Genomic DNA, 57,671 nt, shown 5'->3' on the forward strand with positions numbered 1-57,671 from the left:
GCGATCGGTCGACTCGCCGCACACAGCATGCTCACTGTCGACGCCGAAACCGGCGACCTCAGCGTGCACCGACTCGTCCAAGCTCTTGCCCGGACCGCTGACCCTAACGACCCACACCGCGAGCCCCAGGACATCAAGCAGGCCCGGTCTCACGCCATCGCGATGCTTGACGACGCTTTCCCTGCCGACACGCAGAACCCGGCCTCTTGGCCCACCGCCCGCGTTCTGCTGCCGCACCTGGAAGCCCTCACCAGCCACACGCAGTCGCCCCCTGACGTCGACACAGCTTCCCTCCTCGAACGGATGGGGCTGTTCCTCCACGGTCAAGGCGCGGTGGACCGTGCGATTTCCCTGTTCCACCGCGCACTCACAAGTCGTATCCGGGTGTTGGGTGAAGACCACCCCGACACGCTCACCTCCCGCAACAACCTCGCCTACGCCTACGAGTCGGCTGGGGATCTCGGGCGGGCGATGCCTCTGTACGAGCGCACCCTCACCGACCGGGTCCGGGTTCTGGGCGAAGACCACCCCGACACCCTGTCCTCGCGCAATAACCTCGCCGGCGCCTACGAGTCGGTCGGGGATCTCGGGCGGGCGATGCCTCTGTACGAGCGCACCCTCACCGACCGGGTCCGGGTTCTGGGCGAAGACCACCCCGACACCCTCACCTCGCGCAATAACCTCGCCAGCGCCTACCACTCAGCCGGGGACCTCGGGCGGGCGATACCCCTGTACGAGCGCACCCTCAACGATTGCGTCCGGGTGCTGGGCGAAGACCACCCCAACACCCTCACCTACCGCAATAACCTCGCCGGCGCCTACCACTCGGCCGGGGACCTCGGGCGGGCGATACCCCTGTACGAGCGCATCCTCAACGATTGCGTCCGGGTGCTGGGCGAAGACCACCCCAACACCCTCATCTACCGCAATAACCTCGCCGGCGCCTACGAGTCGGTCGGGGATCTCGGGCGGGCGATCCCCTTGCACGAGCGCACCCTCACCGACCGGGTCCGGGTTCTGGGCGACGACCACCCCGACACCCTCACCTCGCGCAACAACCTCGCCAGCGCCTACCACTCAGCCGGGGACCTTGGGCGGGCGATGCCTCTGCACGAGCGCACCCTCACCGACCGGGTCCGGGTGCTGGGCGAAGACCACCCCAACACCCTCACCTCGCGCAACAACCTCGCCGGCTCCTACGAGTCGGCTGGGGATCTTGGGCGGGCGATCCCTATGTACGAACGCACCCTCGCCGACCGCGTCCGGGTGCTGGGCGAAGACCACCCCGACACCCTCGGCTCCCGCAACAACCTCGCCGGCGCCTACGAGTCGGCTGGGGACCTCGGGCGGGCAATCCCCTTGTACGAGCGCACCCTCAACGATTGCATCCGGGTGCTGGGCGAAGACCATCCCCGGACCCAAGTCGTGCGCAGCAACCTCGACGCGGCAAGGAATGGTTGACGTGGCCCCAAGGCTGTCTCAGCACAGAAGCCAGGCTGTAGACCTAAGCCACGGAAAGTCAACCGAGACGGTGGCGCGGCCGGACGACCAGGCGCGCGTGTGTCTCCAGCAACCACCCACTCAGCCCGGCCACGCCATCTGGCTTGTGAACGTCACGATGCCCGGCACTCCTCGGCCGACGCGATCAAGTCGTGCCTCAAGTCCCGGTTGCCTGGTCTGGAGGAGGGGCGGGCGCCTGCCTCGTTCATGGCTGGCTGGCTGTGGTGTGGGCGGTGGGCGTCCGGCGGGACCGGCCGTCAGGCCGCAGCCCGCCGGGGCGGCCTGACCGCCCGGCGCGCCGCAGGCGCGCCCTTGAGTAAGTGAAGAAGGTTTCGACCGATCCCGGCTTTCAGGCGCGGGCGCGGCGTGCGGCGGGGGGCTTCTCGGCGGTGATGCGGTAGGCGAGCTGGGCGCGCTCGGCGCTGATGCGCAGGTCTTCGAGAATCAGGGGCTGGTCGTTGGTGCCGTGGGTGGTGCGGGTGGTGTGGAGGACGGGGGTGGCGTCGGGGATCTGCAAGGCGTCGCGTTCGTCGGGCAGGGGCATGCGGGCTTGTACCGTCTCGGTCCACCACAGCTTGTGCCCGGCCTTGGTGAGCAGTTCGTAGATCGCTGCGGGTTCGGTGTCCGGGGCCTGGGCCAGCTCGGTGTCCTCGGCGGTGGCGAACGGGATCAGCGTGCGGTGCAGCGCCCTGGTGCCCGTCGCCGGGTCCGTCAGTAGACGATCGCAGCCGAAGAGCGCTTCCCCCTCCCCCAGTCCCAACGGCGGCCCCGTGATCGCGGTCGTCTCGGTGCGGTAGATCTTCGGTTCGTCGGGCTGCTCCCAGGTGATGCCATCGTGGGTGACGAACGGGCCTGCTGATCCGCTGCGGCTGATCCGGCGTTCGACGGTGACTGGCGGCAGGCCGGAGGTGCGGACGAAGCTGCCCTTGCCGTGCTGGACGTTCACCAGCCCCTCGGCGCGGAGTGCGGCGACCGCGTTGCGCACGGTCGGGCGGGACACCTTGTAGCGCTCGATGAGCTGCGCCTCCGAGGGCAATGGCGCTCCGGGGGCGAACTCACCCGAGAGGATCGCGTCGCGAATAGCGGCCGCGACCTGCTGATACAGCGCTCCGGGGCGCTTGATCTCCGTCATCTCTGAGTCCTTCACTTCGGCGGTGGTCGGGCGGTCGACGTCACTCGTCGCTCATAACTCGTCAGCATAAGCACTTGCGCACTGGGCCGATAGAGCCTCATAGTCTCAACTCGTAAGGACGAGTGACGTCAGCCGGTAGTTGGCGTCTGAGGCCAAAGGAGGCCCACACCCCGTGCAGTCCATCCCTGTGGACACAACCCGGCTCGGCGTACTGCGGTGCGCTGTCGCGCCGGAACCGAAGATGTCCGGCTTCGAGACCAAGGAGGTGAAGAAGGACCGGGACGGCAACACGATCTACACCGTTGCCGTCATGGTCCGGCAGGACGGCCGGCGGGTCTCGGTGATCGAGATCTCCGTGACCGGTGAACCGAAGGGCGTCGTGGAAGGCGCTGAGGTGCGGGTGACGGGCCTGGAGGCGTTCTCCTGGGCCATGGGCGACCGGCACGGGATCAGCTTCCGCGCCGCCGCCATCACCCCCGCACCGGCTGCTGCTCCGGCGGGCAAGACAGGCGGTGCCTGATGGCCCCGACCACGTTTGCCTTCCTCCTCGCGGCCCTGGCCTGGGTCCTCGTGGCTGGCGCCCGGCTGAAGGATCAGAGCCCGGTGTGGTTCTGGTACCTGACCGGCTACCCGGTCGTGGCTGTCCGGGTGCTGGCCACGTGGCGGAAGGTCGCGCATCTGAACGACCTGTCGGTCTCGCGCCGCCCGGCACGCGGCCTCGTCGGCGACCTGGTCGTCAAGGGCCAAGCGCTGCGGCCCGTCGCACCGCGGATCTCCTTCCCCCGGGCGACCCGCACGGGGTTAACCCTGGTCGTGCGCCTGCACCCCGGCCAGACTCCCGCACCTTTCATCCAAGCGGCCGACGCCCTCTCCCACGCCTGGAAGGTCCATGCCGTGCGGGTCACCTCTCCGCAACGCGGCCTCGTGCGCCTGACCGCCACCATCACGGACCCGCTAGAGCGCCCGGGGATCGCGGTCGCGCCCATGGTGCTGCTGTCGGCCGTGGTCGGGATTCTGGAGAGTGGCGGGGCGTGGGTGATGAACCTGCGCCAGGTGCCGCACTGGCTGATCGTCGGCGCCACCCGGTCCGGGAAGTCCGCACTCCTCGCCCGCCTGGTGAAGGAACTCGCCCGGCAACCGGTGGCACTGGTCGGCATCGACTGCAAGGGCGGCATGGAACTCGGGCTGTTCGCCCGGCGCTTCTCCGCCCTGGCCACCACCCGCCCTGAAGCCGTCGCAACCCTCGGCGCCCTGGTCGCCGACATGCAAGAGCGCATGCGCACCTGCCGCGATGCCGGGGCACGGTCGATCTGGGAACTGCCGGAGAAGCTCCGCCCGGTCCCGGCCGTGGTGATCGTCGACGAACTGGCCGAGCTCTACCTCACAGACGGCACCCGGACGGCAAAGGCGGAGGCCGAGCAGTGCTCCACCTACCTCCTGCGCCTCGCGCAGCTCGGCGGGGCCCTGGGCCTGCACCTGGTCATCGCCGGGCAACGCGTCGGCTCTGATCTCGGCCCCGGCGTGACCGCCCTGCGGGCGCAGCTCGGCGGCCGGGTCTGCCATCGGGTGCACGACTCGGGCACGGCGGAAATGGCACTCGGTGACCTCAACAAGGACGCGGTGGCGGTGGCTCTGTCCATCACGGAGGCAGAGAAGGGCGTCGCCGTCTGCACCGGGCCCGACGGTGGATGGGTGCGGGCCCGCTCGCACCTGACCTTCACCACGGAAGCCCGGGACGCCGCCGCCCGGCACGCGCACCTGACCCCCGAACTCCCCGGCGTCACCCGCGCCCTGGAGACCCTCACCAAGGAGGCCGGCGCATGACGGAGAACGCGGCATTCCCCCTCGTGCTGGTCTTCGGGATCATCACCGTCCTCCTGGTCCGCTCCCGCGATGTGCGCTGGTGGCAAGCGGTGCTGATCGGCCTGTTCGGCGTCTACATCGGCCAGACCCCCGTGATCTTCACCATCCACGGCCTCGTGGCCTGGTTCCTCTCCCTCTTCCCCAACAGCTAGGCAACGGAGGCCACGCCATGCCCATGCGCCGTGTGCGCTGCCCGATCTGCAAGGGCGAACGACGCACCAGGAAGACCCGATCCGGCCGCTGGCACCGCTGCCGCTGCTGCCGCGGAACCGGCACCATCCGCTAACCCAACCCAGACCAACCCGCGAGGGAGCGATCGCTATGGACGACGACACCGGCCCACCACCCACCAACCGTGCCGCTTCGGCGGCCCACCCCGGGAGGTCCCCACCATCCCCACGATCAACCCGGCTGACAGGCGCGCCCTTGACCGCGCGGCGCGCCTGCGTCAGCTCTCCGAAGTCGACCAGGACGTCATCCGCCTCGCCCAGGACCCGCAGTTCCCCCGCTTCCTGGAACAGATCACCGCCACCGGCGGCTGCGCCCACCCCGTCCACCTCTCCGGCTCCGCCACGACACGCGACGTCGCCACGGGTGAGGTGCTGCACCACTACGACACCCGCACCGAACCGGGCGAGCGGCTCTCGGTCCGCTGCCGCAACCGCCGCGCGTCGGTCTGCGCCCCGTGCTCCCGCCTCCACGCCGGAGACACCTTCCACCTCGTCCGCACCGGACTCACCGGCGGCAAGAACATCCCAGCCCAGATCCGCGAGCACCCGAGGCTCTTCGTCACTCTCACCGCTCCGTCCTTCGGCTCGGTCCACCGTGCCACCACCGGCGGGCAACGCTGCCACCCCCGACGCAATGCCGGGACCTGCGAGCACAACCGTCCGGTGAGCTGCGGAACCGCTCATGACCCCGCCGCATCAGTTGTCGGCCAGCCGCTCTGTCCGGGGTGCTACGACTACCCGGCGCACGCCCTGTGGCACGCCCACGCCGGACAACTGTGGGACCGCTTCACCCGCGCCACCCGCCGCACCCTCGCTACGGCCGTCGGCCTGCCGCAGGCCCGGTTCCGCGACCACGCCCGGCTCTCCTTCGCGAAGGTCGCGGAGTACCAGAAGCGCGCCGCCGTCCACGTCCACGCCGTCGTACGCCTCGACGGCCCCAACGGACCCCACACCCCGCCCCCGGCCTGGGCAACCCCCGTGCTGCTGACCCGCGCGGTTCGCACGGCGGCACGGTCGGTATTCGTGCGGAGCCCGTACAGCCCGGCCGTCGGGGAGCTCGAACTCCGTTGGGGCAACCAGCTCGACGCCCGCCCGCTGCGGGCCTTCGGCGACACCGAGGGCCTGGCCGACGACGCCGTTGCCGCCTACATCGCGAAGTACGTAACCAAAGGCGCCAGCGACACAGCGGCCGGCACCGACTACAGGGTCATGACCTGGGGCGACATAGACGCGGCGGCCGTGTCCCCACACATCCGGGCCCTCATGCGTGCCTGCTGGCGACTCAGCGGCCTACCCGAGTACGAACCCCTTCGGCTACGAGCCTGGGCCCACACCCTCGGGTACCGAGGCCACATCCTTACCAAATCCCGCGCCTACTCGACGACATACACAGCGCTGCGCACCGAACGAGCCGACCACGAACGCGCCGGACTCCCAGTCCCCGACACCTCCAAGGTGATCACCGACGCGCACTGGCGCTACCTCGGCTCCGGCCACACGCCGGGCGCCTCCCTCATTGCCGCCGGGATTGCCGAAGACCTCGCCATGAACCGTGCGGTCGCCCGTGACGAACTCCGGGAGCGGGGTGGCTGCCTATGACGGACCCCAGCGCTCAGTCGCCCCCGGAATGGATCTCCGAAATCCTTGACCGGTGGGTTCCTCCAGACGACTACGACATTCGCCTGAATGCCGTAGTCGACGGGTACCTAGCCCATCAAGCGCGGGCGATCACGCCTCCGGATCGTCTGAGTCCGCCCCAACCGGCGTGATCGAAATCGAGTCGAGTTCCGGGGGCCTCCTGCGGCCCTTTCCCACGCTGTAGACCGCAACTTGCTTGATGACTGTTGCGGCGATTGCGCGGCGGCGTTCGAGGTTCTGCTCGCTCTGATCCAACCAGACCGTGAGAGCGTCAGTCTCGGTACGCGATGCCCTGACAACGGATGCAGCCTCACGTGAGCGGAGTGATTGGAGGTTGTTGCGGAGATGCTGCAACGAGTCGAAGTAGTCCTCATCGTCCAGTTGGCCTTCCTTCCAGCGGCTTCGAAGCCCTCGAATGCGCTCTTCGGTGACCTTGATCTGTCCCGAGAGATCCTCGGAGGCTGCTTCCCGAGGCTTCGGGCTGCGCTGCCTCAGAGCTGCTTCTACGACCTCGTCCAATCGCTCTTCGATCCAGGCGAAAGATCGGTTGACCTTGCCACACCCAAACTCACCGTTGACGCCGACCTGTCCGGAGTGGCAGAACGTTCGGCGGAAGGTGCGGCCCTGGATCGTTGCCCACTGAACTCGCATGGTTGATCCGCAATTTCCGCACTTCAGGAAGCCTGAGTAGAGGTGCTTCCTCTTGCCTGCCCCCTGAGCGGCAGGCTTGGAGCGGCCATCCAAGATCGCCTGTACGTTCTCCCATTCCTCCCGCGTGAGGGGGTGGGGGTAAATGCTGTCCCCGATGTCCTGCCCCTTGTGGGTGACGATCCCGCCCACGCGCTCGGACCGGTACACCCGCTTGACCTTCTGGATGGTCCAGACGGTCTGAGTTCCGACAGATTTTGCTCCATGCTCGTTCCAGGCTCGCGCCACGTCGCCTGGAGTGGCGCGCAGCTCAGGATCCATGAGCATGCGGTAGCCGTCCCGGATTAGCTCCACTTCTTCCGGAACCACGCGCTGGAAGGTCGAACCCGGCTCAAAGCCGAAGACTCGGGGTCCTCCTGCGTGCGGCTTGCCTTGCTCTCGACGTTGAAGAAGCGAGTTGTTCACCCGCTCCGCCATTCGTTCGGTCTCCTGCTGGGCTACTGCACCCTTGATCGTGAGGATCATGCGGCCGTTCGCGGTCGACGTGTCCTCTCCCTCGGTGGTGGCGAACGCGAACCCGTGTTCCTTCTGCTCCTCAAGGAAGTTTGTCAGCTCGGTGATGCGGCGTGTGAGCCTGTCGATCGAGTAGACAACGATTCCGTCGATCACGCCGTCTCGGGCGTCGCGCAGCATCTCCGCGTACACGGCCCGCTTCTTGCGGCTCGTGGTCGATGCTGATGTGTCGTTCTCCGGATAGACCTTGTGGATGCCCCACCCCATCCGGTCGCACAGCTCGCGACACGCCTTCTCCTGGCGCTGGATGCCAAGCTCCTTGCCCTTGCGGTCCTTGCTGATGCGAACGTAGATTCCGACGCGCCTAGGCTTCAACTAGCCCACCCCTCGCGGTAGTTCGGCTGCACGCAAGTAACGTACATACTCAGTGTGCAGCGACGAACGTCGCCGGTCAGTCGGTGGTTCCGATCCTCGTCGCCTCCCGGGAGAAGATCCTCGACCGCGCGGCGTACGACTCGGCCGACGGGTCCAAGCTCGACGACGCCCCGGGCGCGGAGCCGCAGCCGGCCGCGGCGTGATCCGTACGGCTTGATCCGCACCCTCGACGACATCCCTCCTCCCCGTAAAATTACCAGCCGGTAACGTGACGGGGGCGGAGGGATGTTTGTCGTGAAAACAGCACAGACTGCACAGACCGACGCTGCTCAGGTCAGGGCCGGCGTCAGGGCCGGCGTCAAGGTCAGGACCAAGGCCAAGCGGATGCCGCGCGAGGTGCGCGAACGCCAGATGCTCGACGCGGCGGTGGAGATCTTCGCGCGACGCGGCTATGCCGCGGCGTCCATGGACGAGATCGCCGAACTCGCGGGGGCGTCGAAGCCGCTGGTCTACCTCTATCTGAACTCGAAGGAAGACCTCTTCAGCGCCTGCATACGGCGCGAGTCCGAAGCGCTGGTGACCGCGGTGCGGTCCGCCGTCGACCCGGAGGCGTCCCCCGACGGCCGGCTGTGGAGCGGGCTGCTCGGCTTCTTCGCGCACACCGCGGCCCACCCCGACGCCTGGGCGGTGCTGCACTGCCAGGCCCGGACGCACGGCGAGCCGTTCACCTCGGCCGTGTGCGCGATGCGGCAGGAGATCATCGACGTGGTCACCCAGCTGATCACCGCGACGGCCCGCGAGGCCTGCGCCGCCGAGCCCGCCGAGCCCGCCGAGCGGGAGATCTCCGGCCTCGCGCACGCCCTCGTGGGGGCCGCCGAGTCGCTCGCCGCGTGGGCCAACACCCGCGGCGACGCCGCCCCCTCGGAGAAGGAGACGGCGGCGACGCTGATGAACCTCGTATGGGCGGGCCTGGGGAACCTCATGAACGGGCGGTGCTGGTCGGCGACCCGCCCCTGACCCCCGACGGGTGGGTCCGGGCCCCCGGCTCAGCCCTCCGTGCCCCTGCGGCGACGGGCGACGAGGACGCCGGCACCGCCGAGCGCCGCCGCCGCGGCGAGCGCGCCACCGATGAGGGCGGGGTCGGTGTCCGAGGTCGGCGCCGGCGCCTCACCCGCGGCCACCCCGCCCTTGGGCGTCTTCTTGCCATTGACGGCCGCGGCCTTGTCACCCGTGGACAGCTCGCGCGCCGCCTCGCCGTTCCTGCTCTCGACCGTCGTCTGGGTGATCTTCCCGGTCTTCTGGTCGAGGGTGACCTTCAGGCCCCCGTCCAGGGTCGTGGAAGGGGCGGCGGCGGTCAGCGTGCCGAAGACGAACCCGTCCGGGCCGGTGACGACGGCCTTGTACGAACCGTCGGCGAGCTCGGTGACGACGGCGTACTTGCCGTCGTCGAGCTTCACCGTGCGGGAGGACTCCTTCGCCTTGCCGTCCTTCTTGTCGTGCTGCTTCTTGTCGTCGCCCTGGGTCCTCGCGGTGACGTTCCGGCCGTCGAAGTGGACGTGGATGCCGTCGGTGTAGCTCTCGCCCTTGGCGAGCGTCGCGAAGACCTTGCCCGTGCCGGTCTCCTTGAGGTACGCCTTCCCGTCCTTGATCTCGGCCTCCATCCCGCCGCCGATGTCGACGGTCCGGCCCGTCGACGGCGACGTGCCCGCCGCGGAGGGCGCGGCGCCGCCACTGCCGTCGGAGGCGAAGGCGGCGGTGGGGACCGCGACGGCGCCGGTGAGGACGGTGGCGGCTATGGCGGTGCGGAGTGCGGTGCGGGTGGTGCGAGTGGTGTTCATAGGGATCTGAATCTCTCTCACAGTGGCTGCGCCGCCCCTTCGGCGACCCGATGCACATCACGCTATTTCGGGCGCAATGGTGTACGTATCGGCAAAACGGGCAGAGTGCGACCGGCCGTAAGGACTAGGAGGAGGGGCACGGACCCCGACCTCGGAGCTAGCAGTTGCCCCCGGCAGGCCTGCCCGCGAACCGGTCCGCCAGCCAGTCGGCCGCCGGGACCGACTCGGTGATCACACCCAGGACGTGCTCGCCGAGCGGCAGCGACTTCCACCGCACGTTCGCGCCCTTGGCACACCAGTCCGCGCGCAGCTTCCTGCCGACCTCGTAGGGGATCAGCTCGTCGATGACGCCGTGGTAGAGGTACACGGGCCGGTCGGGGGCGTGGGTGCCGAGGTCGGAGGAGCGCAGGACGCGCTGCCAGTCCGGCTCGTAGAGGGGGTTCTTGACCGTGACGTCGGAGATCTTCCGGAAGATGCCCGCCACCGCGTCGATCGCCACGCAGTGCTTCTTCATGAAGTCCACGTAGCCGCGGCCCTTGTCGTTCAGGTAGCCGTCCAGGTTCAGCTCCGGGAAGGCCGCGTTCTGGCCGGTGGCGGCCATCAGGACGAGACCGGCGCCGATCCCGCCGTTGTTGTGGTCGGCGGTCTTGAGGAGATCGGCCGGCACACCACCGGTGGCCGTGCCCCTGGGTCCAGCTCGGGCGCGTAGGTGTCGTGCAGCTCGGCGGCCCAGCTCGAGGCCTGCCCGCCCTGCGAGTAGCCCATGATCCCGACGGGGGAGTCCTTGCCCAGCCCCGCCTCCGGCAGCCGCTGCGCGGCGCGTGCCGCGTCCAGCACGGCATGGCCCTCGGCGCGGCCGACCGCGTACGTGTGCTCGCCGGGCGTGCCGAGGCCCTCGTAGTCGGTGACGGCGACGGCCCAGCCGCGCAGGGTCAGTTGCTGGATGAGATTGGCCTCCAGGGTGGTCCCGTACGGGAAGCCGGCCGAAGGGGCGCACGCGTCGCCGAGGCCGACGGTCCCGACGGCGTACGTGATCAGCGGGCGCGGCCCCTTCCGGCCGTCGCGGGGGACGATCACGGTGCCCGAGACGACGTTCGGGGTGCCCTTGGCGCTGGTGGAGCGGTACGTGATGTGCCAGGCCCGGGTGTTCGTGGGCTGGCCCGGCAAGGGGTGGAAGGACGTGGGCGCGGAGCTGACGACGTCGCCGGGGGCCCCGGCGTCCCTGGCCGGCGGCCCGGCCGAGGCGGGGCCCGCCAGGCCGAACGCGGCCGCCAGCGCGGCGAGGGCGGTGAGGGCTGTGGTGCGCAGGTGCATGCGGCTCTCCCAACTGTCCAGTGGTGCTGAATCAGTTGGGGCGACCGTAGTGACCGGCGGGTAATCCGGGCGCTGACCGGGACGCTCAGCTTTGCTGACCGCGCTGAAGGGGACCCTTCCCCTCGCCGGCCGCCGTGCCCAGCAGCCGGTACGTGCCCGGTGTGGTCCCCGTCCAGCGCCGGAACGCCCGGTGGAAGGCGGTGTCCTCGGAGAATCCGAGCCGGGCCGCGAGCTCGGCGATCGGCTCCCGGCCCGCCGCGAGCCCGCTGATCGCCGCGTCCCGCAGCACCCCGTCCCGCAGCAGCCGGTAGGAGGTGCCCTCCTCCTGGAGCCGCCGCCGGAGCGTCGCCGGGCTCATCGCGAGCCGCGCCGCGACCTGGGCCACCTCCGGCAGCCGGGCCGGGCGCCGCCCCTCGCGCAGCGCGGTGACGAACGCCCGCCGCACCTGCTCGGCGACCGTCGTCCCGTACTCGCGGCGGCTGAGCAGATCGGCGGGCGCCCGCCGCAGCAGCTCCGCGAGGCCCGCCTCGTCGCGGACGACGGGCGCGGCCAGCCAGTGCGCGTCGAACCCGGCCCCCGTGCGCCGCGCGCCGAACCGCACGGGGCAGCCGAAGAGCAGCCCGTACTCGCCCGCGTACGGCGGGGCGGGGAAGGCGAACTCGGCCCAGCGCAGGGCGATCCGGCGGCCGATCAGCCAGCTCGCCAGCCGGTGCCAGACGATGACCAGGCACTCCGCGAGGAAGCGGCCCTCGGCGTAGCCGCGCAGGTCGTTGCGGACGGTGAACACCGCCTCGGCGCCGCGGCGTTCGACCGCCAGATCGGGGCCGCCGGGGAAGAGCCCGTAGAAGCGGACGCCCCGCTCCAGTGCCGCGCCGAGGTCGCGGCAGCCCAGGCACGCGGAGCACATCATGGCGAACGTACCGTTTCTGCTGGGAGTGGGCCCGAGCCCCAGGAACTCGTCCCGCGTCGCCCGGTGCAGCGCCTTCACCAGCGAGGTGAACTGCTCGGGCGTCACCCGCGCCCGGTCGTCCGCGAGCAGCAGCGGCGGGATCCGCGCGGTCTGCAGCAGCGGCACGGTGTCGATGCCGAGCCGCCGGGCGCCGCCGAGCGCGGCCCGTACGTGGTGCACGGTGATCGTCCGCCTGCCCATGCCCTGCACGGTAGCCCCGATGAGCGCCGGGGTCAGCGGCGCTGACGCTTCCGGTCATCCCCGGCCCGGGGCCGGGCTTCGTAGCGTCGGGCGTACGGATCCGAGGGAGGCGTCATGCACGACGGTCGGCAAGGCCCGGGCACGCTCGCGGAGTTCGTGGAGGAGGCGGCGCGGCGGTACGGGGCACTGCCCGCCCTGCGCTTCACGTCCCCGGGCGGCGGGTGGACGGAGGTCGGCTACGACCGGCTGCGCGAGACCGTACGGTCCGTCGGGCGCGGCCTCGTCGCCCTCGGCGTGCGGCCGGACGACCGGGTGGCGATCTGGGCCGAGACCCGCCCGGAGTGGACGTACGCCCATTTCGCGACCCTGGCCGCCGGCGGGGTCGTCGTCCCCGTCTATCCGACGGCGGGTGAGGACGAACTCGTCTGGGTGCTCGGCGACTCGGGGGCGACGGTGGTGATCTGCGAGGACGCGAGCCAGGCGGCCCGTGTCGAGGCCCTGCGGGCGAAGCTGCCGGGGCTACGGCACGTGGTGCGGATGGACGGAGGAGCCGGAGGTGCCGGGGACGGCGGGCGGGCCGACGGATCCGATTCCGTGGCCGGAGCCGGAGCCGGAGCCGGAGCCGGGCCGGGGGCAGGCGGCGGGGCCGGCTCCCGGGCCCGCCGTCGTGAGCCGGGTGCGGACCCCGTCGACGCGGCAGGCCTCGGCACTCCGTTGCTTCTGTGGACGCTGCCCCGGGCACCCTTGGCGGATCTCCTCGCGCGGAGCGCCGCCCGCACCGGCGACGACCTCTGCGCCATCGTCTACACCTCCGGCACCACCGGCCTCCCCAAGGGCTGTCGGCTCACACACGGCAACTTCACGGCCGTCCAGGACGCCACCGCCGAGCTCATCGAGGGCGGCCCCGGCGACACCACCTACCTCTACCTCCCCCTCGCCCACCTGCTCGCCCAGCTCATCCAGCTCAGGTCCCTGAGCCAGGGCGGCACGCTCTGCTACTTCGGCGGCCGGATCGACAACGTCGTCGCCGAGCTCGCCGAGGTCCGGCCCACGCACCTGCCGTCCGTGCCCCGGCTCTTCGAGAAGGTGCACGCCACCGTCGTCTCGCTCGCGGAGTCGGGGGGCCGAGACGGCCGGGACCGCTTCGAAGCGGCCGTACGGACCGGGGTCGAGGTCGCCGAGCTGCGCGCCCGGGGCGAGGAGCCCACCGGCCCGCTCCACGCGGCCTGGCAGGCGGCCGACGAGAGCCTGTTCTCCCTCGTCCGGGCGGCGTTCGGCGGGCGGCTGCGCTGGGCGCTCACCGGCGGCGCCCCCATCGCACCGCAGACCATGGACTTCCTGCGGGCCTGCGGCATCCGGGTCTTCGAGGGCTACGGCATGACCGAATCGGCCGGGGTGATCTCCCTCAACCACCCGGGCGCGGTCCGCTACGGGACGGTCGGCCGGCCGGTGCGCGGCTGCGAGGTGCGGATCGCGGAGGACGGCGAGGTGCTCGCCCGGGGGCCCGGGGTCTTCCCGGGCTATCACGCCGACCCGGCCGCGACCGCCGAGGCGCTGGATCCGGACGGCTGGCTGCGCACCGGTGATCTCGGCAGCCTCGACGCGGAAGGCTTCCTCCGCATCACCGGCCGCAAGAAGGACCTGATCATCACCTCGGGAGGCAAGAACCTCACCCCGACGCTCGTGGAGGCCGCCATCCAGCAGTCCCGCTGGGTCTCGCGCGCGGTGATGATCGGCGACGCCCGTCCGTACCCCGTCGCGCTGATCACCCTCGACGCGGAGGAGGTCGCGGTCTGGGCCCGGGGCGAGGGGCTGGACCCGGGCCGTGGGTACGCCGGGCACCCGGTCGTGCGGGCCCGCTGCCAGGAGGCCGTCGACGCCGCGAACGCCCAGGTCGCCCGGCCCGCCCGGATCCGGGCGTTCGCGATTCTGGACGAGGACTTCACGGTCCGCGGCGGGGCGCTGACCCCCACCTTGAAACTGCGGCGCTCCGCGATCGCGAACCGTTACGCGGCAGAAATCGATGCGTTGTACGAGCGATAGCGGAAAAGGATGATCCGGTTAGCGTCGAAAGGCGTACGGGCTCTGTGCGTCATGAGTTCATCAAGGTTCTGCAGAGCCCCGAGATCCGGGTGAGCCGAGAGTCATGGGAAAAGGCAGGAGCCCTGCCCCACCGCCGAAGCGGGGGAGCAGGGCTCCTTGGGTACAGCACGTCGACCGCGATCGGTCGAGCCGTCGCACCGGAGGGATCCGAGGATCAGACCGGGGTGACGTTCTCCGCCTGCGGGCCCTTCGGGCCCTGCGTGACGTCGAAGTTGACCTGCTGGTTCTCCTCGAGGGAGCGGAAGCCAGAGGCGTTGATCGCGGAGTAGTGGACGAAGACGTCGGGGCCCCCGCCGTCCTGGGCAATGAAGCCAAAGCCCTTTTCAGCGTTGAACCACTTCACGGTTCCGGTAGCCATAAAGCCCTCCTTGGGCCCAAAGGGTTGCCCTGCTCCAGAACCTGCGAGAAGTCTGAAAACTACAAAAGCCTGCGGGGTCACATGCTCCGCAGGCTCTGTACTGCAAGGGAAACCAAACTGCAACTTGCGGCGAGCGTAGCACGCTGGGTTCGCACTGGGAAAGAGTCGAAGATCACGCTGTTCGCAGGTTTTCGGAGTCTCCCGCGCGGAAAAGATCGACGATCGGGCCCGGCGCGGCGCGACCCCCGCCCCCGTCCTTCCGACGGTCCGGGGCTAGCCTCCGGATGTGGACATTTCAGCCTCGGACCCAGCGATCCCCGCCACCCGCACCGGCCTGCCGGAGCGGCTGCGCAGCCGCCCCCGCGTCGGACACATCCAGTTCCTCAACTGTCTGCCGCTCTACTGGGGCCTCGCGCGCACCGGCACGCTGCTCGACCTGGACCTGACCAAGGACACCCCGGAGAAGCTCAGCGAGCAGCTCGTCCGGGGCGAGCTGGACATCGCCCCGGTCACCCTCGTCGAGTTCCTGAAGAACGCCGACGACCTCGTCGCGCTGCCGGACATCGCGGTCGGCTGCGACGGCCCGGTCATGTCCTGCGTGATCGTCTCCCAGCTCCCGCTGGACAAGCTGGACGGGGCCCGGGTCGCCCTCGGCTCCACCTCGCGGACGTCCGTACGCCTGGCGCAGCTGCTGCTCGCCGACCGGTACGGGGTGCGGCCGGAGTACTACACCTGCCCGCCCGACCTCGGCCTGATGATGCGGGAGGCGGACGCCGCCGTGCTGATCGGGGACGCCGCGCTGCGGGCCTCGCTGCACGACGCCCCGCAGCTCGGCCTGGAGGTCCACGACCTCGGGCAGATGTGGAAGGAGTGGACGGGGCTGCCGTTCGTCTTCGCCGTCTGGGCCGCCCGCCGCGACTACCTGGCCCGCGAGCCGCGCATCGTCTCCAAGGTGCACGAGGCGTTCCTCGCCTCCCGGGACCTGTCCCTGGAGGAGGTCGGGAAGGTCGCCGAGCAGGCGGCGCGCTGGGAGTCCTTCGACGCGGAACTGCTGGAGCGCTACTTCACGACCCTGGACTTCCGCTTCGGGCCGGACCAGCTCGCCGGGGTGGCCGAGTTCGCCCGGCGCACGGGCCCGACGACCGGCTTCCCGGCCGACGTGCGGGTGAAACTGCTGGAGTCCTGACCCCCGGGCGGGGATCAGGACTCCAGGTGGTGCGTGCAGCGGGGACGGACGGGCGGGCCCGGGATCAGGTCACCGGGCCGCCGGGGCCCCGGGTCAGGAGGCCGGCGTCGGGCCTTCCATGTTCTTGCTGATGTACTGGATCAGGCCCTCGCCCATGCTCGGCACGTAGGTGTGCGCGTTGTGCGAACCGCCCGGGATCTCCCGGAGCATGGTGTGGACCGGGCCCTTGCCGTACGTCGCCATGAACTTCTTGACGTTCTGCATGACGATCGGGGGCTCCTTGGTGCCGACCTGGAAGGCCAGGTAGACGTCCGGGCCCTTCCTGTTGATCAGCTCCTGGGCCAGCTTCTCCGGGTTGTTCTCCTGCTTCTCCTTCTCGTGACCGGCCCACAGCGGGGAGTCCGGCACGATGTCCGGGCCGGACGCGATCACGGCCTTGAAGCGGTCCGGGTACTTCATGACGGCCTTCAGGCCCGCGAAGCCACCGGAGGAGGAGCCCATGAACGCCCAGCCGTCACGCGACTTCAGGGTCCGGAAGTTCTGCTTGACCAGGTCCGGGACGTCCTCGGTCAGCCAGGTGCCCATCTTCGCCTGGCCGGGGATGTCACTGCCGTCGTAGTAGTACTTCTCGTCCGGGTTCAGGACCGGCATGGCCAGGATGAAGGGCAGGCTCTTGCCCTCCTTCGACCACTTGGCGATGGACGACTGGAGCTTGAGGTCCGTGCCCATCCAGTAGTTGTTCGGGTAGCCGGGGCCGCCGGGCAGGGCGACCATGACCGGGAAGCCGCTCTTCTTGTACTGCGGGTCGTTGTACTGCGGCGGGGCCCAGACCCACACCTTGCCCTTGAAGCCGGACTTCTTGCCGTCCAGCGTCACGACGCCGATCTTGGTGCCGTCGCCCAGGGAGTTGGCTATTCGGAAGTCCGCCTTGGGTCCGGTCGGCATGAGGACCTTGGAGTCCGCGGGCTGCGCACCGTTCTGGCCACCGGCCTGGCCGCCCGTGCCACCGGCGGCGGGCTCGTCGTTGCCGAAGCTGACGGGCTTGCCCTTGTCGGTGAACGGGGGGATCTCGAAGTAGGTCATGACGGGCCAGGCGATCAGCCCGAGCACGGCTATCGACGCCACAACGATGACCCATCGTTTGGCGCGAGAGGCCCGGTGGTGGCCCTGGGACCGGTAGGCCCCCTCGTGTGAGTGCGGCATCGCGTCGCTCCGGATGATCCTGCTGCCCCGAAGGACATGACGGTTTGTTCCGACCTTGCAGATGGGCAAACCAGGCTGCGGGGTTCCTGCCGGGCGTCGTGAATTGAGTCATAGGCTGATTTCCGGGGCCGTACCGGCCCCCACCAGGGGGAGGCGGGGAGCCCGATGCAACCACTACTGTCCGAGGATCCGCAGGTCATCGGCGCGTACCGGCTGCTGGGGCGGCTCGGGGCGGGTGGCATGGGCCGGGTGTACCTGGGCCGCAGCGCGGGCGGCCGCACGGTGGCGGTGAAGGTCGTCCACCCGCACTTCGCCCTCGACGACCAGTTCCGGACCCGCTTCCGGCGGGAGGTGGAGGCCGCCCGGCGGGTCGGCGGCGCCTGGACGGCCCCGGTCCTGGACGCCGATCCCGAGGCCGCCGTGCCGTGGGTGGCCACGGGCTATGTGGCGGGCCCCTCGCTCTCCCAGGCCGTGACGGAGACGGGCCCGCTGCCGGAGCGGACCGTGCGGGTGCTGGGCGCGGGTCTCGCGGAGGCCCTGGCGGCGGTGCACGCCCTGGGCCTGGTGCACCGGGACGTCAAACCCTCGAACGTGCTGCTGGCCCTCGACGGCCCCCGGCTGATCGACTTCGGAATCGCCCGCGCGACGGACGGCACCGCCTCGCTGACCGCCACGGGCGTCTCCATCGGCTCGCCCGGCTACATGTCGCCCGAGCAGATCCTGGGCGGGGAGGTGACGGGGGCGGCCGACGTCTTCTCCCTCGGCGCGGTCCTCGCCTACGCGGCCACGGGCGAGCCGCCGTTCTCCGGTGACAACTCCGCCTCCCTCCTCTACAAGGTCGTCCACGAGCCCGCGGAGCTCGGCGCGGGCCTCACCCGCGATCTGCGCGCCCTGGTCTCCGACTGCCTGGCCAAGTCACCCGCCGCCCGCCCCACCCCCGGCGACATCGTCCGCCGGCTCGCCTCGGCGGGCGGTGCGCTGCCCCTCGTGCGGCCCGGCTGGCTGCCCGCGCCGCTCGTCGAGCAGGTGAGCCTGCGGGCGGTGGAACTCCTGGACCTGGAGCCGGCCGCGGAGGGCGCCGCGGCGAGCGGCGGCTTCGGGCCGCCCGATCCGTCGTACGGGAGGGGCCTGGCGGACGCCCGCCCGCAGGCACACGCGCTGACGCAGCCGTCGTACCCGCCACAGCCGTCGTACCCGCTGCCGCCGCAGCGGCGGCCCGAGGCCGCGGACGGGACGACGGCCGGGCAGGCGGCCGGGAACGTCATCGGCCAGGGCGGGAAGAAGGTCGCGCTGTCCGTCGGCGCGAGCGGCCGCGACCGGGGCCCGGGCAGATCACGGCGGGTGAGCTGCACGCTCGTGCTGTCGGTGGCCGGGGCGCTGGCCGCGGCGACGACGGCGGCGTTCGTCTTCGACCTGCTGCCGGGATCCGGCAAGGACGCCCACAAGGAAGCAGGGGAGAAGCCGTCCGCGACGGTCTCCGCGTCGCCGGGGGCGGCCGACGTGCCGCAGGCCTTCCGCGGCACCTGGACCGGCAACGTCCTGCAGTCCGACGGCACCCCCAACGGCACGATGACCAGCACCATCACGGGCGGCGCCAAGGGCGCGTACGTGGTCCGCACGACGTACTCGGTGCTGGACGTCGTGGAGTGCCGCAGCAAGGCCAAGCTGATCTCCGCCACCGACCGGAAGCTCACGCTGAAGGAGGTCACCGACGGGGAACGGAGCCCGCTCTGCACGGGCTCGACGTCCACGGTCACCTACACCCTCGCAGCGGACGGCAAGCTGGCGTTCACCTCCGACGACCCCAAGGGCGGCAAACCCACGTCCTCGCTCACCAAGCGCACCGGCTGACCGGCCCGCCACCCTGACCAACCGCCCTGACCCACCGCTCTGTCAAGGCCCTGGCGTAGGGTGAATCGTCGTACACAACCCCTCCGAAGGGACGCCCGGTGACCGAGACCGCCGACCTCACGTCCGTCAATCTCGCAGCCGTCCTCGACCGGGCCGCCGCCGGTGGCCGGATCACCCCGGAGGAGGCGCTCGACCTGTACCGGTACGCGCCGCTGCACGCGCTGGGCTCGGCGGCCGACGCCGTGCGCCGCAAGCGCTACGCGGGTACCGAGCACATCGCGACGTACATCATCGAGCGCAACATCAACTACACGAACGCATGCGTCACCGCGTGCAAGTTCTGTGCCTTCTACGCCGCGCCGAAGAGCGACAAGGTGTGGACCCGCGACCTCGAGGACATCCTGCGCCGCTGCGAGGAGACCGTCGCCCTGGGCGGCACGCAGATCATGTTCCAGGGCGGTCACCACCCGGACTACGGCGTCGAGTACTACGAGAAGCACTTCTCGGCGATCAAGCAGGCGTACCCGCAGCTCGTCATCCACTCCCTCGGTGCCTCCGAGATCGAGCACATGTCCCGGATCTCGGGCGTCACCGCCGAGGAGGCCATCCGCCGCATCCACGCCGCTGGCCTCGACTCCTTCGCGGGCGCCGGCGCCGAGCTGCTCCCGGAGCGGCCGCGCAAGGCGATCGCGCCGCTCAAGGAGTCCGGCGAGCGCTGGCTGGAGATCATGGAGCTGGCCCACAACCTGGGTGTCGAGTCGACCTCCACCATGCTGATGGGCACCGGCGAGACCAACGCCGAGCGGATCGAGCACCTGCGGATGATCCGCGACGTGCAGGACCGCACGGGCGGGTTCCGCGCCTTCATCCCGTACACGTACCAGCCCGAGAACAACCACCTGAAGGGCCAGACGCAGGCGACGCTCTTCGAGTACCTGCGGATGATCGCCATCGCGCGGCTCTTCCTCGACAACGTCGCCCACATCCAGGGCTCGTGGCTGACCACCGGCAAGGAGGTCGGCCAGCTCTCCCTGCACTACGGCGCGGACGACCTCGGCTCGATCATGCTGGAGGAGAACGTGGTCTCCTCGGCCGGTGCGAAGCACCGCTCCAACCGCATGGAGATCATCGACCTCATCCGCAAGGCGGGCCGCGTCCCCGCGCAGCGCGCCACGACGTACGAGCACCTGCTCGTGCACGACGACCCGGCGAACGACCCGGTGGACGACAAGGTCGTCTCGCACCTGTCCTCGACGGCGATCGAGGGCGGTACGGCGCACCCCGAGCTGAAGATCGTCCAGGCGAGCTGACGGGTTGCTCACGCTTCACACGGCCGGTCTGCTGCTGACCGCAGCCCCCGGCGCGGCTCCGGTGCCCGGCGGGGCCGTGGCCGTGGACGGCGACACGATCGTCGCGATCGGCGCGTACGAGGAGGTGGCCGCCGCCCACCCGGGCGCGCGCGTCCGCCGCTGGCCGGGCGTGCTGACGCCCGGCCTGCGCCAGTGGCACACGCAGTGGCTGCTCGGCCAGGCCTATCACCCGGACCCGCGCGAGTACGACGAGCTGGGCGACCGGATGCTGACCGGCGAGCGGCTGGCGGCGCTCGAGATGACCGAGTCCCGCCGGTCGGGCAGCGTCCGGCGGGGGCTGCAGCGCATGCTGGGGCACGGCACGACGGCGGTGGCCGTGACGGGGGGCTTCCGTGACCCGGTGGTGTCGACGGCGGTCGCCCGTTCCGGGCTGAGGGTCGTACCGGCTCTGCTCGCGCCGGGCATCCTGATCGACGCGCCGGACCTCGATCCCCTCCGGGAAGGCCGGGACCTGCGCGGCTCGGTCGAGGAGCCCCTCGCCGTCGGAGCGCGCGCCGACCTTGCCGTCTTCGACGTGCCGGACGAGGCGGCGCTGCTGGAGGCGGGCGCGGGTACGTGCGTGGCGACGGTGCTGGCGGGGCGGCTGGTGTACCGGCGGCGCTGAGGGCGGCGCGGGGCCCACGGGAAGGCGCGGTCGGCATCGCGAGCGGCCGCCCGTCCCGGCCGGCTTTCGTCCCGCGCCTGCCCGGCCCCCTGTGCGGGCCGCACGGCCCGGGGGTGAACAATGGGGGGCGTGACCCGAGCATCCCTGGACAAGCAGCCGCACGAAGTCGCCGCGATGTTCGACGACGTGGCGGCGAAGTACGACCTGACCAACGACGTGCTGTCGCTCGGCCAGGCCCGCCTGTGGCGCAAGGCGGTGGCCCGCGCGGTGGCCGCGCGCCCGGGGGAGAAGGTGCTGGACCTGGCGGCCGGCACGGGCACCTCCTCGATGCCCTTCACCGCCGACGGCGCCTACGTCGTGCCGTGCGACTTCTCCGTCGGCATGCTGCGCGAGGGCAAGAAGCGCCACCCGTGGCTGCCGCTCACCGCCGGTGACGCGACCCGACTCCCCTTCGCGGACGACGTGTTCGACGCCGTCACGATCTCCTTCGGCCTGCGCAACGTGCAGGAGACCGACACCGCGCTGCGCGAGCTGCTGCGGGTGACCAAGCCCGGCGGGCGCGTGGTGATCTGCGAGTTCAGCCACCCCACGTGGGCGCCGTTCCGCACGGTCTACACCGAGTACCTGATGCGGGCCCTGCCGCCGGTCGCGACGGCCGTCAGCAGCAACCCCGACGCGTACGTCTACCTCGCCGAGTCGATCCGCGCCTGGCCCGACCAGGCCGCGCTCGCGGCACGGCTGCAGCAGGCCGGCTGGTCGAAGGTCGCCTGGCGCAATCTGACGGGCGGCGTCGTGGCGCTGCACCGGGGGATCAAGCACGCCGCGTAACCCTTGGGTACGGCATATCCCGCAATTCGGGCGCATATTGACGGTTTGTCATGGGCAAGGCGCGTGATCTGTACGATCATCCGCACCCCCCATCCGAACCGCCTGCCCGAAAACGGGAGCACCATTGCCGTCGTTCTGTCCTGCCTGTGGTTCCGCGTTCGTCCCGGACGCGCGTTTCTGCATGAAGTGCGGCCGGGAACGTCCGCAGGAGGCGGGTGTGGCTGCCCCGGCGACTCCGGCCGCCGCCCCGGCGACCTCGGCCGTTCCGGCCGCGCCGCCCACCCCGCCGCCCGCAGCACCGCCCCTGCCACCGCCGCCCTCGTCACCCGCGCCCCCCGCCTACGCGCCGCAGGGCGGCTACGCGCAGCCCACCCCCGGCGCGCTGTTCCTGCGCCGGACGTTCGGCGGCGACTGGCTGGGCTCGGCCAAGGCCGTCCTGTGGCCGACCGCCCTCCTGCTCGTCCTCGCCCTGGCGGTCTCCCTCCCCTCCTCGGACGACTACGAGGAAGCGGACTTCACTCATTGGAGTGACCGTTTCCAGGTCGTCATCGCGGTGCTGATGCAGGGCCTCGGCGGCACCTTCGAGGTGGAGACCAGCCGCGGCGGCAGCCTCATCACCATGTTCGTGCAGGGCAGCGGCTCGCTGTCCGTATGGCTGCTGACGTTCACGCTCGCGTGGGCCGGCGCCGTGGCCCTCGGCGCGCGTCTGCTGCGCCGTTCACTGCCGCAGGGCCCGAGCGGCGGCGCGGAGGCCGCGCTGCGGATCGGGCTGCTGTCCGGCGCGGTCGTGCTGGCGCTCGGCCTGTACGGGCAGCCGGACATGAAGCTCTTCACCGTCGACACCACCCCGGTGCTCGCCGCGCTGTTCACGTTCGCGCTGTCGGGTGCGGTGAGCGCGAGCGTGCTGTGCCGCGAGGAGCTCGTCGCGCGGTGCGGCGCGGGCGCGTTGATGGCCGTACGGGCGTGGGGCACGGCCCTGCGCGCCCTGGGCCTGACGGTCGCGCTGTGCGCCGTCGTCGTGTTCGTGGTCGTCGCGTCGCACGAGAGCGAGGTGTCCGGCTGGGGCGTGGTGGCCTCGCTGCTGGTCCTCGTCAACCTGGCGCTCATGGCGCTCGGTCTGTCGTGGGGCGCGAGCGTGGAGGTGACGGCCGGCAAGGGGCGCGGCGGCGAGGAGGGCGGCACCTTCGGGCTCTCCGAAATCGGTGACACCTACGGCGGCTGGGCACAGACCGGCGCACTGGCGATGGGCGTCGTGTGCGCGGTGATCCTGGCCCTCCTGCTGGCGCGGCGCTCGGCCGACCGGCGCGAACAGGCGCTTTCCGGCGCCTTCTTCCTGGGGGCGTTCTGGCTGCTGTCCCTCGTCTCCGGCGCGGAGATGGAGATGTCGGCGGGCACGAGCTTCGGCTACGGCTCCCAGTCCGGCCAGGGGCGGCTGGGGCCGAACGTCGGTGAGTCACTGCTGTTCGGCCTGCTGTGGACGGCGGGAGCGGTGCTCCTGGCCGCGTTCCTGACGCGCACGGGCCGCACGACACCGGGCGTCCCGCCGGGCTTCCCGGCACCGCCGCTGCCGTGGTCGGCGCCCGCGATGCCGCCGGCGGCTCCCGAGGCACCGCAGAAGCCGCCGGTCGCACCTGCCGCACCGGCCGCGTCCGTTGCGCCTGCCGGCCCTGCCGCGTCGGCCGCACCGGCTGCGTCTGCCTCACAGGCCGCGTCCGTTGTGCCTGTCGCACCTGTCGCATCTGTCGCCCCGGCCCCGGCCGCCGCCCCGGCTGCCCCCGAGGTGTCGACCTCTGTCGCGGTGATCGCCCCGGTGGCCCCGGCAGCCCCTGCCGCAACTCCCGTGCGCCGCACCGGCCGTAGTCGGGTCTTCATGTGGGTGGCGATCGGTCTCGCCGCCTTCGTGGTGGGCGGCGCCGCCGCGGGCGGTGTGCTGCTGATGAACAAGAAGGACGAGGGGAAGAGCGGCAGCGGAAACGGGACCACCCAGGCGAACAAGCCCGCCGCGAGCCCCGCGGAGGGCGCGAAGGCGAGCGGCGGCCCGTCCACGGCCCAGCCCTCCACGGCCCAGCCCTCCATGTCCCCGTCCTCCCCGGCCCCCTTCCACGACGCGCCCGTCCCGGAGAAGGACCTGCCCAGCGGCTACTCGACGACGATCGCCCCGGAGGGCTTCTCGATCGTGCTGCCCGACGGCTGGCGCCGCATGGACAAGGGCAGCGGCCAGATCGACTTCCTGGGCTCCACGGGCTTCCGGCACCTGCGCGTCGGCATCGCCAAGGACCTCGGGAAGTCCGCGCACGACCACTTCCTGGAGCTGGAGAAGGTGGTCTCCCGGCAGGACGGCTACCAGCGGGTCCAGCTGACGCCGAACACCTTCCAGGGCAAGCAGGGCGCCCTGTGGGAGTGGACGTACAAGGAGAAGGGCTCCGGCCGTCTCGTGCGCGCCATCGACCAGGCGTACATCGACGAATCCGGCACCGAGTACGCCATCCAGTACGAGGACTACGACGAGAACTGGACCACTACGCGGACCATCTTCGACAACGCCGTGCGGTACTGGCGGGTCGTCCCGCTCGACTTCGACTAGCGGTCCGCCCGGGAGGGTACGGGGTGGCCACTGGCCGCCCCTGCCCGTCCGGCTCATAGACTCGGCGGTGACCAGCCCCTCGCCGAACGGGAGAGCCGACCGTGACCCACACCGCTTCCGCCGAGCCAGTCACCTCCGAGGGCAGCTCAGAGCGCAGCGCCGATGTGATCGTGGTCGGGGCCGGTCCCGCCGGCTCGACCACCGCGTACTACCTGGCCAAGGCCGGGCTCGACGTCCTGCTGCTGGAGAAGACGGCGTTCCCGCGCGAGAAGGTGTGCGGTGACGGTCTGACCCCGCGCGCCACCAAGCAGCTCGTCTCCATGGGGATCGACATCTCCGAGGAGGCGGGCTGGCTGCGCAACAAGGGTCTGCGCATCATCGGCGGCGGCGTCCGTCTCCAGCTCGACTGGCCGGACCTCGCCTCCTACCCCGACTACGGCCTGGTCCGTAAGCGCGACGACTTCGACGAGCAGCTCGCCCGCCAGGCCCAGAAGGCCGGCGCCCGGCTGTACGAGCGCTGCAACGTGGGCGCGCCCGTCATCGACGACCGCACGGGCCGCATCACCGGCGTGCACGCCAAGCTCGGCGAGGAGAAGACCCCGGTCACCTTCCACGCCCCCCTGGTGGTCGCCGCCGACGGCAACTCCACCCGGCTCTCCCTCGCGATGGGCCTGCACCGCCGCGAGGACCGCCCGATGGGCGTGGCCGTCCGTACGTACTTCACCTCCCCGCGCCACGACGACGACTACCTGGAGTCGTGGCTGGAGCTGTGGGACCGGCGTGGTGCCACCGACCGGCTGCTGCCCGGCTACGGCTGGATCTTCGGCATGGGCGACGGCACGTCCAACGTCGGTCTCGGCGTCCTGAACACCTCCAACTCCTTCAAGGAGCTGGACTGGCGCGAGATCCTCAAGGCCTGGTGCGCCTCGATGCCGGAGGACTGGGGCTACACCCCGGAGAACATGACGATGCCGATCCGCGGCGCCGCGCTCCCGATGGCCTTCAACCGCCAACCGCACTACACGCGCGGCCTGTTGCTCGTCGGTGACGCGGGCGGCCTGGTCAACCCGTTCAACGGCGAGGGCATCGCCTACGCCATGGAGTCCGGCCAGCTCGCCGCGGACGTCATCGTGCAGGCCCACGCCCGCTCCTCGTACGCCCAGCGCGAGCTGGCCCTCCAGCGCTACCCGAAGGTCCTCAAGGACACCTACGGCGGCTACTACACGCTGGGCCGCGCGTTCGTGAAGCTCATCGGCAACCCGAAGGTCATGCAGATCGCGACGCAGCGCGGCCTGACGCACCCGCTGCTGATGAAGTTCACGCTCAAGATGCTGGCGAACCTGACGGACCCGACGGGCGGCGACGCGATGGACCGCATCATCAACGGGCTGAGCAAGGTGGCACCGCGTTCCTGACGGCGTCCGGCGCGCGTCGCACGGCGCGCGCCTACGCCGGCCCGTCGGCGAAACGTCGTACGTAACGCCGCTGCCAGGGGGTTTCGACGGCACGCGGGTCGTAATGCGCGCGCACGAAAGCCACCGCCCGCCCGGCCGGTACCCCGTCGAGCACGGCGATGCAGGCCAGCGCCGTCCCGGTCCGCCCCCGGCCGCCACCGCAGGCCACCTCGACCCGATCGCCACCGGACCGCTCCCAGGCTTCGCCCAGCAGCTCCCGGGCATCCGCGTCCCGGGCGGGCAGCCGGAAGTCCGGCCAGCGCAACCACCGGGCCTCCCAGGGGACTTCGGGCGGCTGCTTGCCGAGCAGATACACGGCGAAGGTGGGCGTGACCCCGGCCGGAAGGGCCCGCCGCAGCCCCCGCCCGCGCACGAGCCGCCCGGACGGCAGCGTCAGGACACCGGCGGCACTCGGATCCCAGGTGTCGGTCACGCCCGCCACGATAATCCGCCCCGGGAGCGTCCGGGGCCGGTTCACGACCGGGGGCCCGGCCGGCCGCCCCGCCACGACGCGTACAGGCCGGACAGCGCGATGGCGACCGTCGCCAGGGACTCCGGCGCCACGCCCAGGCAGACGAGGACGATGCCGGTGGCGAGTACGGCGACGAAGACGATGAGGTCGTGAATCCTTTGCCTGCTGTTGCGCATTGAGGTTCTCCCCCACTTCCCGTGGTGTACCACCCAGAGTCGAGGGGGAAGGGTGTGCTGCGGCAGGTGCAGCGGTGCTGCCGGACGGTCGGCAGCACCCGGACGGCGTTCGGGGGGTTCCGTGGGGGAGCTACGGCAATTCGACGAGGGGCTCCCGGGTGAGCTGCGGGCGCTGGCGGAGGCACTGCGGAGGCTCTTCGCGGGGTTGAGGATCTCCGAGAGGCGCTATGCCGCCCGCAGGAGCTACGACTCCTCGACGATCTCCCGCTACCTCAGCGGCCGACGGCTGCCACCGTGGGAGTTCATCCTCAACCTGCTGCACGACGTCGCGGAGGAACGGGGCACGGTTCCCACCGCCGAGACGACGGAGATGCTGCGCTCCTTGCACATCGCCGCGCTCGAGGCGGGGAAGAGCCCCACCCACAAGGTCCAGCTGCTGGAACAGCAGCTGGCACTGGCCGACCAGCAGGCGCGCCGGGTGGCCTCGCGGGAGCGGTGGCTGGAGGACACACTGCGGGACAAGGAACATCGCATCCGGGACCTTCAGATGCAGTTCCGCGAGCTCCAGGCCTCGATCTCCCTGGACCCCGGGCCGTCCGCCCGCGGCATGGACCGGGACGCCGAACGGGCGCGGCTGTGCGCGGAGATCCGGCAGCTGAAGGAGGAGCTGGAACAGGCCCGGGCCTTGCACCGGCAGGCGGAAGAACGCTGTGACCAGCTCGAACGACAGCTTGCCGAAGCCGAAGGCGGTCCGCGCGAGGACGGCCCGGGGGAGTTGACGGCCGTCGGCCCTGAAGCCGTCGACGAGAGCACGATCCGCACCGTCATCCACGGTGACGTCTTCTACAACATCAACTCGCAGTGGGCTATCGACGAGCACTTTGTCGAGTCCATGACCGTCAAGTTGCTGAGCGATGGGCGGATCAGGGGCAACGGTCTGCTCGTCGACCGCACGACCGTAGTCACCACGTGGTCGGCGCTCGGGGCCCTGCCCGATGGGGTGCCCGTGCTGGTGATTGCCAGTGGTGAGGCCGTGAACGCAGAAGTGGCTGAGTGGCTGCCGTCGGACCCCGAGGACCGGGGAGGGCGGGAGGTGTTCCCGAACCTGGCGGTCTTGAGACTGGCCTCTCCTATTGCCTCCTCCGTGCCGACGGTCAATTTCGACGGGCAGCCACCGCCGGGCAGCCAATTGCTCGTCAGCGGGTACGTCCGTAGCGGTCCTGGAGCAGGGGAGCGCTATTCCTGCCTGCTGGAGGTCAAGGGCCGGACCGGTAGCTGGATACGGGTCGAGGGCGAGCTCGTCAACGGCCTCGGGGGTGCTCCGGCATTCCACGTGGGGACGGGTGCGCTGGTGGGCCTGGTCGGTGTCCGTTCACGAGACGGCTCGAAGGGCCTGCTCGTCCCCGCCGAAGCCCTCCGCGACCTGACCACCCTGTCCTGGCCGGACTAGGAGCGGCGGAATTCGCATGCGCCCCCGACCACCCCCCGGCTATCGTCGTTCCCATGTCTACGCCCCGCATTTCCTAGCTCAAGGACCCGATCCCACGCCACCCGTGTGTCCTTGAGCTGTTTCGGAGCGTAACTCCATGATCACCGTTCGCGGTGTCGACGTCCGCGTCGGCGCCCGCCTTCTGCTGTCCGACGTCTCCTTCCACGTCGCCCCCGGCGACCGCATCGGCCTGGTCGGCCGTAACGGCGCGGGCAAGACCACCTTGATGAAGACCCTGGCCGGGGTGGACCGGCCCGCCGCCGGGGGCGTCACCGTCACCGGCTCCCTCGGCTATCTGCCGCAGGACTCCCGCGCGGCCGAGCCCGCGACCACCGTCACCGACCGGATCCTGTCCGCCCGCGGGCTGGACCGCGCGGTCCGCGCGCTGCGCGACGCCGAGGCCGCGATGGCCCGGGCCGCGGGCGCGGCGGCCGCGCAGGAGCGGGCGATGGGCGCGTACGTCCGCGCCGAGGCGGACTTCCAGGCCCGGGGCGGGTACGCCGCCGAGGCCGAGGCCGCGCGGGTCGCCGCCGGTGTCGGGCTGCCGACCCGGGCCATGGGGCAGCCGCTCGGGGCGCTGTCCGGCGGCCAGCGGCGCAGGGTCGAGCTGGCCCGCATCCTCTTCGCCGACCACGGGACGCTGCTGCTGGACGAGCCGACGAACCATCTCGACGCCGACTCGGTCGGCTGGCTGCGGACGTTCCTCGCCGGGCACCGGGGCGGACTCGTCGTCATCAGCCATGACACCCGGCTGCTGGCCGACACCGTCAACCGGGTCTTCGACCTCGATCCCGCCCGGGCCACCATCGACGTGCACAACACCGGCTGGCACACCTACCTCGCCCAGCGGGAGGCCGACCGGCGGCGCCGCACCCGGGAGAGGGCCAACGCCGAGCGGAAGGCGGCCGCGCTGCGCACCCAGGCCGACAAGATGCGGTCGCACGTCGCGACCGCCACCGCCGCGAAGAACATGGCCCGCCGCGCCGACCGGATGCTCGCCGAGCTGGAACCGGCCCGCCGCACGGAGAAGGTCGCCCGCATCCGGCTGCCCGAGCCCGCCCCCTGCGGGCGGATGCCGCTCGGGGCCGTCGCCCTGGCCAAGGCCTACGGCGAGCACCCCGTGCTGTCCGGAGTGGACCTGGCCGTCGACCGGGGCAGCCGTCTGGTCGTCCTCGGGCTCAACGGCGCCGGCAAGACCACCCTGCTGCGGATACTCGCCGGGCGGGAACGGCCCGACGCGGGCCGTGTGGTGCGCGGGCACGGGCTGCGGCTGGGCTACTTCGCCCAGGAGCACGACACGCTCGACGCCGCGCGCACCGTACGGGAGAACCTGGCCGCCGCCGCGCCGCACCTGACCGACGGTGAGGCGCGGCACGTACTGGGGGCGTTCCTGTTCGGCGGCGACGACGCCGACAAACCCGCCCGGGTGCTCTCCGGCGGAGAGAAGACCCGGCTGGCGCTGGCCGGGCTCGTCCACTCCGGCGCGAACGTGCTGCTGCTGGACGAGCCGACGAACAACCTCGACCCGGCCTCGCGCGGCGAGGTCCTCGCGGCCGTCGGCTCGTACCCGGGCGCCCTCGTGATGGTCACCCACGACGAGGGCGCCATCGAGGCGCTGCGCCCGGACCGGGTCCTGGTGCTGCCGGACGGCACCGAGGACCTGTGGAGCACGGACTATCTGGATCTCGTGTCGCTCGCCTGACGGTGCCGGCGCGGTCAGACCGGCTTGCGGGCCTCGATCAGGAAACGGGTCGAGTGCGCGACGAACGGGCCCTCGGCCCGGATCTTCCCGTCGAGCTCCCGCAGCCGGTCGCGGTACCGGTCGACGGTGAAGCCGGGGACCATCCAGATCACCTTCCGCAGGAAGTAGATCACCGCCCCGATGTCGAAGAACTCGGTCCGCAGGGACTCGAACCGCAGGTCGAGGATCCCCAGGCCGGCCGCCTCCGCCTCCCGCCGCTCGTCGTCGGGGTGGCGCTTGCGCCGGATCTCCTCGGGCTGCGGGCCGAGGAAGTACTCGACCAGCTCGAAGACGCTGGCCGGGCCGACGTGCTGGGCGAGGTAGGTGCCGCCGGGCCGGAGCACCCGGGCGATCTCCGTCCACCAGACCGTCGCCGGGTGACGGCTGGTCACCAGGTCGAAGGCCGCGTCGGCGAACGGCAGGGGCGGTTCGTCGGCGTCCGCGACGACGACCGCCCCGAGCGGGTGCAGCAGCTCGGTCGCCTTCGCGACGTTCGGCGGCCAGGACTCCGTGGCCACCATCAGAGCGGGCAGCTTCGGCGCCCCGGCGAGGACCTCACCGCCGCCCGTCTGGATGTCGAGGGCGGCGGACGCGCGGGCCAGGTGCTCGCCCATCGTGCGCTGGTAGCCCCAGGAGGGGCGCTGCTCGGTGGCCCGGCCGTCCAGCCAGGAGAAGTCCCAGCCGTCGACGGGGACGGTCTCGGCCTCGGCCACCAGTTCCTCAAAGGTTCGTGACATATCAGGATTGTTGCGGCAAATCACCCGGCAGCCAAGTGGATTGTCCCTCGCCCGGGCGCCCGCCGCACATGCCGAAGGCCGCCGTCCCGAGCGGAGGGGAACGGCGGCCTTCGGAAGGATGCTGGGGGTACCCGCGTCACATGACGCGAACGGCACCCGTCGGCGGGGAGTAGCTCAGCGAGCGCTCGACGACACCCGTGCTCGGGTTCTGCGCGCCGATGAACTGGCCGTCGCCGATGTAGACGCCCACGTGGTACGCGCTGCCGGCGGCGCCCCAGTAGACGATGTCGCCGACCTGCAGGTTGTCGAGGGACACCGCGGTGCCCGCCGTCGACTGGTCCTGCGAGATGCGGGGGAGGTCGATGCCGATCTGGCTGTAGGCCGACATGACCAGGCCCGAGCAGTCGAACGAGGAGGGGCCGGTGCTGCCCATCACGTACGCCTTGCCGACCTGCGCCTTGAGGTAGGAGACCAGCGTCGCGGCCGAGCCCGTGGCGGAGGAGCCGGCGGTGGAGCCGGAGCCCGCGGCCTCGGTGCCGCCTGCGGAGTCGGCGGAAGCGGACTTGGTGCCCAGCTCCGAACGGTCGGAGGTGCGGGAGGCGCGGGCCTGCGCGGCCTCCTTCTCCTTGGCCTCGGCGACCTTCTTCTCGGCCTCGGCCTTGCGGTCGGCCTCGTCCTTGACCTTCTTGGCCTCGGCGCGGGCCTCGCCCTCGGCCTTGTCCTGCTGCGCCTGGACCTCGTAGTCGAAGGCGGCCTGGTGCGTGGAGGCGGCGCTCTGCGTGATGGAGGCGGCGAGGGCGGCGTTGATCGCCGGCATCTCCATCGTCGACTCGACGGGCTTCTCGGCGGCGTTGGCCGCCGCCGCCCCGGTCACCGCGAGGGTGCCGAGGACACCGCCTGCAACGCCGGTGCGGACCACCCAGGACTGCGTCGCACGGCGGGGCTTCCGGTGGCTGGTTATCTGCGCGTTCGGGGACATGGAACAACGGCTATCAGTCCCCGTAGGTTGAGATCAACAAAAGTGGCGTGCGCCACAATCGCCGTGCTCGCGCCTGGAATTCGGACTTTTCGCCCCGGGGGTCGCCGCGGCCGTGACCTGGCCGTGACCCGCGATCATGTGCCTCAGCATGGCATTTGGCCATCCGTGCCGCCCATTGGACGGCCTATCACTTTTAGGGCACGCCCGTCGAGGCTTCCCCTTGAATCCGCTGGGGAAACCTGTTGTCACGTGGCGGACGTCACGCCCCTCCCGCCCCATGCGCCCTTCGCGAAGCGGGGTGCGAACCGGAGCGCAAACCGCGATCAAGGACGGCGGGTGACGGCGGTCGCCCCACCGGGTGGCAATCCCTTATCAGTTGACGGCTACCATTGCCAATTTGCCTGCACCGGCCATGGCTTGATAATGGCTCATCCCATCCCACCAGCGCTGACGCCCCTGAATGTCACCTCTCGTGATCACTCGGCCGCTTCGCGTATGAAGATCACTGCTCATCCGACTTAATGATCGTTCGTCAGGTGGCGGAGATCACAAACGCGGGCGCGTACCCCGTGTCGCAGATCACAGACCAGCGGGCATAGGATGCAGGCGACCCGGGCTTGTGAACTGCCTCACATGGGGGTGATCTTCGTGGCGAAGCCGCGGTCCCCGGACATGAGCGCGGTGCGCCCGCCGGGTCCGGTCAGCCAGCAGTCAGCGTCGACTGGAAGGAGCGAGGAGCGGTGAACGCCTACGCGCCCATCCTCGTACTGGGAGCCCTCGGGGCAGGCTTCGCGATCTTCTCCGTGGTCATGGCCTCGCTCATCGGGCCCAAGAGGTACAACCGCGCCAAGCTCGAGGCCTATGAATGCGGCGTCCAACCGACCCCGCAGCCGGCCGGTGGCGGGCGCTTCCCGATCAAGTACTACCTGACGGCGATGCTCTTCATCGTCTTCGACATCGAGATCGTCTTCCTCTATCCCTGGGCCGTCACCTTCGACGCCCTGGGGTTGTTCGGGCTCGTGGAGATGCTGCTCTTCGTGCTCACCGTCTTCGTCGCCTACGCCTACGTCTGGCGGCGCGGCGGCCTGGAATGGGACTAGGGGGCACCAACCGTGGGACTCGAAGAGAAGCTGCCCAGCGGCTTCGCGCTGACCACCGTCGAGCAGGCCGCCGGCTGGTTCCGCAAGTCGTCCGTCTTCCCGGCCACGTTCGGCCTGGCCTGCTGCGCCATCGAGGTGATGTCGACCGGTGCCGGGCGCTACGACCTCGCCCGCTTCGGCATGGAGATCTTCCGCGGCTCGCCCCGGCAGGCCGATCTGATGATCGTGGCCGGGCGGGTCAGCCAGAAGATGGCGCCGGTGCTGCGCCAGATCTACGACCAGATGCCGAACCCCAAGTGGGTGATCTCCATGGGGGTCTGCGCCTCCAGCGGCGGCATGTTCAACAACTACGCCATCGTGCAGGGCGTCGACCACATCGTGCCGGTCGACATCTATCTGCCCGGCTGCCCGCCCCGCCCCGAGATGCTCATGGACGCGATCTTGAAGCTCCACAAGAAGATCCAGGGCGAGAAGCTCGGCGTGCACCGCGAGGAAGCGGAGCGCGATGCGGAGCAAGCGGCGCTCAAGGCCCTGCCGTTGATCGAGATGAAGGGTCTGCTGCGGTGAGCGAGCAGGAACGGACACCGGACGAGCGGCTCCCCTCCCAGCGCGGCGGGCAGGGCGAGGCCATCCGGGTCCAGCGCGGCATGTTCGGCGTCGGGAACGGCGGCGACACCAGCGGCTACGGCGGCCTCGTGCGGACCGTACGGCTGCCGGGAGCGTCGAGCCGCCCCTACGGCGGCTGGTTCGACGAGGTGGCCGACGAGCTGGAGGGCGCTCTCGAGGAGCAGGGACTCGTCCCGGAGAACGCGATCGAGAAGACCGTCGTCGACCGCGGCGAGATCACCTTCCACATCGCCCGCGAACACCTGCCGCGCGTCGCCCGCACCCTGCGCGACGACCCGGCGCTCCGCTTCGAGCTGTGCACCGGCGTGAGCGGGGTGCACTTCGAGGGCGACAAGGGGCGCGAGCTGCACGCGGTCTACCACCTGCGCTCGATCACCCACAACCGGCTGATCAGGCTGGAGGTCAGCGCCCCCGACAGCGATCCGCACGTGCCGTCGATCGTCGACGTCTACCCGACCAACGACTGGCACGAGCGCGAGACCTACGACTTCTTCGGCCTGATCTTCGACGGCCACCCGGCGCTCACGCGGATCTTCATGCCGGCCGACTGGCAGGGCCACCCGCAGCGCAAGGACTACCCCCTCGGCGGCATCCCCGTCGAGTACAAGGGCGCCCAGATCCCGGCTCCGGACCAGCGGAGGTCGTACACCTGATGAGCACTCCCCGAGCCAGTGCCCGCGACACCACCGAGGGCACCGTCTACACCGTCACCGGCGGCGACTGGGACGAGATCGCGGAGGCGGCCAAGCGGGCCGACGACGAGCGGATCATCGTCAACATGGGCCCGCAGCACCCCTCCACCCACGGGGTGCTCCGGCTCATCCTGGAGATCGACGGCGAGACGGTCACCGAGGCCCGCTGCGGCATCGGCTACCTCCACACCGGCATCGAGAAGAACCTCGAATTCCGCAACTGGACGCAGGGCACCACCTTCGTCACGCGCATGGACTACCTCACCTCGTTCTACAACGAGACGGCGTACTGCATGGGCGTGGAGCGGCTGCTCGGCATCGAGGACCAGGTCCCGGACCGGGCCACGATCGTCCGCGTGATGCTGATGGAGCTGAACCGCATCTCCTCGCACCTGGTGTGCATCGCCACCGGCGGCATGGAGCTCGGTGCCACCACGATCATGATCTACGGCATCCGGGACCGCGAGATGATCCTGGACCTCTACGAGCTGATCACCGGGCTGCGCTTGAACCACGCGTACATCCGGCCCGGCGGGCTCGCCCAGGACCTGCCTCCGGGCGCGGTGGACGCGGTGCGCGAATTCGTGAAGAAGATGCGCAAGAACCTCCCCGAGTACGACAAGCTCGCCACCGGCAACCCGATCTTCAAGGGCCGGTTGCAGGACGTCGGCTATCTGGACCTCGCCGGCTGCATGGCCCTCGGCGCGACCGGCCCGATCCTGCGCGCCGCCGGCCTCCCGCACGACCTGCGCAAGTCGCAGCCCTACTGCGGCTACGAGACGTACGACTTCGACGTCCCGACCGCCGACACCTGCGACTCCTACGGACGCTTCCTCATCCGGCTGGAGGAGATGCGCCAGTCGCTGCGGATCGTCGAACAGTGCCTGGACCGGCTGGAGCCGGGCCCGGTCATGGTGGCCGACAAGAAGATCGCCTGGCCCGCCCAACTGGCCCTCGGCCCGGACGGCCTCGGCAACTCCCTCGACCACATCAAGAAGATCATGGGCACCTCGATGGAGGCCCTGATCCACCACTTCAAGCTGGTGACGGAAGGGTTCCGGGTACCGCCCGGGCAGGTGTACGTGGCGGTGGAATCCCCCAAGGGCGAGCTGGGCGTGCACGTGGTCAGCGACGGCGGCACCCGCCCCTACCGCGTCCACTTCCGCGATCCCTCCTTCACCAACCTCCAGTCCATGGCGGCGATGTGCGAGGGCGGCCAGGTGGCCGACGTCATCGTCGCCGTCGCGTCCATCGACCCCGTGATGGGAGGCGTCGACCGGTGAGTGCCACATCGAGCAGTCAAGGGGTGCAGCTGGGGATGCCGCAGCTCCCCGCCCCCGACTATCCCGCCGAGGTACGCGCCCGGCTCGACGCGGACGCGAAGGAGGTGATCGCCCGCTACCCCGACAGCCGCAGCGCGCTGCTGCCGCTGCTGCACCTCGTGCAGGCCGAGGAGGGGCACGTCACCCGCACCGGCATCCGCTTCTGCGCCGAGCAACTCGGCCTGACCACCGCCGAGGTCACCGCGGTCTCGACCTTCTACACCATGTACCGCCGGCGGCCCGGCGGCGATTACCAGGTCGGGGTCTGCACCAACACCCTGTGCGCGGTGCTCGGCGGCGACGCCATCTTCGACGCCCTGAAACAGCACCTGGGCGTCGGAAACGAGGAGACCACCCCCGACGGCAAGGTCACCCTCGAACACATCGAGTGCAACGCGGCCTGCGACTTCGCGCCCGTCGTGATGGTCAACTGGGAGTTCTTCGACAACCAGACCGTCGAGAGCGCCAAGCGGCTCGTCGACGACCTGCGCGCGGGCCGCACGGCCCTGCCGACGCGCGGCGCGCCCCTGTGCACGTACCAGGAGACGGCCCGCATCCTGGCCGGCTTCCCCGACGAGCGGCCGGGCGCCGTCGAGGCGACCGGCGGTGCCGGGCACGCCTCACTGGCGGGGCTCCGGCTGGCCCGGGGCGAGAGCGGCCCGGCCCGGGTCGGCCCCCCGCGCGGCGTACCGCAGCAGGACACCCCGCCGCACCACGACGAACAGCCGCCCAAGCGGCACCCCAGCTCGCACGACGCACCCCAGAAGACGTCCGACTCCGACCCGGACTTCCCGGCCGGGCCGATCGCCGAGGAGGGGGAGGGATGACCGTGGCGGCCGCCGTCAACGAAACGAGTCCCGAGAAGCTGCTCTCACCCGTGCTGAGCGCCTTCTGGGACCAGCCGGAGTCCTGGACGCTGGAGACCTACCGGCGCCACGACGGCTACCAGGGCCTGCGCAAGGCACTCGCGATGTCCCCCGACGAAGTGATCGCCTACGTCAAGGACTCGGGGCTGCGGGGCAGGGGCGGTGCGGGCTTCCCGACCGGGATGAAGTGGCAGTTCATCCCGCAGGGCGACGGCAAACCGCACTACCTCGTCGTCAACGCGGACGAGTCCGAGCCGGGCACCTGCAAGGACATCCCGCTGCTCTTCGCCAATCCGCACTCCCTCATCGAGGGCATGCTGATCGCCTGTTACGCGATCCGCTCGGAACACGCCTTCATCTATCTGCGCGGCGAGACCGTCCCCGTGCTGCGCCGGCTGCACGAGGCCGTGCGCGAGGCCCGCGCGGCGGGCTACCTCGGCCGGAACGTCCTGGGCAGCGGACTCGACGTCGACATCACCGTCCACGCGGGTGCGGGTGCGTACATCTGCGGCGAGGAAACGGCACTCCTCGACTCGCTCGAAGGCCGCCGCGGCCAGCCCCGGCTCCGGCCCCCCTTCCCCGCGGTCGCCGGGCTCTACGCCTGCCCCACCGTGGTGAACAACGTCGAGTCCATCGCCTCGGTTCCCGCGATCCTCAATCGCGGTAAGGAATGGTTCCGTTCGATGGGCAGCGAGAAGTCCCCCGGCTTCACGCTGTACTCCCTCAGCGGCCATGTCGCGGGCCCCGGCCAGTACGAGGCACCGCTGGGGATCACGCTGCGCCAGCTGCTGGAGATGAGCGGCGGCATGCGCCCCGGCCACCGGCTCAAGTTCTGGACCCCGGGCGGCTCGTCCACCCCGATGTTCACCGACGAACACCTCGACGTGCCGCTCGACTACGAGGCGGTGGGTGCCGCCGGGTCGATGCTCGGCACCAAGGCCCTGCAGTGCTTCGACGAGACGACCTGCGTCGTACGGGCCGTCACCCGCTGGACCGAGTTCTACGCCCACGAGTCGTGCGGCAAGTGCACGCCCTGCCGCGAAGGCACGTACTGGCTGGTGCAGTTGCTCCGCGACATCGAGGCCGGCAAGGGGCGCATGGCCGACCTCGACAAGATCAACGACATCGCCGACAACATCAACGGCAAGTCCTTCTGCGCGCTCGGCGACGGTGCCGCGAGCCCGATCTTCTCCTCGCTGAAGTACTTCCGCGAGGAGTACGAACGGCACATCACCGGCAAGGGCTGCCCCTTCGACCCGGCCGCGTCGACGGTGTGGGCCGACGACACCAGGACGTCGCACCCGGAGGTGCACGCATGACCGTCACCACATCCGCCCCCTCCGGAGGAGAGGCGGCGCCGCCACCGGACGATCTCGTCTCCGTCACCATCGACGGCATCGCCCTCTCCGTGCCCAAGGGCACGCTCGTCATCCGGGCCGCCGAACTGCTCGGCATCGAGATCCCCCGCTTCTGCGACCACCCGCTGCTGGACCCCGTCGGCGCCTGCCGCCAGTGCATCGTCGAGGTCGAGGGCCAGCGCAAGCCGATGGCGTCCTGCACGATCACCTGCACGGACGGCATGGTGGTCAGGACCCAGCTCACCTCGCCCGTCGCCGAGAAGGCCCAGCGCGGGGTGATGGAGCTGCTGCTCATCAACCACCCGCTCGACTGCCCGGTCTGCGACAAGGGCGGCGAGTGCCCCCTGCAGAACCAGGCGATGTCCGCCGGGCAGTCCGACTCCCGCTTCGAGGGTCACAAGCGCACCTTCGAGAAGCCGGTGCCGATCTCCCCCCAGGTGCTGCTGGACCGCGAGCGGTGCGTGCTGTGCGCGCGCTGCACCCGCTTCTCCCAGCAGATCGCGGGCGACCCGATGATCGAGCTCCTGGAGCGCGGCGCGCTCCAGCAGGTCGGCACGGGCGAGGGCGACCCCTTCGAGTCGTACTTCTCGGGCAACACCATCCAGATCTGCCCGGTGGGGGCGCTCACCTCGGCGGCGTACCGGTTCCGCGCCCGGCCCTTCGACCTGGTCTCCTCGCCGACGGTCTGCGAGCACTGCGCGGGCGGCTGCGCGACGCGCACGGACCACCGGCGCGGCAAGGTCATGCGCCGCCTCGCCGCCGACGACCCCGAGGTCAACGAGGAATGGGTGTGCGACAAGGGCCGCTTCGCGTTCCGTTACGCGCAGCGGCCGGACCGGCTGGGCAGCCCGCTCGTCCGGAACGCCGACGGCGTGCTGGAGCCGGCGAGCTGGCCCGAGGCGCTCGACGCCGCGGCCCGCGGGCTGTCCGCCGCGCGCGGCCGGGCCGGGGTGCTGACGGGCGGACGGCTGACGGTCGAGGACGCCTATGCCTACGCCAAGTTCGCCCGCGTCGCCCTCGACACCCATGACGTCGACTTCCGCGCGCGCGTGCACAGCGCGGAAGAGGCCGACTTCCTCGCGGCCCGGGTCGCGGGCCGCGGCCGGGACGTCGACGGCGGCGGGCTGACCTACGCCGCGCTGGAGAAGGCCCCGGCGGTGCTGCTCGTCGGATTCGAGGCGGAGGAGGAGGCGCCCGGGGTGTTCCTGCGGCTGCGCAAGGCGCACCGCAAGCACGGGCAGCGCGTCTTCGCGCTTGCCACGCACGCCACCCGGGGGCTCGAGAAGGCCGGCGGCACGCTGCTGCCGGCCGCCCCCGGCACCGAGACCGAGTGGCTGCGGGCGCTGGCGGACACCGGCGGCCTCTCCGGCGGCCTCGACACGGACGGCCGGGCCGCGGCCGACGCGCTGCGCGCCCCCGGCTCGGTGATCGTCGTGGGGGAGCGGACGGCGGCCGTGCCGGGCGCCCTGACCGCCGCCGTGGCGGCCGCCACGGCCACCGGGGCGACGCTGGCGTGGATCCCGCGCCGGGCGGGCGAGCGGGGCGCGCTCGAGGCGGGCGCCCTGCCGGGCCTGCTGCCGGGCGGCCGTCCTGCCACCGACCCGCGCGCGCGGGAGGAGACCGCCGTCGCGTGGGGCACGGGTGAACTGCCCCGCAGCCCCGGGCGGGACACCGGCCAGATCATCGAGGCGGCCGCCACGGGCGAACTGGGTGCCCTGGTGGTGGCCGGGGTGGAGGTCGCGGACCTGCCCGACCCGGCACGCGCGCGTGCCGCGCTGGACGCCATCGGCTTCCTCGTCAGCCTGGAGCAGCGGCCGAGCGAGGTGACGGACCGGGCGGACGTGGTGCTGCCGGTGGCCGCGGTGGTGGAGAAGTCCGGCACGTTCCTCAACTGGGAGGGCCGGGCCCGCCCGTTCGAGGTCGCGATCAAACCGGACCAGGTGACACGGCGCCATCTCATGCCGGACGTCCGGGTGCTGCACATGCTGGCGGACGCCATGGGCGCCGCCCTCGCGCTGCCGGACGTCCCGGCCGCACGGGCGGAAATGGCCCGGCTCGGCACCTGGACCGGCGCCCACGCGGCGGACCCGGCCGAGCCCGCCCGCCCGCTGCCCGTCCCCGAGCCCGGCGAGGCGGTCCTCGCGGGCCACCGGCTGCTGCTCGACGAGGGGCGGCTGCAGGACGGTGACGAAGCCCTGGCCGGTACCCGGCACGCGGCCCTCGCCCGGCTCTCCGCCGCCACGGCGGCGGAGGTGGGCGTGCGCGACGGCGAACCGCTGGCGGTGACCGGCCCGGCCGGGACGGTGCGGCTGCCGCTCGCCGTCACGGTCATGCCGGACCGGGTGGTGTGGCTGCCGCTGAACTCCGTCGGCGGCTCGGTCACCGACGCCGTGGGCGCGAGCCCGGGCACGCTCGTACGGATCGGCCCGGACGCCTCCGGAGCGGATACGACCGGCACCGGTGCCCGGGAGGTCCGGCTGTGATGACGAACCTCGCCCCGCTCCACGAACTGGCCGCCGAGGACCTGTCGATGTTCGGCCGGGACCCCTGGTGGCTGATCGCCCTCAAGGCGGTCTTCTGCTTCGCGTTCGTCATGGTGACCGTGCTGCTCTCGATCGTCTTCGAGCGCAAGATCGTCGCGTGGATGCAGTTGCGCATCGGCCCCAACCGGCACGGGCCGTGGGGCATGCTGCAGTCCCTCGCGGACGGCATCAAGCTGATGCTCAAAGAGGACGTGATCGTCAAGCGCGCCGACAAGGCGGTCTATCTCCTCGCCCCGGTCGTCGCCGCCGTCCCCGCCTTCATGGCGATCGCGGTGATCCCCTTCGGCCCGGCCGGCAACGAGGTCTCCATCTTCGGCCAGCGCACGACGATGCAGCTCACCGATCTGCCGATCGCGGTGCTCTACATCCTCGCCACCGCCTCCATCGGCATCTACGGCATCGTCCTCGCGGGCTGGTCCTCCGGCTCGACGTATCCGTTGCTCGGCGGTCTGCGCTCGTGCGCGCAGATGATCTCCTACGAGATCGCGATGGGCGTCTCGTTCGCCGCCGTCTTCCTCTACTCCGGGTCCATGTCGACGTCGACGATCGTCGACGCGCAGGAGGACCGCTGGTACGTGCTGCTGCTGCCGGTCTCCTTCCTGATCTACATCGTGTCGATGGTCGGCGAGACCAACCGGGCGCCGTTCGACCTGCCCGAGTCCGAGGGCGACCTGGTCGGCGGCTTCAACACCGAGTACTCCTCGATCAAGTTCGCGATGTTCATGCTGGCCGAGTACGTCAACATGGTCACGGTCTCGGCGGTCGCGGTGACGCTCTTCCTGGGCGGCTGGCGGGCCCCGTACCCGATCTCGGCGTTCTGGGAGGGCGCGAACCACGGCTGGTGGCCGATGCTCTGGTTCGTCATCAAGCTCCAGCTGCTGCTGTTCTTCTTCATCTGGCTGCGCGGCACGCTGCCGCGGCTGCGCTACGACCAGTTCATGAAGCTGGGGTGGAAGGTCCTCATCCCCGTCTCGATGGTGTGGCTGATGCTCGTCGCCACCGTGCGGGCGCTGCGGAACGAGCGGTACGACTTCCAGGAGATCGTGCTCTACGTCGGCGGCGCGGTCGTCGCGATCCTGCTGGTCTCCTTCGTGTTCGACATCTTCCGTGACCGTGGCGGGCAGCGGGACGGGGCCGACGGCGTGCCCGCCGAGCCGGGACCCGGCTTCGACCCGATGGCGGGCGGCTTCCCCGTGCCGCCGCTGCCCGGGCAGACCCTGCCGCCGGTGCCCCGCCGACGGTCGCGCCAGGACCGCGAGCTGATTGTCAGTGGTGGCGTCGATACTCTCAGTGACGATGTCCGTGACGGAAAGGAGGCCGGTGGTGCCTGCTGAGCCCTCCCGGGGGGACACCCCCCGGACCCCCTTCCAGAACCCCGTGGCCGGCTTCGGCGTGACCTTCAAGGCCATGTTCAAGAAGCGGCTGACCGAGCAGTACCCGGAGGAGAAAAAGCTCACCGCGCCCCGCTTCCACGGCCGTCACCAGCTCAACCGCCACCCCGACGGCCTGGAGAAGTGCATCGGCTGCGAGCTGTGCGCGTGGGCCTGCCCGGCGGACGCGATCTATGTGGAGGGCGCGGACAACACCGACGAGGAGCGCTACTCCCCGGGCGAGCGCTACGGCCGCGTCTACCAGATCAACTACCTGCGCTGCATCCTCTGCGGGCTGTGCGTCGAAGCGTGCCCCACCCGGGCGCTGACGATGACCAACGAGTACGAACTGGCCAACACCAGCCGGGCCTCGCTCATCTACACCAAGGAAGAGCTGCTGGCGGGCCTCGACGACCGCATGGTCGACAGCCCGCACGCGATCTTCCCCGGGATGACCGAGCAGGACTACTACCGCGGCCTGGTGACCGGAGCGGCGCCCGGGACCGTCCAGCAGGTCGCCGTCTCCAAGGGCGAGAAGCCGCAGGAGGGTTCCTCCGACTTCGGTCCCGAGGAGCCCGCGGCGCGGAAGGCGGCCGGGAAATGAGTGCCTTCGCCGCTGCTTCCGCCACCTCGACGGGCGAGGCGGTCCAGTTCTGGGTGCTGGGCACCGTCGCCGTGCTCGGCGCGCTCGCCACCGTGCTGATGAAGAAGTCCGTGCACAGCGCCCTGTCGCTGGCCGCGACCATGATCATCCTGGCGGTCTTCTACCTCGCCAACGGCGCGTATTTCCTCGGCGTCGTCCAGGTCGTCGTCTACACCGGCGCGATCATGATGCTCTTCCTCTTCGTCGTCATGCTGGTCGGCGTCACCGCCGCCGACTCCCTCAAGGAGACGATCAGGGGCCAGCGCTGGCTCGCCGCCGGATGCGGGCTGGGCTTCGGCATCCTGCTCGTCGCCGGCATCGGCAACGCCTCGCTCCGCCACTTCAACGGACTCGGCCAGGCCAACTCCGGCGGCAACGTACAGGGCCTCGCGGCCCTCATCTTCACCAAGTACGTCTTCGCCTTCGAGATCACCGGTGCCCTGCTGATCACCGCCGCCGTCGGCGCGATGGTGCTCACCCACCGCGAGCGCGCCGAGCGCGCCGCGACCCAGCGCGAGCGGTCCGAGGCGCGCGTCCGGGAGGGCAAGCAGCTGCCGCCGCTGCCCGCACCCGGCGTCTACGCCCGGCACAACGCCGTCGACATCCCCGGCCTGCTGCCCGACGGCACGCCCTCGGAGCTCACCGTCAGCCCGACGCTGCGCGCCCGGGGCCAGATCCGCGACGTCTCCGGCGAGGCGCTCGCCGAGCTGGCGGCCCTGGAGCAGCGCTCCGGGGACTGGCTGGAGCAGGGCCACGGCGACACGAAGGGGGCCGCGAAGTGAACCCGGTCAACTACCTCTATCTGGCGGCCCTGTTGTTCACCATCGGAGCGGCCGGCGTGCTCATCCGGCGGAACGCGATCGTCGTCTTCATGTGCGTCGAGCTGATGCTGAACGCCTGCAACCTGGCGTTCGTCACCTTCTCCCGGATGCACGGCAATCTCGACGGCCAGATCATCGCCTTCTTCACGATGGTCGTGGCCGCCGCCGAAGTCGTCGTCGGCCTGGCGATCATCATGACGATCTTCCGCTCCCGCCACTCGGCCTCGGTCGACGACGCCAGCCTGCTGAAGCTGTAAGGGGACGCTGACGTGGAGAACCTCATCGGATTGCTCGTCGTGGCACCGCTGCTGGGCGCGGCCCTGCTGCTCTGCGGCGGGCGGCGGCTGGACAAGAGCGGCCATTGGATCGGCACCCTGCTCGCGGCCGCGTCGTTCGTGATCGGCGTGGTGCTCTTCGCCGACATGCTGGGCCGCGACGGCGAGCAGCGCGCCCTGCACACCACGGTGTTCAGCTGGGTGCCGGTCGGCGGCTTCCAGGCGGACGTCGGCTTCCAGCTCGACCAGCTGTCGATGACCTTCGTCCTGCTGATCACGGGCGTGGGCACGCTGATCCACCTCTACTCGGTCGGCTACATGGAGCACGACGAGAAGAAGCGGCGCTTCTTCGGCTATCTGAACCTCTTCCTCGCCGCGATGCTGCTGCTCGTCGTCGCCGACAACTACCTTCTGCTGTACGTGGGCTGGGAGGGGGTCGGCCTCGCCTCGTACCTGCTGATCGGCTTCTGGCAGCACAAGCCGAGCGCGGCCACCGCCGCGAAGAAGGCGTTCATCGTCAACCGCGTCGGTGACGTCGGCCTCTCGATCGCGATCATGCTGATGTTCACCACCTTCGGCACCTTCGCCTTCGGGCCCGTCCTGGAGAGCGCCGGCGACGCGGGGGAGGGCAAGCTGACGGCCGTCGCCCTCCTGCTGCTGCTCGCCGCCTGCGGCAAGTCCGCCCAGGTGCCGCTGCAGTCCTGGCTCGGTGACGCGATGGAGGGCCCGACCCCGGTCTCGGCCCTCATCCACGCGGCGACGATGGTGACCGCCGGCGTGTATCTGATCACCCGCTCCGGATCGATCTTCAACGGCGCTCCCGACGCCCAGTTGGCGGTCGTCACGGTCGGCGCGGTCACGCTCCTCTTCGGTGCGATCGTCGGTTGCGCGAAGGACGACATCAAGAAGGCCCTGGCGGGCTCGACCATGTCCCAGATCGGGTACATGATCCTCGCTGCCGGGCTCGGCCCGATCGGCTACGTCTTCGCGATCATGCACCTGGTGACCCACGGCTTCTTCAAGGCGGGCCTCTTCCTCGGGGCCGGCTCGGTCATGCACGGCATGAACGACGAGGTCGACATGCGGCGCTACGGCGGCCTGCGGAAGTACATGCCGGTCACGTTCGTCACCTTCGGCCTCGGCTATCTCGCCATCATCGGCTTCCCCGGCCTGTCCGGCTTCTTCTCCAAGGACAAGATCATCGAAGCCGCCTTCGCCAAGGGCGGCACGGAGGGCTGGATCCTGGGCGGGGCGGCGCTGCTCGGCGCGGCCATCACGGCGTACTACATGACCCGCGTGATGATCATGACCTTCTTCGGTGAGAAGCGGTGGCAGCCCGACGCCGAGGGCAACGCCCCGCACCCGCACGAGTCGCCGAGGACGATGACGATCCCGATGGTCGTCCTGGCCTTCGGATCCGTCTTCGCCGGTGGGCTGTTCAGCGTCAACGACGCCTTCCTGAAGTGGCTGGAGCCCGTCACCGGGCACTCGCACGGCAATTCGCCGGTCAGCGCCCTGACGGTGACGGCCGCGACCGTGGTGGTCCTCGTCGTCGGTGTCGCGCTCGCCTGGTTCCAGTACGGGCGCAGGCCCGTTCCGGCCACCGCGCCGCGCGGCAGCCTGCTGACCCGGGCGGCCCGCCGCGATCTGCTCCAGGACGACTTCAACCACGTGGTGCTGGTCCGCGGCGGCGAGCACCTCACCCGCAGCCTGGTCTACGTCGACCACAGCCTGGTCGACGGCGTCGTCAACGGCACCGCCGCCTCCGTCGGCGGGCTCTCGGGCCGGATCGCCAAGCTGCAGAACGGTTACGCGCGCAGTTACGCGGTCTCGATGTTCGGCGGTGCGGCGGTGCTCATCGTCGCCACCCTGCTGATGAGGGCGGTCTGATCCATGTCTTTTCCCCTGCTGACGGCCACGGCCGTGGTCCCCGCGCTCGGCGCGGTCCTCACCGCCGCCGTCCCGGCCGCGCGGCGCTCGGCCGCCAAGTGGCTCGCGCTGGTCTTCTCGCTCGCCACCCTGGCGCTCGCCGCCGTCCAGCTCGTGCGGTTCGACCCGGGCGCCGAGGGACCGTTCCAGCTCACCGAATCCCACGCCTGGATCAAGGACTTCGGGGTCCGCTACGAACTGGGCGTGGACGGCATCGCGGTCGTGCTGATCGCCCTGACCGCCCTGCTGATCCCCTTCGTGATCCTGGCCGGCTGGCACGACGCCGACCCCCTCGGGACAACATCGTCGCGCTGGCGGCCCACCCAGGGCTTCTTCGCCCTGATCCTCATGGTCGAGGCGATGGTGGTGATCTCCTTCGAGGCCACCGACGTCTTCCTCTTCTACATCTTCTTCGAAGCCATGCTGATCCCGATGTACTTCCTCATCGGCGGCTTCGGGGACCGGGCCGGCGAGCGCGGCGAGGAGGAGACGGCGGCCCAGCGGTCGTACGCGGCCGTGAAGTTCCTGCTCTACAACCTGGCCGGCGGGCTGATCATGCTGGCCGCCGTCATCGGGCTGTACGTGGTCACCGCCGACCAGCTCGGCACCGGCACCTTCTCCCTCCAGGAGATTGTCCAGGCCCGGGCGGACGGCCAGCTGGACATCGCCACCAGCACCGAACGGGCCCTGTTCCTCGGCTTCTTCTTCGCCTTCGCGGTGAAGGCGCCGCTGTGGCCGCTGCACACCTGGCTGCCCAACGCCATGGGCGAGGCCACCGCCCCCGTCGCCGTGCTGATCACCGCCGTGGTGGACAAGGTCGGCACCTTCGCGATGCTGCGCTTCTGCCTCCAGCTCTTCCCGGAGGCGTCGAAGTGGGCGACGCCCGTGATCCTGGTGCTCGCGCTCGTCAGCATCCTCTACGGCGCGCTCCTCGCGGTCGGCCAGCGGGACATCAAGCGGCTGGTCGCCTACGCCTCGATCTCGCACTTCGGCTTCATCATCCTCGGCATCTTCGCGATGACCACGCAGGGCCAGGGCGGCGCGACGCTCTACATGGTCAACCACGGGATCTCCACGGCCGCGCTGATGCTCGTCGCGGGCTTCCTGATCTCGCGGCGCGGCTCCCGGCTCATCGCCGACTACGGCGGCGTCCAGAAGGTCGCCCCCGTCCTCGCGGGGACGTTCCTCGTCGGCGGGCTGGCCACGCTGTCGCTGCCGGGGCTCGCGCCCTTCGTCTCCGAATTCCTGGTCCTGACCGGCACGTTCAGCCGCTATCCGGTCATCGGGGCCATCGCGACGTTCGGCATCGTGCTCGCCGCGCTGTACGTCCTGGTGCTGTACCAGCGCACCATGACCGGCCCGGTGAAGGAGTCCGTCCGGGGCATGCCGGACCTGCGGGTGCGTGAGCTGGTCGTCGTCGCTCCCCTGATCGCCCTGCTGATCTTCCTCGGCGTCTATCCGAAGCCGGTGACCGAGATCGTCGACCCGGCCGTCGAGCACACGATGACCCAGGTGGACAAGGTCGACCCCAAGCCCGATGTGCCCCTGACCGACGTGGAGGCCGCGAAGTGAGCCACGCAGCATCCGTCCACAGCCTGTGGACACTGGCGGCCGATCCCCCGAGGGAGATTCCCGCGCCGCACATCGAGTACGCCCAGCTGGCGCCGACGCTGATCGTGCTCGGCGGCGCGGTCCTGGGCATTCTCGTCGAGGCGTTCCTGCCGCGCCGCGCCCGGTACCACGCGCAGCTCCTGCTGTCCGTCGTCGGCCTCGCCGCCGCCTTCGCCGCCGTCGTCGCCCTGGCGGCGGGCGGCCACGCGGGCGAGAAGGCGCGCATCGCGGCCATGGGGGCCGTCGCTGTCGACGGGCCGGCGCTGTTCCTCCAGGGCACCATTCTCCTCGTCTCGCTGATCGCCGTCTTCACCTTCGCCGAGCGCCGGCTCGACCCCGCGGCGCACGGCAACCGGGTCGACTCCTTCGCCGCGCAGGGCTCCGCCGTCCCGGGCGGCGAGGCCGAACAGGCCGCGGTGAAGGCGGGGTTCACCACCACCGAGGTCTTCCCCCTCGCGCTCTTCGCGGTCGGCGGCATGCTGGTCTTCCCCGCCGCGAACGACCTGCTGACGCTCTTCGTCGCGCTGGAGGTCTTCTCCCTCCCGCTGTACGTGCTGTGCGCGCTGGCCCGCCGCCAGCGACTGCTCTCGCAGGAGTCGGCGGTCAAGTACTTCCTCCTCGGCGCCTTCTCCTCCGCCTTCCTGCTCTTCGGAGTGGCGCTCCTGTACGGCTACGCGGGCACCGTCACGTACTCCGGCATCGCCGAGGTGGTGAGCGGCACCACCCGCACGGTCGACCCCGCCCTGGCCTCGACCATGGGCAACGACGCGCTGCTGCTGATCGGCGGCGCGCTGGTGCTGATGGGCCTGCTGTTCAAGGTCGGCGCGGTGCCGTTCCACATGTGGACCCCCGACGTCTACCAAGGCGCCCCGACGCCCGTCACCGGCTTCATGGCGGCCGCGACGAAGATCGCCGGCTTCGGCGCCCTGCTCCGGCTGCTGTACGTGGTCCTGCCGGGGATGCGCTGGGACTGGCGGCCGGTCATGTGGGGCGTTGCGATCGTCACGATGCTGCTCGGCGCGATCGTGGCCGTGACGCAGACGGACGTGAAGCGGCTGCTGGCCTACTCCTCCATCGCCCACGCGGGGTTCATCCTCGCCGGTGTCATCGCGGCCAGCCCGGACGGCGTCTCCTCGGTGCTGTTCTACCTCGCCGCGTACTCCTTCGTGACGCTCGGCGCCTTCTCGGTCGTGACGCTGGTGCGCGACGCGGGCGGCGAGGCCACGCACCTGTCGAAGTGGGCCGGTCTCGGGCGGCGTTCGCCGCTGGTCGCGGCCGTGTTCGCGGTCTTCCTGCTGGCCTTCGCGGGCATTCCGCTCACGAGCGGCTTCGCCGGCAAGTTCGCCGTCTTCAAGGCGGCGGCGCAAGGTGGTGCGGGGACGCTGGTCATCGTGGGTGTGCTGTCCTCGGCGATCGCCGCGTTCTTCTACATCCGGGTGATCGTGCTGATGTTCTTCAGCGAGCCGAAGGCCGACGGCCCGACCGTGGCCGTCCCCAGCGCGCTCACCTCCACGGCCATCGCCGTGGGGGTCGCCGTCACCGTCGTCCTCGGGGTGGCCCCGCAGTACTTCCTGGATCTGGCGGGCCAGGCGGGCACGTTCGTGCGCTAGCCGCCACGGACGCGGTACGGACGTCACGCCGCTGCCCGGCACCCACGGGGGTGCCGGGCAGCGGCGTTTTCGTGTGCCGGGGCGGTCGGCCCGCCCCTGCCGTCAGCCCACCGGGGGCCCGTCAGCCCGCCGGGGCCGTCGGGACGTCGATCTTCGGCATCTTCGGCATGTCGACCTTGATGGGGTCCTTGGTGAAGTCCTCGGTCGGGCCGTTGTCCCAGCTGACCGTGAGCTTCTTGCCGTCGGCCGACAGGGTGGCGGTGCCCTTGGCACGGGTGTTGTCGCTCGCGTTGCACTTCAGGTCGAGCTTCGCCGTGGCACCGGACGTCGTCGCCGGGCCGCTGCACACCGCACCCGCGGAGGCGGAGATGGCCGTGGTGTCCATGATGGTCACCCGGACGATGTCGTTGCCCTTCTGGCGGTTCCACATGCCGTTCAGCTTGGCGGGGTCCCCGGCGCCGGGCTCGGCGGAACCGCCGCCCGCGCCCGGCTTGCCGGATGCCGGGGCCGTGGCCCCGGTCTCCTTGTCCTTCTCCTTGCCGCCGTCGCTCTCGCTGCTGCAACCGGTCATCAGCACAGCGGCGATGAGCGCCGCCCCCGTGATCTGCGCTGCCTTGCGCACGTACTACTCCTCAGCCGTCGAACAGGACATGCCAAGTTAGCAGCCGTGTTCCGGCGGGTCCGGGGGCGTTCAGTCGCCCCCGCCGCCGCCTCCGCCGTCGCCTCCACCCCCGCCGTCGCCCCCGCTGTCACCGCCACCGTCGCCGCCGCCGAAGCCCCCGGAACCGCTGGACTTGTCGGCCTGTATGTTGCGGCGCACCGCCTTGGCCGTCCACGAATGGTCCAGGATGTCCCGCATGGCCGAGCGTTGGTGCCGTGCGCCCCAGCCGGGGTAGAGGACACCGCCGACGCCTATGGCGAACACCAGGGCGGTGAGCGCCCGGGAGCGCGGGTCGGGCCAGCCGGCCGTCCGCGCCGCCTCGAAGCGCCGCCGGGTCTCGGCCGTCAGGTCGACCGGCCCGACGGGATACCTCGTGTACGGGAAGATGCCGAGGGCCCGCCGCCGCTCCGCGCGCAGGGCCCGCCGCTCCACCAGCCCCGTGAGCCAGGGCTCCTCCACGTGCCGGGCAGCGCTCCGCACCCAGCGGTGTGTCTTCGGCGCCTTGGAGCCGGGCGCGCCCAGGCTCCGGAGGGCCCCGGCCAGCCGCCGGTCCTCCGGCGGCACCCGCTGGAGCACGACCGGGCGGCCGCGCTCCTCCATGACGTGCCCGCTCAGCTGCAGTTCGGCCAGTACGGCCCCGGCCAGGCCGTACTCCAGGTAGCGGGCGCTGCAGAGCCTGTTGCCCTTTTCCGGGTGGCGGGCGAGAAGCAGCAGCTCTTCCGGCAGCGTGAGGGGCGGCGTGCCGTGGTTCATGGCGTGGTCGTACCGCGCGCGGGGACGATACGGCCGGTGACCTCGCCGAGCCCGATCCGGGCGCCGTCCGGACCCGGCGCCCAGGCGGTCAGGGTGACCTCGTCGCCGTCCGCCAGGTACGGGCCCTTGCCCTCGGTGAGTTCGAGGAGGCAGCCGCGCTGGTCGGGCTCGGGGCCGCTGACCGTGCCGGAGGCGAAGAAGTCGCCCGTGCGCAACGAGGCGCCGTTGACGGTCATATGGGCCAGCTGCTGGGCCGCCGTCCAGTACATGGCGGCGAACGGCGGCCGGGCGACGGTCTCGCCGTTGATGCGCACCTCGATGCGCAGGTCGATGCCGCCCGGCTCGCTGTCGGCGTCGTCGAGGTAGGGCAGCAGCGGGTGGGTGCGCTCCGGCGGCGCGGTGCGGGCGTCGTCGAAGGCGTCGAGCGGGGTGATCCACGCGGAGACGGAGGTCGCGAATGACTTGCCGAGGAACGGGCCGAGCGGCACGTACTCCCAGGCCTGGATGTCGCGCGCCGACCAGTCGTTGACGAGGCAGACGCCGAAGACGTGCTCGCGGAAGTCGTCGAGGCCGACCGGGGTGTTCTCCGGTGCCGGGGTGCCGACGACGAAGCCCACCTCGGCCTCGATGTCGAGCCGCACGGACGGTCCGAAGACGGGGGTGGCGTCGGCGGGGGTCTTGCGCTGGCCCTGGGGGCGCACGACGTCGGTGCCGGAGACCACGATCGTCCCGGCGCGGCCGTGGTAGCCGATGGGCAGGTGCTTCCAGTTGGGCGTGAGCGCCTCGCCGTCGGGCCGGAAGATCCGGCCGACGTTGGTGGCGTGGTGCTCGCTCGCGTAGAAGTCGACGTAGTCGGCGACCTCGAAGGGCAGCCGCAGCGTCACCTCGGCGAGCGGGTGGAAGTGCGGCCCGGTGAGCCAGCCGCGGACCTCGGCGCGCACGGCCTGCCACACGGGGCGCCCGGCGGCCAGCAAGGGGTTGAGCGTCGGCTGGTCCAGCAGCGCGGCGTGCGCGGAGCCGTGGGCGGCCGCCGCGGCCGCCGCGTCGAGCACGAAGTCGCCGTAACGGACACCGACCCGGGGGTGGTCCGGGGCGTCGGGCGTCGTGAACACGCCGTAGGGGAGGGTGGCCGCGCCGAAGGGGTCGCCTTCGGACAGTTCGCGGGGGCGGTGCTCGGGCATGGGACGCTGCCTCGCTTTCTCCGGGACGCTCCTGGAGGCCGGTGGGAACTGGGCACCACATTACGTGCTGGCCGCCGCGCGGGGCCTGCCCGGCGGTTCTTCGGCTGCGGGCCGTCTTTGCCGCCTGCGGCGGCGGGCGCCCTGCGGGCGCGTCCTCAATCGCCGGACGGGCTGAAATCAGCCTGTCCGGCGATTGAGGACACAGCGCAGCAGCCCGTCCGGCGATTGAGGACACCGCCGCGCAGCGGTGGTGCGGACGATACGCCCCCCTGCCGCGTATCTGTTCGGGCACCACTACCCACAAGGGTCGAACGGCTGCGCAAGCGCTGCTCGCGCGCCGCCCGAACGCCCGCCAAAGAGCTGGCAATGTCCCGGATTTCCTTGCTGGAGGCGGCAGTTCCGAAGTAGCGTCCTGTGTCGAGTCACACACAGTGGGGGGCCGCTGCGGGTGAGTGGCCGAGGGGGGTGCTGGTGGCGAGCAGGAGCACGCCCATCGCGGCGGACCGGTCGGTGCCCGGGCTGATTGTGAAGATCGGCGGCTATCCCCTGCACCACGGTGGCGTCGGCGCGATCCGCAGCCTCGGCCGGCTCGGGATCCCGATGTACGCCATCACCGAGGACCGCTGGACCCCCGCCGCGCTCTCCCGCTATCTGGACCGGGCCTTCGTCTGGCCCACCACCGGCACCGAGCGCTCCGAGGAGCTGGTCGACGGGCTCCTGACGATCGGGCGGTCCATCGGACGCCCCACGGTCCTCGTGCCGACCGACGAGGAGGCGGCGGTGCTCATCGCCGAGCACGCCGAGGCGCTGTCCGGGCCGTTCCTCTTCCCGCCGGTGGACCGGGGGTTACCCCGCAGACTGGCCAGCAAACAGGGGCTGTACGAGCTGTGCGTGGAGCACGGGGTGCCCGCTCCGGCGTCGCTCTTCCCCGCCTCCTACGAGGAGATCGAGAAGTACGCGGCGACCGCCCGCTTCCCCCTGGTGGCCAAGAACCGGGAGGCGTTCGAGCGGCGCCGGCAGCCCGCCGTGCACGGCACGACGCGGATAGGCGGCCCCCGCGAGCTGCTGGAGCTGGCGCGCGGCTGGGGGCAGGTGCCCGGGGTGATCCTCCAGGAGTACCTGCCGCGCGAGGACGCCGAGGACTGGATCGTGCACGCGTACTTCGACGCGGAGAGCGCGCCGCTCGCGATGTTCACCGGGGTCAAGGTGCGCTCCTGGCCGCCGCACGCGGGCATGACGGCCAACGCCTACGTCGTCGACAATCCCGAACTCGCCTCGATGGCGGCCCAGTTCATCAAGCAGATCGGCTTCAGCGGCATCATCGACCTGGACTGGCGCTACGACCGCCGCGACGGCCGCTACAAACTCCTGGACTTCAACCCCCGCATGGGCGCGCAGTTCCGCCTCTTCGAGAGCGCGGCGGGCATCGACGTCGTCCGCGCCCAGCACCTGGACCTCACCGGCCGTGAGGTCCCCGAGGGGGAGCAGCGCGCGGGCCGTCGCTTCGTCGTGGAGAACATCGACCTGCCCGCGCTCGCCGCCTACCGCCGCAGCGGCTACACCACCCCCCACGCACCGGCCCGGGCGAGCGGCACCGAGCTGGCCTGGGCCGCGGCGGACGACATGAAGCCGTTCTTCACCATGCTCGCCCGGTTCGTGCGACCGGGCGTGCGGCATCTGTGGCAGCTGTGGCGATCCCGTCGCCGTGCCGCTGCCGTCGTCGAGTAACGCCCTGGGAGGGGACTCGTGACACTTCCGGTAGCAGTCATCGGGGCCGGTCCGTACGGTCTGTCGACCGCCGCCCACCTGCGGGCACGCGGCATTCCCGTGCGCGTCCTCGGCTCACCGATGGTGAGCTGGCGCGCGCACATGCCCGCGGGGATGCTGCTGAAATCCACCCCCGACGCCTCCAACATCGACGCCCCGCAGCCCGGGCACACCCTCCTCGACTTCTGCCGCGAGACGGGGGAGCGGCGCTACGAATCGGACTGGGACACCATCCCGGTCGAGACCTTCGCCCGCTACGGGCTGTGGTTCCAGGAACGGCTGGCGCCGGAGCTGGAGCAGGTGCGGGTGGTCTCGGTCGACCGGCGCGGCGCCCGGCCGGGCTTCGAGCTGAAGCTCGACTCCGGGGAGCAGTTCACCGCCCGGGCCGTGGTGGTCGCCACCGGACTGAGCGGCTTCGCCCATCTGCCTCCCCAACTGGCCGCCGCCGTCCCCGACGGCCCCTCCCCGAGCGGCCCGATCTCGCACAGCTCGCAACACCGCGACTTCGCCCGCTTCGCCGGCCAGGACGTCGTCGTCGTGGGCGCCGGGCAGTCGGCGCTGGAGAGCGCGGTGCTGCTCGCCGACGCCGGGGCCGCCTCCGTGCGCGTCCTCGCCCGCACCCGGGGCGCGGTGCGCTTCGGAGCCGCACCGGACGGTCAGCCCCCGCTGCGCCCCTCGTCCCCCTTCGGGCGGGCCTGGTCGCTGTACGCGTTCTCCTACTACGGGGACGCTTTCCGCCATCTTCCGGCCCCGGCCCGCCGGTTCCTGGTGGGGCGGGTGCTGGGGCCGCTCGGCGCCTGGTGGCTGCGCGAGCGCTTCGTCGGCCGGGTGCACGTCAGCGAGGGCAAGCGGATCGCGCGGGCCCGGGTGGAGTCCGGGCGGCCGGTGCTGGCCCTCGCCGGCGAGGGCGGCGCGGCCGGTGAGCTGGCCGCCGATCACGTCCTGGCCGCGACGGGCTACCGGGTGGACCTCGCCGCCCTGGATTTCCTGGGCCACGGCCTGCGCGCCAAGCTCGCGGTCGGCGCGGGCGGCCCGCGGCTGGGCCCCGGCTACCACTCGTCCGTGCCCGGTCTGTTCTTCACCGGGCTGCCGGCCGCCGCCAGCTACGGCCCGGTGATGCGGTTCGTCTGCGGCACGGAATACGCCTCGCCCCGGCTGGCCAGGGCGGTGGCGGCGCTCTAGGCCTGTGCGGCCGGTCTTCGCGGGTCTGCTGTGCTGTGTCCTCAAGCGCCGGACGGGCTGACTGCAGCCCGTCCGGCGCTTGAGGACGCGCCCGCAGGGCGCCCGCCGCCGCAGGTGGCAAGACGGCCCGCAGATGGCAGGACAAACCGCGGGCGCGGGGCCCGGACACAAAGGAATCGGTACTGGCCGGTCTGCCACGGGTGGCGGAGCCGGTCAGTACGTCTGTGCGGCGACAGCCGGGTGATCAAGGACATGGCGGGGCAGACGTCGAGCTGTGTGGCGGCGGAGGCCGATGCGTGTTCCAAGGCGACGGGGGAGCCCCCGGGAGAGTGCCACCCGGGCAGGCGCCCACGGTGATCCACAGTCGACCGGATACGCTGACTTTTGGTGGAGACAGCGACACATCGACAATCCCCGTGTTCGCAGGCAGACAGGAGTACCCCTCGTGACCGTCGTCGGGCCTTTCGGGCTGAGCGTGCGGGACCAGGCTCTTGAAGCCGATGTCCAGGCCGGGTTGGCCGCCGTCGAGGAGGGCCTCCTGGAGGCCACCAAGAGCGGCGTGCCCTTCATCACCGAGGCCGCCCAGCACCTCGTCCGGGCCGGAGGCAAGCGGTTCCGGCCGCTGCTGGTGATGCTCGCCGCCCAGTTCGGCGACCCGTACGCCCCGGGCATCGTGCCGTCGGCCGTCGTCGTCGAGCTGACGCACCTGGCCACGCTCTACCACGACGACGTCATGGACGAGGCCGACGTGCGCCGCGGCGTGGACAGCGCCAACGCCCGCTGGGGCAACTCCGTGGCCGTCCTGACCGGCGACTTCCTCTTCTCCCGGGCCTCGCACATCCTGGCCGACCTCGGCCCGGAGGCCGTGCGGATCCAGGCCGAGGCGTTCGAACGCCTGGTCACCGGCCAGATCCTGGAGACCGCGGGCCCGCGCGACGGTCGCAACCCCATCGAGCACTACCTCGACGTCATCGCCGGCAAGACCGGCTCGCTGATCGCCGTCGCCGGACGGTACGGCGCGATGATGTCCGGCGCCGACGAGCGCACCGTCGAGATCCTCACCCACTACGGCGAGCGGCTCGGCACGGCCTTCCAGCTCGCCGACGACGTCCTCGACATCGCCAGCGACTCCCACGAGTCGGGCAAGACCCCCGGCACCGACCTGCGCGAGGGCATCCCCACCCTGCCCGTGCTCCACCTGCGCGCGCAGGCCGCCGCCTCCGGCTCGGCCGAGGACCGCCGGCTGTGCGAACTCCTCGACGGCGACCTCACCGACGACGCCCGGCACGCCGAGGTGCTGCGCCTGCTGCGCGCCCACCCGGCCCTGGAGCAGGCGCGCCGCGACACCATCCGCTACGCCCAGGAGGCGCGCGCGATCCTCGCGCCGCTGCCCGCATGCGACGCGAAGTCCGCGCTCGAGGACCTCTGCGACGCGGTCGTGCACCGGGCGGGCTAGCCCGTCACGCCGGGGCCCGCGCGCCCCGGCCCGCCCCTGGAGGGACCGCTCGGTCTCGGCCGATTCCCCTGTGGTGGTACGGCCCTTAAGGGGTGTCATCCCCGAGAACTACGGGGAAGTGATCCCGTCGGCTGACGACGTCGCGTGGCCGGTTTGGTGGAATTGACAGTGTCGTTCCCCGGGGGAAACCCCGGACTCCCGCGCCACCACCGAGCGGTCGGGCCACAATGAGCCTAGGGGTGGGCGAGTGCACGACGCGTATGACCGCCGCCGACGACGGAGGTAGAGCAGATGGCACGGATCCAACCGACCCAGGGCGCCGACGACACCGGGACGCCCGGCACGGGCCGCCGCAAGGCCGCCCGATACGCGGTGCCGGTCGCGGTGGCCGGGGTCGCGGCAGCGACGATCGGGTTCGTCGTACCGGCGCTGGCGAGCACCGGAGACCCGGACCTGCCGAAGATCAGTGCGCAGGACCTGATAGCCAAGATGGCGAAGTCGGATGTGCAGCAGGCCTCCGGCACCGTCAAGATCTCCACCGACTTCGGTCTGCCGTCGCTGCCCTCGGGCCTCTCGCTCGGTGACGCCGGCAAGGGCTCGGGCGGCGGGAAGGGCGGGGACGCCGCAGACCCGCAGGCCAAGCTGACCGAGCTCCTCTCCGGTTCGCACACCCTGCGGATAGCCGCCGACGGCCCCGACAAGCAGCGGTTCTCCATCGTCGAGCGCGCCGCCGAGTACACCGTGATCCACAACGGCGACGACCTCTGGGCGTACGACAGCGCGAGCGACTCCGCCCACCACTCCAAGGCCCCGAAGCAGCGCGACGGCGACGGCCACGAGGTGCCGAAGGACCTGGCCGGCCTCTCGCCGCAGGAGCTGGCCAAGCGGGCCCTGGCCACCGTGGACGACACCACCTCGGTGACCGTCGACGGCACCGCCAAGGTGGCCGGCCGGGACGCCTACCAGCTGGTGATCAAGCCGAAGGGCGGCGACTCCACGGTCGGCGCGGTCCGGATCGCGGTCGACGCGAAGAACGGCGTGCCGCTGAAGTTCACCCTCGCTCCGAAGAGCGGCAAGGCCATCGTCGACGCGGGCTTCACCAAGGTCGACTTCGGCAAGCCCGCCGCGAAGAACTTCTCGTTCACCCCGCCGAAGGGCACCAAGGTCACCGAGGACGCCGGGAAGCCGGGCAAGGGTGACGACGCGAAGCTCAAGGGCAAGCTGCCCGGCGCCGGTGAACTGCCGGGCCTGGCCGGTCTGCCCGGTCTGGACGGCGGCTCCGACGCGTCCGGCATGAAGGTCATCGGCAAGGGCTGGTCCTCGATCGCCGAGATCAAGGGCCCCAAGGGTGCGGTCGACAAGCTGAGCGAGGACGCCAAGGGCAAGGGCAAGGCCGGCGGCGACGCGGCGGCCCTGCTGGACAGCTTCGGCAAGAAGGTCTCGGGCGACTTCGGTTCCGGCCGGGTGTTCAGCACCCGCATCGTCAACGTCCTGATGACGGACGACGGCAGGGTCTACGCGGGCGCGGTCACCAAGGACGCGCTGGTCAAGGCCGCCGACAGCGCGAAGTAGGCAGGCTGCCCCTCCTGCTTGGCCCGCTCGGCCCCGCTGCCCGGCGGCACCACGGTGCCGCCGGGCAGCGGGTTCGGCAGCGGTTTGCCGTAGGGCGCGGGAACGACGAAAGGGGAACCGGTGGAGGAGGAGCGGATCGCCTCCGGCGGCGGTCGGATGAAAGCGCCGGGAGCACCTTCCGCGCGGCAGACCGCCGTCCGGGGCAGCGCCCCTGAGCCGCCGACGGCCGTCGGGCCGGGCGAGCCCGCCGCGCCTGCGGCCCGCACCGCGTCAGGCGCTCCCGCGCCCGCCGGTGCCGCCGTGCACGCCGAGCCGGAACCGTCCGCCGAACCCGCCGCCACGGCCCCCGCCGTCGCCGCCGTGATCGAGACGCGGGGGCTCACCAAGCGGTACCGCGGCGGCCAGCTCGCCGTCGACGGCTTGGACCTCACCGTCCCGCGCGGCAGCGTCTTCGGCTTCCTCGGGCCCAACGGGTCCGGCAAGACCACCACCATCCGCATGCTCATGGGCCTGATCGAACCGAGCTCCGGCACGGCCCACGTCCTCGGCGAGCCCATGCCGCGCGCTGGGCGGCGGGTGCTGCCCCGGGTGGGGGCGCTCATCGAGGGCCCCGCCCTCTACGGCTTCCTCAGCGGCCGCGACAACCTCGTGCGCTACGACGCCGCCGACCCCACCGCCGACCCCCGCACCCGTGCGGCCCGGGTCGCCGCCGCGCTGGACCGGGTGGGCCTCGCCGCCGCCGCGGGCAAGAAGGCCCGCGCGTACTCCCTCGGCATGAAGCAGCGCCTCGGCCTCGCCGCGGCCCTCCTCCAGCCCCGCGAGCTGCTCGTGCTGGACGAGCCGACCAACGGCCTCGACCCGCAGGGCATGCGCGAGATCCGTACCCTCGTGCGCGAACTCGCCGCCGACGGCACCACCGTCTTCCTCTCCTCCCACCTCCTCGACGAGATCGAGCAGGTCTGCACGCACGCGGCGGTCATGGCCCAGGGGCGGCTG

General features: G+C 71.2%; 50 protein-coding genes and 2 pseudogenes (1 of these 52 running past the window's edge). 36 read left to right on the forward strand and 16 right to left on the reverse strand.

Annotated features, from left to right (window positions below; translation table 11 throughout):
- A partial coding sequence (locus tag FHS38_RS35305; protein ID WP_260420737.1) for a hypothetical protein occupies positions 1–327 on the reverse strand: 327 nt, incomplete at its 3' end.
- Between FHS38_RS35305 and FHS38_RS13500 the strand changes: the two genes are divergently transcribed.
- Positions 304–1,461, forward strand: coding sequence for a tetratricopeptide repeat protein (locus FHS38_RS13500; protein ID WP_376700039.1), 1,158 nt, complete (start codon positions 304–306; stop codon positions 1,459–1,461). The genes FHS38_RS35305 and FHS38_RS13500 overlap by 24 nt on opposite strands.
- A 388-nt stretch (positions 1,462–1,849) precedes the next feature.
- Here FHS38_RS13500 and FHS38_RS13505 read toward each other — a convergent pair whose 3' ends face one another.
- A complete protein-coding gene (locus tag FHS38_RS13505; RefSeq protein ID WP_184733800.1) occupies positions 1,850–2,632 on the reverse strand; it encodes a GntR family transcriptional regulator in 783 nt (260 codons plus the stop codon).
- Positions 2,633–2,804: 172 nt separating this feature from the next.
- On the opposite strand from FHS38_RS13505, the gene FHS38_RS13510 reads away from it, so the two are divergent.
- From FHS38_RS13510 to FHS38_RS13525, 4 genes are all read left to right on the forward strand, one after another.
- A complete protein-coding gene (locus tag FHS38_RS13510) occupies positions 2,805–3,152 on the forward strand; it encodes an SCO3933 family regulatory protein (protein WP_184733801.1) in 348 nt (115 codons plus the stop codon).
- Positions 3,152–4,456 carry an FtsK/SpoIIIE domain-containing protein gene (locus tag FHS38_RS13515; RefSeq protein WP_184733802.1) on the forward strand — a complete coding sequence of 435 codons (1,305 nt, stop codon included), beginning with the start codon at positions 3,152–3,154 and terminating at the stop codon, positions 4,454–4,456. The genes FHS38_RS13510 and FHS38_RS13515 overlap by 1 nt, the downstream gene beginning before the upstream one ends.
- Entirely contained in the window at positions 4,453–4,647 is a 195-nt protein-coding gene (locus FHS38_RS13520) for a hypothetical protein (protein ID WP_184733803.1), read from the forward strand. The genes FHS38_RS13515 and FHS38_RS13520 overlap by 4 nt, the downstream gene beginning before the upstream one ends.
- Before the next feature lie 291 nt (positions 4,648–4,938).
- Positions 4,939–6,324 (forward strand): replication initiator, encoded by a 1,386-nt coding sequence (locus tag FHS38_RS13525; protein WP_184734158.1) that lies wholly within the window; start codon positions 4,939–4,941, stop codon positions 6,322–6,324.
- A gap of 129 nt (positions 6,325–6,453) precedes the next feature.
- Here the strand turns inward: FHS38_RS13525 and FHS38_RS13530 are convergent, their stop codons facing one another.
- Positions 6,454–7,899: a recombinase family protein gene (locus FHS38_RS13530; protein WP_184733804.1), complete on the reverse strand. Its 1,446-nt coding sequence runs from the start codon at positions 7,897–7,899 to the stop codon at positions 6,454–6,456.
- Between the two features lie 59 nt (positions 7,900–7,958).
- On the opposite strand from FHS38_RS13530, the pseudogene FHS38_RS13535 reads away from it, so the two are divergent.
- Both FHS38_RS13535 and FHS38_RS13540 read left to right on the forward strand, forming a co-directional pair.
- Positions 7,959–8,102 (forward strand): annotated as a pseudogene (locus tag FHS38_RS13535) (dicarboxylate/amino acid:cation symporter); the annotation flags it as partial.
- A gap of 181 nt (positions 8,103–8,283) precedes the next feature.
- A complete protein-coding gene (locus FHS38_RS13540) occupies positions 8,284–8,916 on the forward strand; it encodes a TetR/AcrR family transcriptional regulator (RefSeq protein WP_184734159.1) in 633 nt (210 codons plus the stop codon).
- 29 nt (positions 8,917–8,945) lie between these two features.
- Here the strand turns inward: FHS38_RS13540 and FHS38_RS13545 are convergent, their stop codons facing one another.
- The 3 genes and pseudogenes from FHS38_RS13545 to FHS38_RS13555 form a co-directional block, all read right to left on the reverse strand.
- Positions 8,946–9,737, reverse strand: a complete 792-nt coding sequence (locus FHS38_RS13545) for a hypothetical protein (RefSeq protein ID WP_184733805.1) — start codon at positions 9,735–9,737, stop codon at positions 8,946–8,948.
- A 157-nt stretch (positions 9,738–9,894) separates the two neighbouring features.
- Positions 9,895–11,051, reverse strand: a pseudogene (locus FHS38_RS13550) (lipase family protein).
- Positions 11,052–11,136: 85 nt separating this feature from the next.
- On the reverse strand, positions 11,137–12,201 hold the full coding sequence (locus FHS38_RS13555; RefSeq protein ID WP_184733806.1) for an AraC family transcriptional regulator: 1,065 nt from the start codon (positions 12,199–12,201) through the stop codon (positions 11,137–11,139).
- 114 nt (positions 12,202–12,315) lie between these two features.
- On the opposite strand from FHS38_RS13555, the gene FHS38_RS13560 reads away from it, so the two are divergent.
- Positions 12,316–14,244 carry an AMP-dependent synthetase/ligase gene (locus FHS38_RS13560; protein WP_184733807.1) on the forward strand — a complete coding sequence of 643 codons (1,929 nt, stop codon included), beginning with the start codon at positions 12,316–12,318 and terminating at the stop codon, positions 14,242–14,244.
- A gap of 214 nt (positions 14,245–14,458) precedes the next feature.
- Here the strand turns inward: FHS38_RS13560 and FHS38_RS13565 are convergent, their stop codons facing one another.
- Positions 14,459–14,662: a cold-shock protein gene (locus FHS38_RS13565; protein WP_003984261.1), complete on the reverse strand. Its 204-nt coding sequence runs from the start codon at positions 14,660–14,662 to the stop codon at positions 14,459–14,461.
- Positions 14,663–14,954: 292 nt separating this feature from the next.
- On the opposite strand from FHS38_RS13565, the gene FHS38_RS13570 reads away from it, so the two are divergent.
- Positions 14,955–15,848 (forward strand): menaquinone biosynthetic enzyme MqnA/MqnD family protein, encoded by an 894-nt coding sequence (locus tag FHS38_RS13570; protein WP_229822493.1) that lies wholly within the window; start codon positions 14,955–14,957, stop codon positions 15,846–15,848.
- Between the two features lie 93 nt (positions 15,849–15,941).
- On the opposite strand, the gene FHS38_RS13575 is transcribed toward FHS38_RS13570, so the two are convergent.
- Positions 15,942–17,051 (reverse strand): alpha/beta hydrolase, encoded by a 1,110-nt coding sequence (locus FHS38_RS13575; RefSeq protein WP_184733808.1) that lies wholly within the window; start codon positions 17,049–17,051, stop codon positions 15,942–15,944.
- 165 nt (positions 17,052–17,216) lie between these two features.
- Here FHS38_RS13575 and FHS38_RS13580 point away from each other — a divergent pair, with 165 nt between their 5' ends.
- The 6 genes from FHS38_RS13580 (at position 17,217) to FHS38_RS13605 (ending at position 25,703) form a co-directional block, all read left to right on the forward strand.
- Positions 17,217–18,902 carry a serine/threonine-protein kinase gene (locus tag FHS38_RS13580; RefSeq protein WP_184733809.1) on the forward strand — a complete coding sequence of 562 codons (1,686 nt, stop codon included), beginning with the start codon at positions 17,217–17,219 and terminating at the stop codon, positions 18,900–18,902.
- Between the two features lie 98 nt (positions 18,903–19,000).
- Complete coding sequence (gene mqnC / locus FHS38_RS13585) at positions 19,001–20,212, forward strand: cyclic dehypoxanthinyl futalosine synthase (protein ID WP_184733810.1); 1,212 nt, start codon at positions 19,001–19,003, stop codon at positions 20,210–20,212.
- 4 nt (positions 20,213–20,216) lie between these two features.
- On the forward strand, positions 20,217–20,876 hold the full coding sequence (locus FHS38_RS13590; RefSeq protein ID WP_184733811.1) for an amidohydrolase family protein: 660 nt from the start codon (positions 20,217–20,219) through the stop codon (positions 20,874–20,876).
- Positions 20,877–21,005: 129 nt separating this feature from the next.
- Positions 21,006–21,704 (forward strand): demethylmenaquinone methyltransferase, encoded by a 699-nt coding sequence (locus FHS38_RS13595; RefSeq protein WP_184733812.1) that lies wholly within the window; start codon positions 21,006–21,008, stop codon positions 21,702–21,704.
- A gap of 217 nt (positions 21,705–21,921) precedes the next feature.
- Positions 21,922–24,288 (forward strand): serine/threonine kinase C-terminal domain-containing protein, encoded by a 2,367-nt coding sequence (locus tag FHS38_RS13600; RefSeq protein WP_184733813.1) that lies wholly within the window; start codon positions 21,922–21,924, stop codon positions 24,286–24,288.
- Between the two features lie 101 nt (positions 24,289–24,389).
- The gene (locus FHS38_RS13605; RefSeq protein WP_184733814.1) at positions 24,390–25,703 is read left to right on the forward strand and encodes a geranylgeranyl reductase family protein; all 1,314 of its coding nucleotides are present in this window, start codon (positions 24,390–24,392) and stop codon (positions 25,701–25,703) included.
- Between the two features lie 31 nt (positions 25,704–25,734).
- Here the strand turns inward: FHS38_RS13605 and FHS38_RS13610 are convergent, their stop codons facing one another.
- A complete protein-coding gene (locus tag FHS38_RS13610) occupies positions 25,735–26,175 on the reverse strand; it encodes a protein-tyrosine phosphatase family protein (protein WP_184733815.1) in 441 nt (146 codons plus the stop codon).
- 41 nt (positions 26,176–26,216) lie between these two features.
- The gene (locus FHS38_RS13615; protein ID WP_184733816.1) at positions 26,217–26,390 is read right to left on the reverse strand and encodes a hypothetical protein; all 174 of its coding nucleotides are present in this window, start codon (positions 26,388–26,390) and stop codon (positions 26,217–26,219) included.
- 121 nt (positions 26,391–26,511) lie between these two features.
- Here FHS38_RS13615 and FHS38_RS13620 point away from each other — a divergent pair, with 121 nt between their 5' ends.
- On the forward strand, positions 26,512–27,840 hold the full coding sequence (locus FHS38_RS13620; RefSeq protein WP_184733817.1) for a hypothetical protein: 1,329 nt from the start codon (positions 26,512–26,514) through the stop codon (positions 27,838–27,840).
- Positions 27,841–27,976: 136 nt separating this feature from the next.
- Positions 27,977–29,581: an ABC-F family ATP-binding cassette domain-containing protein gene (locus FHS38_RS13625; protein WP_184733818.1), complete on the forward strand. Its 1,605-nt coding sequence runs from the start codon at positions 27,977–27,979 to the stop codon at positions 29,579–29,581.
- 14 nt (positions 29,582–29,595) lie between these two features.
- Here FHS38_RS13625 and FHS38_RS13630 read toward each other — a convergent pair whose 3' ends face one another.
- Complete coding sequence (locus FHS38_RS13630; protein WP_184733819.1) at positions 29,596–30,357, reverse strand: class I SAM-dependent methyltransferase; 762 nt, start codon at positions 30,355–30,357, stop codon at positions 29,596–29,598.
- 136 nt (positions 30,358–30,493) lie between these two features.
- Positions 30,494–31,336: a C40 family peptidase gene (locus FHS38_RS13635; RefSeq protein WP_184733820.1), complete on the reverse strand. Its 843-nt coding sequence runs from the start codon at positions 31,334–31,336 to the stop codon at positions 30,494–30,496.
- A gap of 740 nt (positions 31,337–32,076) precedes the next feature.
- On the opposite strand from FHS38_RS13635, the gene FHS38_RS13640 reads away from it, so the two are divergent.
- The 14 genes from FHS38_RS13640 to nuoN are packed head-to-tail and all read left to right on the forward strand — an operon-like array spanning position 32,077 to position 48,103.
- The gene (locus tag FHS38_RS13640) at positions 32,077–32,436 is read left to right on the forward strand and encodes an NADH-quinone oxidoreductase subunit A (protein WP_130878901.1); all 360 of its coding nucleotides are present in this window, start codon (positions 32,077–32,079) and stop codon (positions 32,434–32,436) included.
- 12 nt (positions 32,437–32,448) lie between these two features.
- The gene (locus FHS38_RS13645) at positions 32,449–33,003 is read left to right on the forward strand and encodes a NuoB/complex I 20 kDa subunit family protein (RefSeq protein WP_184733821.1); all 555 of its coding nucleotides are present in this window, start codon (positions 32,449–32,451) and stop codon (positions 33,001–33,003) included.
- Entirely contained in the window at positions 33,000–33,716 is a 717-nt protein-coding gene (locus FHS38_RS13650; RefSeq protein WP_184733822.1) for an NADH-quinone oxidoreductase subunit C, read from the forward strand. The genes FHS38_RS13645 and FHS38_RS13650 overlap by 4 nt, the downstream gene beginning before the upstream one ends.
- Positions 33,716–35,038, forward strand: a complete 1,323-nt coding sequence (locus FHS38_RS13655; protein ID WP_184733823.1) for an NADH-quinone oxidoreductase subunit D — start codon at positions 33,716–33,718, stop codon at positions 35,036–35,038. The genes FHS38_RS13650 and FHS38_RS13655 overlap by 1 nt, the downstream gene beginning before the upstream one ends.
- A gap of 35 nt (positions 35,039–35,073) precedes the next feature.
- The gene (nuoE, locus tag FHS38_RS13660) at positions 35,074–35,904 is read left to right on the forward strand and encodes an NADH-quinone oxidoreductase subunit NuoE (RefSeq protein WP_184733824.1); all 831 of its coding nucleotides are present in this window, start codon (positions 35,074–35,076) and stop codon (positions 35,902–35,904) included.
- The gene (nuoF, locus tag FHS38_RS13665) at positions 35,901–37,262 is read left to right on the forward strand and encodes an NADH-quinone oxidoreductase subunit NuoF (RefSeq protein ID WP_184733825.1); all 1,362 of its coding nucleotides are present in this window, start codon (positions 35,901–35,903) and stop codon (positions 37,260–37,262) included. The genes nuoE and nuoF overlap by 4 nt, the downstream gene beginning before the upstream one ends.
- The gene (locus FHS38_RS13670; protein WP_184733826.1) at positions 37,259–39,784 is read left to right on the forward strand and encodes an NADH-quinone oxidoreductase subunit G; all 2,526 of its coding nucleotides are present in this window, start codon (positions 37,259–37,261) and stop codon (positions 39,782–39,784) included. Before nuoF ends, FHS38_RS13670 begins: the two co-directional genes overlap by 4 nt.
- Positions 39,784–41,178 (forward strand): NADH-quinone oxidoreductase subunit NuoH, encoded by a 1,395-nt coding sequence (gene nuoH / locus FHS38_RS13675; RefSeq protein WP_184733827.1) that lies wholly within the window; start codon positions 39,784–39,786, stop codon positions 41,176–41,178. The genes FHS38_RS13670 and nuoH overlap by 1 nt, the downstream gene beginning before the upstream one ends.
- Positions 41,141–41,818: an NADH-quinone oxidoreductase subunit NuoI gene (gene nuoI, locus FHS38_RS13680; RefSeq protein WP_221494978.1), complete on the forward strand. Its 678-nt coding sequence runs from the start codon at positions 41,141–41,143 to the stop codon at positions 41,816–41,818. The genes nuoH and nuoI overlap by 38 nt, the downstream gene beginning before the upstream one ends.
- Positions 41,815–42,639 carry an NADH-quinone oxidoreductase subunit J gene (locus FHS38_RS13685; RefSeq protein ID WP_184733829.1) on the forward strand — a complete coding sequence of 275 codons (825 nt, stop codon included), beginning with the start codon at positions 41,815–41,817 and terminating at the stop codon, positions 42,637–42,639. Before nuoI ends, FHS38_RS13685 begins: the two co-directional genes overlap by 4 nt.
- Positions 42,636–42,935 (forward strand): NADH-quinone oxidoreductase subunit NuoK, encoded by a 300-nt coding sequence (gene nuoK / locus FHS38_RS13690; RefSeq protein ID WP_184733830.1) that lies wholly within the window; start codon positions 42,636–42,638, stop codon positions 42,933–42,935. The genes FHS38_RS13685 and nuoK overlap by 4 nt, the downstream gene beginning before the upstream one ends.
- Positions 42,936–42,947: 12 nt before the next feature.
- The gene (nuoL, locus tag FHS38_RS13695; protein ID WP_184733831.1) at positions 42,948–44,843 is read left to right on the forward strand and encodes an NADH-quinone oxidoreductase subunit L; all 1,896 of its coding nucleotides are present in this window, start codon (positions 42,948–42,950) and stop codon (positions 44,841–44,843) included.
- 3 nt (positions 44,844–44,846) lie between these two features.
- A complete protein-coding gene (locus FHS38_RS13700) occupies positions 44,847–46,454 on the forward strand; it encodes an NADH-quinone oxidoreductase subunit M (protein WP_184733832.1) in 1,608 nt (535 codons plus the stop codon).
- A complete protein-coding gene (gene nuoN / locus FHS38_RS13705; protein ID WP_184733833.1) occupies positions 46,451–48,103 on the forward strand; it encodes an NADH-quinone oxidoreductase subunit NuoN in 1,653 nt (550 codons plus the stop codon). The genes FHS38_RS13700 and nuoN overlap by 4 nt, the downstream gene beginning before the upstream one ends.
- A 121-nt stretch (positions 48,104–48,224) precedes the next feature.
- Here the strand turns inward: nuoN and FHS38_RS13710 are convergent, their stop codons facing one another.
- From FHS38_RS13710 to fahA, 3 genes are all read right to left on the reverse strand, one after another.
- Positions 48,225–48,725, reverse strand: a complete 501-nt coding sequence (locus FHS38_RS13710; protein WP_184733834.1) for a hypothetical protein — start codon at positions 48,723–48,725, stop codon at positions 48,225–48,227.
- Positions 48,726–48,794: 69 nt separating this feature from the next.
- Entirely contained in the window at positions 48,795–49,517 is a 723-nt protein-coding gene (locus FHS38_RS13715) for a GOLPH3/VPS74 family protein (RefSeq protein ID WP_184733835.1), read from the reverse strand.
- Positions 49,514–50,698 carry a fumarylacetoacetase gene (gene fahA, locus FHS38_RS13720; RefSeq protein WP_184733836.1) on the reverse strand — a complete coding sequence of 395 codons (1,185 nt, stop codon included), beginning with the start codon at positions 50,696–50,698 and terminating at the stop codon, positions 49,514–49,516. The genes FHS38_RS13715 and fahA overlap by 4 nt, the downstream gene beginning before the upstream one ends.
- A 471-nt stretch (positions 50,699–51,169) precedes the next feature.
- Between fahA and FHS38_RS13725 the strand changes: the two genes are divergently transcribed.
- The 4 genes from FHS38_RS13725 to FHS38_RS13740 all read left to right on the forward strand — a co-directional run bounded on the left by FHS38_RS13725 (position 51,170) and on the right by FHS38_RS13740 (position 56,675).
- Positions 51,170–52,426 (forward strand): carboxylate--amine ligase, encoded by a 1,257-nt coding sequence (locus FHS38_RS13725; RefSeq protein ID WP_184733837.1) that lies wholly within the window; start codon positions 51,170–51,172, stop codon positions 52,424–52,426.
- Between the two features lie 18 nt (positions 52,427–52,444).
- Positions 52,445–53,647 carry an NAD(P)-binding domain-containing protein gene (locus FHS38_RS13730; protein ID WP_184733838.1) on the forward strand — a complete coding sequence of 401 codons (1,203 nt, stop codon included), beginning with the start codon at positions 52,445–52,447 and terminating at the stop codon, positions 53,645–53,647.
- Positions 53,648–54,092: 445 nt separating this feature from the next.
- The gene (locus tag FHS38_RS13735; protein WP_184733839.1) at positions 54,093–55,103 is read left to right on the forward strand and encodes a polyprenyl synthetase family protein; all 1,011 of its coding nucleotides are present in this window, start codon (positions 54,093–54,095) and stop codon (positions 55,101–55,103) included.
- Between the two features lie 291 nt (positions 55,104–55,394).
- Positions 55,395–56,675 carry a LolA family protein gene (locus FHS38_RS13740; protein ID WP_184733840.1) on the forward strand — a complete coding sequence of 427 codons (1,281 nt, stop codon included), beginning with the start codon at positions 55,395–55,397 and terminating at the stop codon, positions 56,673–56,675.
- On the opposite strand, the gene FHS38_RS13745 is transcribed toward FHS38_RS13740, so the two are convergent.
- Positions 56,618–56,941: a hypothetical protein gene (locus tag FHS38_RS13745; protein WP_184733841.1), complete on the reverse strand. Its 324-nt coding sequence runs from the start codon at positions 56,939–56,941 to the stop codon at positions 56,618–56,620. The genes FHS38_RS13740 and FHS38_RS13745 overlap by 58 nt on opposite strands.
- Between FHS38_RS13745 and FHS38_RS13750 the strand changes: the two genes are divergently transcribed.
- Positions 56,832–57,671, forward strand: the 5' portion of a protein-coding gene (locus FHS38_RS13750; RefSeq protein WP_373301818.1) for an ABC transporter ATP-binding protein. Its footprint extends 324 nt past the window's final position; the window shows 840 of its 1,164 coding nt (coding positions 1–840); it begins with the start codon at positions 56,832–56,834; its stop codon lies off the right edge, out of view. The genes FHS38_RS13745 and FHS38_RS13750 overlap by 110 nt on opposite strands.

The organism is Streptomyces netropsis (assembly GCF_014203545.1).
Lineage (GTDB): Bacteria > Actinomycetota > Actinomycetes > Streptomycetales > Streptomycetaceae > Streptomyces > Streptomyces netropsis.

Excerpts from the sequence above, each read along its gene's own strand:
- nuoE (WP_184733824.1), top strand. The coding sequence starts at position 35,074 with ATGCCGCAGCTCCCCGCCCCCGACTATCCCGCCGAGGTACGCGCCCGG.
- fahA (WP_184733836.1), bottom strand. The coding sequence starts at position 50,698 with ATGCCCGAGCACCGCCCCCGCGAACTGTCCGAAGGCGACCCCTTCGGC.
- FHS38_RS13555 (WP_184733806.1), bottom strand. The coding sequence starts at position 12,201 with ATGGGCAGGCGGACGATCACCGTGCACCACGTACGGGCCGCGCTCGGC.
- FHS38_RS13515 (WP_184733802.1), top strand. The coding sequence starts at position 3,152 with ATGGCCCCGACCACGTTTGCCTTCCTCCTCGCGGCCCTGGCCTGGGTC.
- nuoI (WP_221494978.1), top strand. The coding sequence starts at position 41,141 with ATGTCCGTGACGGAAAGGAGGCCGGTGGTGCCTGCTGAGCCCTCCCGG.
- nuoF (WP_184733825.1), top strand. The coding sequence starts at position 35,901 with ATGACCGTGGCGGCCGCCGTCAACGAAACGAGTCCCGAGAAGCTGCTC.
- FHS38_RS13565 (WP_003984261.1), bottom strand. The coding sequence starts at position 14,662 with ATGGCTACCGGAACCGTGAAGTGGTTCAACGCTGAAAAGGGCTTTGGC.
- FHS38_RS13715 (WP_184733835.1), bottom strand. The coding sequence starts at position 49,517 with ATGAACCACGGCACGCCGCCCCTCACGCTGCCGGAAGAGCTGCTGCTT.
- FHS38_RS13685 (WP_184733829.1), top strand. The coding sequence starts at position 41,815 with ATGAGTGCCTTCGCCGCTGCTTCCGCCACCTCGACGGGCGAGGCGGTC.
- FHS38_RS13655 (WP_184733823.1), top strand. The coding sequence starts at position 33,716 with ATGAGCACTCCCCGAGCCAGTGCCCGCGACACCACCGAGGGCACCGTC.
- FHS38_RS13505 (WP_184733800.1), bottom strand. The coding sequence starts at position 2,632 with ATGACGGAGATCAAGCGCCCCGGAGCGCTGTATCAGCAGGTCGCGGCC.
- nuoH (WP_184733827.1), top strand. The coding sequence starts at position 39,784 with ATGACGAACCTCGCCCCGCTCCACGAACTGGCCGCCGAGGACCTGTCG.
- FHS38_RS13520 (WP_184733803.1), top strand. The coding sequence starts at position 4,453 with ATGACGGAGAACGCGGCATTCCCCCTCGTGCTGGTCTTCGGGATCATC.
- FHS38_RS13575 (WP_184733808.1), bottom strand. The coding sequence starts at position 17,051 with ATGCCGCACTCACACGAGGGGGCCTACCGGTCCCAGGGCCACCACCGG.
- FHS38_RS13740 (WP_184733840.1), top strand. The coding sequence starts at position 55,395 with ATGGCACGGATCCAACCGACCCAGGGCGCCGACGACACCGGGACGCCC.
- FHS38_RS13615 (WP_184733816.1), bottom strand. The coding sequence starts at position 26,390 with ATGCGCAACAGCAGGCAAAGGATTCACGACCTCATCGTCTTCGTCGCC.
- FHS38_RS13630 (WP_184733819.1), bottom strand. The coding sequence starts at position 30,357 with ATGTCACGAACCTTTGAGGAACTGGTGGCCGAGGCCGAGACCGTCCCC.
- FHS38_RS13625 (WP_184733818.1), top strand. The coding sequence starts at position 27,977 with ATGATCACCGTTCGCGGTGTCGACGTCCGCGTCGGCGCCCGCCTTCTG.
- FHS38_RS13580 (WP_184733809.1), top strand. The coding sequence starts at position 17,217 with ATGCAACCACTACTGTCCGAGGATCCGCAGGTCATCGGCGCGTACCGG.
- FHS38_RS13670 (WP_184733826.1), top strand. The coding sequence starts at position 37,259 with ATGACCGTCACCACATCCGCCCCCTCCGGAGGAGAGGCGGCGCCGCCA.
- FHS38_RS13560 (WP_184733807.1), top strand. The coding sequence starts at position 12,316 with ATGCACGACGGTCGGCAAGGCCCGGGCACGCTCGCGGAGTTCGTGGAG.
- FHS38_RS13545 (WP_184733805.1), bottom strand. The coding sequence starts at position 9,737 with ATGAACACCACTCGCACCACCCGCACCGCACTCCGCACCGCCATAGCC.
- FHS38_RS13500 (WP_376700039.1), top strand. The coding sequence starts at position 304 with ATGGGGCTGTTCCTCCACGGTCAAGGCGCGGTGGACCGTGCGATTTCC.
- FHS38_RS13700 (WP_184733832.1), top strand. The coding sequence starts at position 44,847 with ATGTCTTTTCCCCTGCTGACGGCCACGGCCGTGGTCCCCGCGCTCGGC.
- FHS38_RS13540 (WP_184734159.1), top strand. The coding sequence starts at position 8,284 with ATGCCGCGCGAGGTGCGCGAACGCCAGATGCTCGACGCGGCGGTGGAG.
- FHS38_RS13635 (WP_184733820.1), bottom strand. The coding sequence starts at position 31,336 with ATGTCCCCGAACGCGCAGATAACCAGCCACCGGAAGCCCCGCCGTGCG.